The 45746-nt window shown below is 68.5% G+C and carries 47 protein-coding genes, 1 tRNA gene and 1 other RNA gene (1 of these 49 cut by a window edge); 23 read left to right on the top strand and 26 right to left on the bottom strand.

Annotation, left to right across the window (positions count from 1 at the left end; genetic code table 11):
- Positions 1-405: 405 nt before the first annotated feature.
- The 3 genes from ACFFJD_RS04620 to ACFFJD_RS04610 are packed head-to-tail and all read right to left on the bottom strand — an operon-like array spanning position 406 to position 3276.
- Positions 406-819, bottom strand: a complete 414-nt coding sequence (locus ACFFJD_RS04620; protein ID WP_382361616.1) for a hypothetical protein — start codon at positions 817-819, stop codon at positions 406-408.
- 29 nt (positions 820-848) lie between these two features.
- Positions 849-1928, bottom strand: a complete 1080-nt coding sequence (gene ychF / locus ACFFJD_RS04615; protein ID WP_382361613.1) for a redox-regulated ATPase YchF — start codon at positions 1926-1928, stop codon at positions 849-851.
- 22 nt (positions 1929-1950) lie between these two features.
- A complete protein-coding gene (locus ACFFJD_RS04610; protein WP_382361610.1) occupies positions 1951-3276 on the bottom strand; it encodes an AI-2E family transporter in 1326 nt (441 codons plus the stop codon).
- 118 nt (positions 3277-3394) lie between these two features.
- Here ACFFJD_RS04610 and ACFFJD_RS04605 point away from each other — a divergent pair, with 118 nt between their 5' ends.
- From ACFFJD_RS04605 to ACFFJD_RS04590, 4 genes are all read left to right on the top strand, one after another.
- Positions 3395-4906 (top strand): AlkA N-terminal domain-containing protein, encoded by a 1512-nt coding sequence (locus ACFFJD_RS04605; protein WP_382361607.1) that lies wholly within the window; start codon positions 3395-3397, stop codon positions 4904-4906.
- On the top strand, positions 4903-5439 hold the full coding sequence (locus ACFFJD_RS04600; protein ID WP_382361604.1) for a methylated-DNA--[protein]-cysteine S-methyltransferase: 537 nt from the start codon (positions 4903-4905) through the stop codon (positions 5437-5439). The genes ACFFJD_RS04605 and ACFFJD_RS04600 overlap by 4 nt, the downstream gene beginning before the upstream one ends.
- Positions 5440-5479: 40 nt before the next feature.
- Positions 5480-6577 carry a DNA recombination protein RmuC gene (locus ACFFJD_RS04595; RefSeq protein ID WP_382361601.1) on the top strand — a complete coding sequence of 366 codons (1098 nt, stop codon included), beginning with the start codon at positions 5480-5482 and terminating at the stop codon, positions 6575-6577.
- A 63-nt stretch (positions 6578-6640) separates the two neighbouring features.
- A complete protein-coding gene (locus ACFFJD_RS04590) occupies positions 6641-7684 on the top strand; it encodes a DUF6542 domain-containing protein (RefSeq protein WP_382361598.1) in 1044 nt (347 codons plus the stop codon).
- On the opposite strand, the gene ACFFJD_RS04585 is transcribed toward ACFFJD_RS04590, so the two are convergent.
- The 5 genes from ACFFJD_RS04585 to trhO all read right to left on the bottom strand — a co-directional run bounded on the left by ACFFJD_RS04585 (position 7642) and on the right by trhO (position 12299).
- The gene (locus ACFFJD_RS04585; protein WP_382361595.1) at positions 7642-8259 is read right to left on the bottom strand and encodes a nucleosidase; all 618 of its coding nucleotides are present in this window, start codon (positions 8257-8259) and stop codon (positions 7642-7644) included. The two genes, ACFFJD_RS04590 and ACFFJD_RS04585, sit on opposite strands and share 43 nt — an antisense overlap.
- Entirely contained in the window at positions 8252-9220 is a 969-nt protein-coding gene (locus ACFFJD_RS04580) for an SDR family oxidoreductase (protein ID WP_382361592.1), read from the bottom strand. Before ACFFJD_RS04580 ends, ACFFJD_RS04585 begins: the two co-directional genes overlap by 8 nt.
- A 46-nt stretch (positions 9221-9266) precedes the next feature.
- Positions 9267-10316, bottom strand: a complete 1050-nt coding sequence (locus ACFFJD_RS04575) for an N-acetylmuramoyl-L-alanine amidase (RefSeq protein WP_382361589.1) — start codon at positions 10314-10316, stop codon at positions 9267-9269.
- Between the two features lie 106 nt (positions 10317-10422).
- Positions 10423-11451, bottom strand: coding sequence for a CobW family GTP-binding protein (locus ACFFJD_RS04570; RefSeq protein ID WP_382361586.1), 1029 nt, complete (start codon positions 11449-11451; stop codon positions 10423-10425).
- Positions 11448-12299: an oxygen-dependent tRNA uridine(34) hydroxylase TrhO gene (gene trhO / locus ACFFJD_RS04565; RefSeq protein WP_382361583.1), complete on the bottom strand. Its 852-nt coding sequence runs from the start codon at positions 12297-12299 to the stop codon at positions 11448-11450. The genes ACFFJD_RS04570 and trhO overlap by 4 nt, the downstream gene beginning before the upstream one ends.
- Between trhO and ACFFJD_RS04560 the strand changes: the two genes are divergently transcribed.
- The 4 genes from ACFFJD_RS04560 to ACFFJD_RS04545 all read left to right on the top strand — a co-directional run bounded on the left by ACFFJD_RS04560 (position 12292) and on the right by ACFFJD_RS04545 (position 14394).
- On the top strand, positions 12292-13098 hold the full coding sequence (locus ACFFJD_RS04560; protein WP_382361580.1) for a hypothetical protein: 807 nt from the start codon (positions 12292-12294) through the stop codon (positions 13096-13098). The two genes, trhO and ACFFJD_RS04560, sit on opposite strands and share 8 nt — an antisense overlap.
- A 103-nt stretch (positions 13099-13201) precedes the next feature.
- Complete coding sequence (locus tag ACFFJD_RS04555; RefSeq protein WP_382361577.1) at positions 13202-13525, top strand: histone-like nucleoid-structuring protein Lsr2; 324 nt, start codon at positions 13202-13204, stop codon at positions 13523-13525.
- A gap of 214 nt (positions 13526-13739) precedes the next feature.
- The gene (locus tag ACFFJD_RS04550) at positions 13740-14186 is read left to right on the top strand and encodes an Hsp20/alpha crystallin family protein (RefSeq protein ID WP_382361574.1); all 447 of its coding nucleotides are present in this window, start codon (positions 13740-13742) and stop codon (positions 14184-14186) included.
- 52 nt (positions 14187-14238) lie between these two features.
- Positions 14239-14394, top strand: coding sequence for a hypothetical protein (locus tag ACFFJD_RS04545; protein WP_382361571.1), 156 nt, complete (start codon positions 14239-14241; stop codon positions 14392-14394).
- A gap of 144 nt (positions 14395-14538) precedes the next feature.
- Here ACFFJD_RS04545 and ACFFJD_RS04540 read toward each other — a convergent pair whose 3' ends face one another.
- Together ACFFJD_RS04540 and ACFFJD_RS04535 are read right to left on the bottom strand one after the other, a co-directional pair.
- The gene (locus ACFFJD_RS04540) at positions 14539-15480 is read right to left on the bottom strand and encodes a hypothetical protein (RefSeq protein WP_382361568.1); all 942 of its coding nucleotides are present in this window, start codon (positions 15478-15480) and stop codon (positions 14539-14541) included.
- A 17-nt stretch (positions 15481-15497) separates the two neighbouring features.
- Entirely contained in the window at positions 15498-16214 is a 717-nt protein-coding gene (locus ACFFJD_RS04535) for a YoaK family protein (protein ID WP_382361565.1), read from the bottom strand.
- Positions 16215-16313: 99 nt separating this feature from the next.
- Between ACFFJD_RS04535 and ACFFJD_RS04530 the strand changes: the two genes are divergently transcribed.
- Both ACFFJD_RS04530 and ACFFJD_RS04525 read left to right on the top strand, forming a co-directional pair.
- Entirely contained in the window at positions 16314-16667 is a 354-nt protein-coding gene (locus ACFFJD_RS04530) for a GNAT family N-acetyltransferase (protein ID WP_382361562.1), read from the top strand.
- A 31-nt stretch (positions 16668-16698) separates the two neighbouring features.
- Positions 16699-17721 carry an LLM class flavin-dependent oxidoreductase gene (locus ACFFJD_RS04525; protein ID WP_382361559.1) on the top strand — a complete coding sequence of 341 codons (1023 nt, stop codon included), beginning with the start codon at positions 16699-16701 and terminating at the stop codon, positions 17719-17721.
- A 15-nt stretch (positions 17722-17736) separates the two neighbouring features.
- Here the strand turns inward: ACFFJD_RS04525 and ACFFJD_RS04520 are convergent, their stop codons facing one another.
- On the bottom strand, positions 17737-19398 hold the full coding sequence (locus tag ACFFJD_RS04520) for an ABC-F family ATP-binding cassette domain-containing protein (RefSeq protein ID WP_382361556.1): 1662 nt from the start codon (positions 19396-19398) through the stop codon (positions 17737-17739).
- A 116-nt stretch (positions 19399-19514) separates the two neighbouring features.
- On the opposite strand from ACFFJD_RS04520, the gene ygiD reads away from it, so the two are divergent.
- Positions 19515-20282 (top strand): 4,5-DOPA-extradiol-dioxygenase, encoded by a 768-nt coding sequence (gene ygiD, locus ACFFJD_RS04515; protein ID WP_446685291.1) that lies wholly within the window; start codon positions 19515-19517, stop codon positions 20280-20282.
- A gap of 35 nt (positions 20283-20317) precedes the next feature.
- On the opposite strand, the gene ACFFJD_RS04510 is transcribed toward ygiD, so the two are convergent.
- Entirely contained in the window at positions 20318-21595 is a 1278-nt protein-coding gene (locus ACFFJD_RS04510) for a glutaminase (RefSeq protein ID WP_382361550.1), read from the bottom strand.
- 47 nt (positions 21596-21642) lie between these two features.
- Between ACFFJD_RS04510 and ACFFJD_RS04505 the strand changes: the two genes are divergently transcribed.
- Positions 21643-22248: a DUF1707 SHOCT-like domain-containing protein gene (locus ACFFJD_RS04505; protein WP_382361547.1), complete on the top strand. Its 606-nt coding sequence runs from the start codon at positions 21643-21645 to the stop codon at positions 22246-22248.
- A gap of 23 nt (positions 22249-22271) precedes the next feature.
- Here ACFFJD_RS04505 and ACFFJD_RS04500 read toward each other — a convergent pair whose 3' ends face one another.
- Positions 22272-24017 carry a DUF222 domain-containing protein gene (locus ACFFJD_RS04500; protein ID WP_382361544.1) on the bottom strand — a complete coding sequence of 582 codons (1746 nt, stop codon included), beginning with the start codon at positions 24015-24017 and terminating at the stop codon, positions 22272-22274.
- A 158-nt stretch (positions 24018-24175) separates the two neighbouring features.
- Here ACFFJD_RS04500 and ACFFJD_RS04495 point away from each other — a divergent pair, with 158 nt between their 5' ends.
- Complete coding sequence (locus tag ACFFJD_RS04495) at positions 24176-24298, top strand: hypothetical protein (protein ID WP_382361541.1); 123 nt, start codon at positions 24176-24178, stop codon at positions 24296-24298.
- A gap of 94 nt (positions 24299-24392) precedes the next feature.
- On the top strand, positions 24393-24815 hold the full coding sequence (locus ACFFJD_RS04490; protein ID WP_382361538.1) for a hypothetical protein: 423 nt from the start codon (positions 24393-24395) through the stop codon (positions 24813-24815).
- A 96-nt stretch (positions 24816-24911) separates the two neighbouring features.
- Here the strand turns inward: ACFFJD_RS04490 and ACFFJD_RS04485 are convergent, their stop codons facing one another.
- The gene (locus ACFFJD_RS04485) at positions 24912-25577 is read right to left on the bottom strand and encodes a M23 family metallopeptidase (protein ID WP_382361535.1); all 666 of its coding nucleotides are present in this window, start codon (positions 25575-25577) and stop codon (positions 24912-24914) included.
- Between the two features lie 524 nt (positions 25578-26101).
- On the opposite strand from ACFFJD_RS04485, the gene ACFFJD_RS04480 reads away from it, so the two are divergent.
- Positions 26102-26242 carry a helix-turn-helix domain-containing protein gene (locus ACFFJD_RS04480; protein WP_382361532.1) on the top strand — a complete coding sequence of 47 codons (141 nt, stop codon included), beginning with the start codon at positions 26102-26104 and terminating at the stop codon, positions 26240-26242.
- A gap of 100 nt (positions 26243-26342) precedes the next feature.
- On the opposite strand, the gene ACFFJD_RS04475 is transcribed toward ACFFJD_RS04480, so the two are convergent.
- The 3 genes from ACFFJD_RS04475 to ACFFJD_RS04465 all read right to left on the bottom strand — a co-directional run bounded on the left by ACFFJD_RS04475 (position 26343) and on the right by ACFFJD_RS04465 (position 27708).
- Positions 26343-26519, bottom strand: coding sequence for a GlsB/YeaQ/YmgE family stress response membrane protein (locus tag ACFFJD_RS04475; protein WP_382361530.1), 177 nt, complete (start codon positions 26517-26519; stop codon positions 26343-26345).
- Between the two features lie 268 nt (positions 26520-26787).
- Positions 26788-26860, bottom strand: a tRNA-Ala gene (locus tag ACFFJD_RS04470).
- A 107-nt stretch (positions 26861-26967) separates the two neighbouring features.
- Positions 26968-27708, bottom strand: coding sequence for a DsbA family protein (locus tag ACFFJD_RS04465; RefSeq protein ID WP_382361528.1), 741 nt, complete (start codon positions 27706-27708; stop codon positions 26968-26970).
- 157 nt (positions 27709-27865) lie between these two features.
- Here ACFFJD_RS04465 and ACFFJD_RS04460 point away from each other — a divergent pair, with 157 nt between their 5' ends.
- The 3 genes from ACFFJD_RS04460 (at position 27866) to mdlC (ending at position 32747) form a co-directional block, all read left to right on the top strand.
- A complete protein-coding gene (locus tag ACFFJD_RS04460) occupies positions 27866-29335 on the top strand; it encodes an NAD-dependent succinate-semialdehyde dehydrogenase (RefSeq protein WP_382361525.1) in 1470 nt (489 codons plus the stop codon).
- Between the two features lie 80 nt (positions 29336-29415).
- Complete coding sequence (locus ACFFJD_RS04455; protein ID WP_382361522.1) at positions 29416-31080, top strand: FMN-binding glutamate synthase family protein; 1665 nt, start codon at positions 29416-29418, stop codon at positions 31078-31080.
- Positions 31081-31115: 35 nt separating this feature from the next.
- Positions 31116-32747 carry a benzoylformate decarboxylase gene (gene mdlC / locus ACFFJD_RS04450; RefSeq protein ID WP_382361519.1) on the top strand — a complete coding sequence of 544 codons (1632 nt, stop codon included), beginning with the start codon at positions 31116-31118 and terminating at the stop codon, positions 32745-32747.
- A 19-nt stretch (positions 32748-32766) separates the two neighbouring features.
- On the opposite strand, the gene pgm is transcribed toward mdlC, so the two are convergent.
- The gene (gene pgm / locus ACFFJD_RS04445; protein ID WP_382361516.1) at positions 32767-34410 is read right to left on the bottom strand and encodes a phosphoglucomutase (alpha-D-glucose-1,6-bisphosphate-dependent); all 1644 of its coding nucleotides are present in this window, start codon (positions 34408-34410) and stop codon (positions 32767-32769) included.
- A gap of 55 nt (positions 34411-34465) precedes the next feature.
- Here pgm and ACFFJD_RS04440 point away from each other — a divergent pair, with 55 nt between their 5' ends.
- The 5 genes from ACFFJD_RS04440 (at position 34466) to ACFFJD_RS04420 (ending at position 39689) form a co-directional block, all read left to right on the top strand.
- On the top strand, positions 34466-35053 hold the full coding sequence (locus ACFFJD_RS04440; protein WP_382361512.1) for an alpha/beta fold hydrolase: 588 nt from the start codon (positions 34466-34468) through the stop codon (positions 35051-35053).
- A gap of 24 nt (positions 35054-35077) precedes the next feature.
- Positions 35078-35914, top strand: a complete 837-nt coding sequence (locus tag ACFFJD_RS04435) for an ABC transporter ATP-binding protein (protein ID WP_382361509.1) — start codon at positions 35078-35080, stop codon at positions 35912-35914.
- A gap of 1 nt (position 35915) precedes the next feature.
- Positions 35916-36974, top strand: coding sequence for an ABC transporter permease (locus ACFFJD_RS04430; protein WP_382361506.1), 1059 nt, complete (start codon positions 35916-35918; stop codon positions 36972-36974).
- A gap of 61 nt (positions 36975-37035) precedes the next feature.
- The gene (locus ACFFJD_RS04425) at positions 37036-37893 is read left to right on the top strand and encodes a 3-hydroxyacyl-CoA dehydrogenase (RefSeq protein ID WP_382361503.1); all 858 of its coding nucleotides are present in this window, start codon (positions 37036-37038) and stop codon (positions 37891-37893) included.
- Positions 37894-38042: 149 nt separating this feature from the next.
- The gene (locus ACFFJD_RS04420; protein WP_382361500.1) at positions 38043-39689 is read left to right on the top strand and encodes a long-chain fatty acid--CoA ligase; all 1647 of its coding nucleotides are present in this window, start codon (positions 38043-38045) and stop codon (positions 39687-39689) included.
- Between the two features lie 902 nt (positions 39690-40591).
- On the opposite strand, the gene ssrA is transcribed toward ACFFJD_RS04420, so the two are convergent.
- From ssrA to prfB, 8 genes are all read right to left on the bottom strand, one after another.
- Positions 40592-40963, bottom strand: a transfer-messenger RNA (tmRNA) gene (gene ssrA, locus ACFFJD_RS04415).
- Positions 40964-41113: 150 nt separating this feature from the next.
- Positions 41114-41890: a hypothetical protein gene (locus ACFFJD_RS04410; protein ID WP_382361631.1), complete on the bottom strand. Its 777-nt coding sequence runs from the start codon at positions 41888-41890 to the stop codon at positions 41114-41116.
- A gap of 2 nt (positions 41891-41892) precedes the next feature.
- Positions 41893-42366, bottom strand: a complete 474-nt coding sequence (gene smpB / locus ACFFJD_RS04405) for an SsrA-binding protein SmpB (RefSeq protein WP_382361497.1) — start codon at positions 42364-42366, stop codon at positions 41893-41895.
- Positions 42367-42391: 25 nt separating this feature from the next.
- Positions 42392-43297: a permease-like cell division protein FtsX gene (gene ftsX / locus ACFFJD_RS04400; RefSeq protein ID WP_382361494.1), complete on the bottom strand. Its 906-nt coding sequence runs from the start codon at positions 43295-43297 to the stop codon at positions 42392-42394.
- A gap of 17 nt (positions 43298-43314) precedes the next feature.
- Complete coding sequence (ftsE, locus tag ACFFJD_RS04395) at positions 43315-44001, bottom strand: cell division ATP-binding protein FtsE (protein WP_382361491.1); 687 nt, start codon at positions 43999-44001, stop codon at positions 43315-43317.
- A gap of 48 nt (positions 44002-44049) precedes the next feature.
- Positions 44050-44571: an Rv3103c transmembrane domain-containing protein gene (locus ACFFJD_RS04390; RefSeq protein ID WP_382361488.1), complete on the bottom strand. Its 522-nt coding sequence runs from the start codon at positions 44569-44571 to the stop codon at positions 44050-44052.
- The gene (locus tag ACFFJD_RS04385; RefSeq protein ID WP_382361628.1) at positions 44568-45455 is read right to left on the bottom strand and encodes a mechanosensitive ion channel family protein; all 888 of its coding nucleotides are present in this window, start codon (positions 45453-45455) and stop codon (positions 44568-44570) included. The genes ACFFJD_RS04390 and ACFFJD_RS04385 overlap by 4 nt, the downstream gene beginning before the upstream one ends.
- A gap of 34 nt (positions 45456-45489) precedes the next feature.
- Positions 45490-45746: the 3' portion of a peptide chain release factor 2 gene (gene prfB, locus ACFFJD_RS04380; protein ID WP_382361485.1), read on the bottom strand. Its footprint extends 859 nt past the window's final position; only the last 257 of its 1116 coding nucleotides appear in the window; the start codon falls outside the window, past its right edge — the gene reads right to left on this strand; it ends in the stop codon at positions 45490-45492.

The following is a 45746-nucleotide window of genomic DNA, read 5'->3' as shown; positions in this document are numbered from 1 at the left end:
AGATTCCTCGAAGGATCACACGGTGACCGCTCCCGCTCCGAGCAACGACACGCTGCTCGTCATGGTCCCGGTCACCGGGCTACACCACTCTATGGGGCACTACTGATCCCGATATCGGCCGTCGGTTCAACCGAGAACGACAGGCAGCCCGTCTCCGCACCCGTCTCGTCAATGTGATCGGCGACGAAGCGCTTCACTATGTCGCGCTCAACCGCGTCGGCACAGATCAGCCTCCCGGTGAGCACGATCCGATTCGACAACGTCACACCCGCCGGAGCGATTCAATCGCCGCGATCGTCTGTCGCAGCGACACCGCCGAGGGCGGACCGACCACGAGTGCTTCGTATTCCGTCACCGAACTACCTCGTCGCTAGACGTTGAAACGGAACTCGACTGGGTCGTGGCTCACCCTAAGTCCTCGAAGCTGTCTTCACCTGGTCGCCAGACCATCCAACTGCCGTCCGTAAACCCCATGATCTCAGCGATCTCGATGTACACATCTTCGATTCGCGGATGGATAACAACTGCCCCAGTATCAAGGTCGACGCGAATCCCGGTCCCGGTCTGTTCCGTCGTGGCCGCCACTATCCCAGGAGTGAGAGATCGCAGCGCGTCCGCATATCCGAGATCGGACTCGCGCCACGCGCGGTCGGCGTATTCAACAACAGGCCACGCGTAGCAGTTCAGAATCACGGGACGTCCAGCACCTGGTTCACCATCGAACCGCAACTGCACATAGTCGTTGACGACGAACTCAACCGAGTACATGCGTTCGCCCACAAGCCTCGACAACAACTCGTTCGGTATGTACTCCGACATGCTGTCGCCCTCGGATTCGCCCCTCGTCGCTAGACGTTGAAGCGGAACTCGACGACGTCGCCGTCGACCATGACGTAGTCCTTGCCCTCCATGCGGACCTTGCCCGCGGCCTTGGCCGCGTTCATCGAGCCGGCCTCGTCGAGGTCCTCGAACGAGACGATCTCGGCCTTGATGAAGCCCTTCTCGAAGTCCGTGTGGATCACGCCGGCGGCCTTGGGTGCGGTGTCGCCCTGGCGGATGGTCCAGGCGCGCGATTCCTTGGGCCCGGCGGTCAGGTAGGTCTGCAGACCGAGGGTGTGGAAGCCAGCGCGCGCCAGCTGGCGCAGGCCCGGCTCGTCCTGGCCGATCGAGTCGAGCAGCTCCTGGGCGTCGTCCTCGTCCAGCTCGAGCAGTTCGCTCTCCACCTTGGCGTCGAGGAACACGCAGTCGGCCGGGGCGACGAGCTCGCGCAGCGACTGCTTGCGTGCCTCATCGGTCAGCACCGACTCGTCGGCGTTGAAGACGTACAGGAACGGCTTGGCGGTCAGCAGGTGCAGTTCGCGGACGCTGGACAGGTCGAAGCTGTCCTTCACCGAGAACAGCGTCTTACCGCTGTTGAGCAGCTCCTGCGCGGCACGCGCGGCCTCGGCCAGGGGCGCGAGGTCCTTGTTCTTCTTGGCGTCCTTCTCCAGCCGCGGCAGCGCCTTCTCCAGCGTCTGCATGTCCGCGAGGATCAGCTCGGTCTCGATTACCTCGATGTCGGCGGTGGGGTCCACGCGGCCGTCGACGTGCACCACGTCCTCGTCGGCGAAGACGCGCACCACCTGGCAGATGGCGTCTGCCTCGCGAATGTTGGCCAGGAACTGGTTGCCCATGCCCTCACCCACCGAGGCGCCCTTGACGATGCCGGCGATGTCGACGAACGAGACCACGGCGGGCAGGATCTTCTCGCTGCCGAAGATCTCGGCGAGGCGATTGAGCCGCACGTCCGGAAGCTCCACCACCCCGATGTTGGGTTCGATGGTGGCGAACGGGTAGTTGGCCGCCAGCACATCGTTACGGGTCAGCGCGTTGAACAGGGTGGACTTGCCGACGTTGGGCAGTCCGACGATTCCGAGGGTGAGACTCACGGGAGTTGAGTCTATCGCCTAGTCAGGGTGCGCTCGGACCAGCCTGCGATCCGGTGCGGAAGCGCAGGCGGAAGTTCCGCTTTCGCTTCTCGACCTCCTCGGCCTCGGCGTCCTCCTGGGCGATCCGCTCCCCGGCGGCCATCCCGATCTGCTCCAGCACGTAGCGCAGCAGCACCGCCAGGCACGACGCCGCGGGCACCGCGAGGAAGGCGCCGACGATGCCGAACAGCGTGCCGCCGAGCGTGACGGCGAGCAGCACGATGACCGCGTGCAGTTCCATGGCCTTGGACTGCAGCCACGGCGAGAGCACGTTGCCCTCCAACTGCTGCACCAGCAGGATGATGCCCAGCACGATCAGGGCGGTGGTCGGGCCGTTGACCACCAGGGCGATCAACACGGCGAGGGCGCCGGCGACGAACGCACCGACGATCGGCACGAAGCCACCCATGAAGGTGATGAGCACCAGGACGCCGGCCAGCGGCACGTCGAGAATCACCAGGCCGATACCGATCAGCACGGCGTCAACAGCACTCACGATCGCCTGCGTCCGAATGAACCCGCCGAGGGTGTTCCACATGCGCACCAGCACCTCGCCGATGTGCGAGCCGGTCGGCATGCCGACGGTGCGGTTGAGCCACGGGATGAACTTGGGCCCGTCCTTGAGGAAGAAGAACACCAGCACCAGCGACGTGAACGCCGTGATCAGCACCGAGGTGGCGGCACCGACGCCGCTGAACACGCCCGAAGCGATCGTGGTGGCACTCTTCTGCAGCTTCTCGGTGATGCTGTCGACGAACCCGTTCATCTGCTGGTCGTCGATGTTCAGCGGGGGCCCCTGCACCCAGTCCTGCACCTTCTTGACGCCGTCGATGGCGTGCCCGACGAGGATGGGCGTCTGGTCGATGACCGACGGCGCGATCGCACCGATCACGCCGCCCACGACCAGGATGGCCAGCAGCAACACGCTGATCGCGGCCAGCGCGGCGGGCAGGCCGCGTTTGCGCAGCCACCGGACCGGCGGCCACAGCACCGTGGCGACGATGATCGCGAGCAGCACCGGCAACACGATCACCCAGAGCTTGCCCAGGATCCACATCACCACGGCCAGGAACGCCAAGACCAGGATCGCTTGCAGCGACACCGTCGCCGACGACCGGAGGCCGGTCAGGAACACCCGCGACCGGCTGGGATAGCGCTTGCCGGTCCGCGGGTCGGTCAGCACGCGCTCGGTGACAGCCGCCAGATCGTCGGGCTCGGTTCGGGCCTGCTCCTCCGCGCGATCGATCGCCTCGGCGTCGGCGTCGGACACCCCTTTGGCTCCGCGCAGGTCATCGCTCTTGTCGCTCACGCGTGCATCGTCACACATCCCCCCCGACGATCGCGCGGTAGCGCGTCCGCGTCGCCGCGCAACCGTCATGTCTGAAATCCGCTAGCCCGCCGCCTCGACGGCGGGCAGACTCGATCGTGTGACCGCACTCGCTCCCCCGTCCGTCGCGCTCGAGCTGCCCTTCGAGCGCTGCTATCGGGCACTGTCGGCGCGGGACAGCAGGTTCGACGGCCAGTTCTTCGTCACCGTGCGCACCACGGGCATCTACTGCCGGCCGTCGTGCCCGGCCCGCACCCCCGACCGGGCCAACGTCGACTTCGTCCCGACCGCCGCGGCCGCGGTGGCCCGCGGCTTCCGCGCCTGCCGTCGCTGCCTGCCCGACGCCACGCCCGGCAGCCCGCGCTGGAACACCGGCGCCGACCTGGCCAGCCGCGCGATGCGGCTGATCGCCGACGGCGTGGTCGATCGCAGCGGCGTCGACGGCTTGTCCCAGGCCCTCGGCTACACCCCGCGGCACGTCGGGCGGGTGCTGCGCGCCGAACTCGGCGCCGGACCGCTGGCCCTGGCGCGGGCGCACCGCGCCACCACCGCCCGCATCCTGCTGGTCAGCACGGCCATGCCCATCTCCGACGTCGCGTTCGCGGCCGGCTTCGCCAGCATCCGCCAATTCAACGACACCCTCCGTGAGACCTACGACCGGTCGCCGACAGAACTGCGCAGACGCTACGGAAGCAACACCGCCCCGACCGGTCCGCTCACCCTCCGGCTGCCCCTGCGCACGCCGTACGACGTGGCCTGGACGGTCCGCGGTTTCGCCGCCCACGCGGTCCTCGGCCTCGAGCGGGTCGACGGCACCACCCTGCACCGCACCCTGCGACTGCCGCACGGACCGGCCCTCGTCGCGCTGACCCTGCACCCCGATCACGCGTCCGCCCGCCTCGAGCACCTGGATCTGCGCGACCTGTCGGTCGCCGTGAATCGGCTGCGCCGCCTGGCCGACCTCGACGCCGACCCGGTGGCGGTGGACGCCGCGCTGGCGGCCGATCCCACGCTGGCCCCGCTGGTGGCCGCCGCGCCCGGCATTCGGATCCCCGGCGGCGTGGACGGCCACGAGACCCTGATCCGGACCATCGTCGGTCAGCAGATCAGCGTCGCCGCGGCGCGCACCCGACTGGGCACGCTGGTGCACGACCTGGGCGAGCCCGCGCCGTGGCACGACGACGCCGCACCCGAGGCACCCCGCCGCCTGTTCCCCACCCCCGAGGCGATCGTCGCCGCCGGAGAGGAAGCGATCAGCGGTCCGCGCCGACTGGCCCGGGCGGTGGTGGGCGCGTCCCGCGCGATCGCCTCGGGCGCGATGGAACCGCATGCGGGTTCTCAAACGTCTAAGTTACGGACCGAGCTGCTCGCCCTGGACGGGGTCGGACCGTGGACCGCCGATCAGGTGGTGATGCGGGTGACCGGCGATCCGGACGTGTTGCCGCACGGCGACCTGGTGATCGCCCAGGCCGCCGCCGACCTGGGCATCGACCCGGCCCACACGGAGTCATGGCGGCCGTGGCGGTCGTACGCGGCCATGCACCTGTGGCGCCACCGAGTGTTCTCTACTACCCCGGCCCCAGGCCGCGCAGCGAAGAAAGGCCCATCATGACAACCCTCGCCGAGTCCGCATCCACGCCGGACACCGTGCCCGCCCAGCTCGGCTGGGCCACCGTCGACACCGCCGACGGACCGTTCACCGCGCTGTTCGACGACGACGGCGTGGTCTACGCCTCCGGATGGGTGGACAGCCCCGAATACCTGCGCGCCCTGATCCACCCCGCCCTGCGGCCGGAGGCCCTGGTGCCGCGGCCCGGCGGCGCCGTCGCCGACGCGGTGCGCGCCTACTACGACGGGGACTTCGGAGCCCCTGCGCGCGTCACCGTGCGCCAGCACTCCGGACCGTTCCTGGTGGCCGCCTGGGAGGCGCTGCGCGACGTCCCGCCCGGTCCACCGGTGACCTACACCGAATTGGCCGAGCGCGCAGGCAACGCGGCGGCCGTCCGCGCGGCCGCCGCATGCTGTGCGCAGAACGCCGCGGCACTGTTCGTCCCCTGCCATCGGGTGGTCCGCAGCAACGGCGGTCTCGGCGGCTTCCGGTACGGACTGGACATCAAACAGTCGCTCCTGGACCGCGAAGCCTAGGGCGCACCGAATTGTCGTAGGCGGGGTGCACCATGGGGGCATGACCGCTTCCTTGGCCATCACCGGCCTCGTCTGCCTGATCCTCGGCGCCGTCGCCGGGTGGTTCGCTCACCACCTGGCGGCCGGCACCGTGGGGGCGGCCACGTTGGAGGCCACCCGGGAGCAGTCCGCGGTGCTCGGCGACGAGGTCAACGACATCGTCGAGCCGCTGCGGCACACCCTGCACCAGCTGTCGGAGGAACTGCGGCGCACCGAGAGCAACCGCATCCACGCCTATGCCGGCCTCACCGAGCAGGTCCGCGGCATGCAGCAGACCTCCATCCGACTGCAGGAGCAGACCGGTCGCCTGGCCGGCGCCCTGCACGCCCCGCAGATCCGCGGCCGCTGGGGCGAGGTGCAGTTGGAGCGCATCGTGGAACTGTCCGGCATGTCGCGCCACTGCGACTTCAGCACCCAGCAGACCACCAACGGCGACGACCGACGTCTGCGCCCGGACCTGGTGGTGCACCTGGCGGGCGGCCGCAGCATCGTCGTCGACGCGAAGGCACCGCTGTCGGCGTACCTCGAGGCCACCGCCGGAGCGCCGGGACCGGTGGACGAGGGCGCCCTGCTGACGCGCCACGCGCAGGCGGTGCGCAGCCACGTGACGGCGCTGTCGGCCAAGTCGTACTGGTCGGCGCAGCCGAGTTCACCCGAGTTCGTGGTCCTGTTCCTGCCCGGTGACGGCGTGCTGGAGGCCGCCACCCGCGCCGACCCCGGACTGCTGGACTACGCCTTCGGCCGCAACGTGGTCCTCACCACGCCCAGCACCCTGATCGCCCTGCTGCGCACCGTGGCGCTCGGCTGGCGGCAGCACGCCCTCGCCGAGGACGCCGCGACCATCCATTCGCTGGGCCGTCAGCTGTACCAGCGTCTCGACGGCGTGCTCGGCCACCTGGAGAAGACCGGCGGTGCGCTGCGACGGGCCGTGGAGTCGTACAACTCGGCCATCGGCGCGATCGACTCCCGCCTGTCGGTGACGGCCCGTCGGCTGTCCGAACTCGAAGCCCTCGGCGACATCGGCACCTCGTCCTCACCACCGCGTGAGCGGCTGCCGACCGTCGACGTGACGATCCGTACCGCGACGCGCGAGAGCTGACCCCTCGCCACGCCACCGGCCCGGCTTCTGCGTGGCAGTCACCGCACCCGGTACCGTTGATGCGTGCCCTCACCCCTCACGAACCGCACGCCGGTGCCCGCGGACAAGCAGAGCGTGCTGCCCGGCTACCTCGGAGTGCCCTGGTGGGGCGCGCTGCTGATCGCCGCCGGGTTCACCGCGGTCGGTGCCACCATCGACGCCCTGGTCAACTCGTCACTCGGGGTGATCTACAACGTCTTCTATCTGATCGGCTGCGTGCTCGCCGCGCTGGCGGTACGACGCCGCGCCCTGTTCACCGCTGCGGTGCAGCCGCCCCTGATCACCGTCACCATCGGCCTGATCTCGCTGTTCGGCCTGGTCTCGGCGGCCAATGAGAGCGGCAAGTCGCAGAGCCTGAGCCGCACCGTGCTGAACATCGCGATGCCGTACTCGAATCTGTTCCCGTGGATCCTGAGCACGTTCCTGATCTGCGTGGCCATCGCCGTGGCGCGCTGGTTCCTCACCCGCGACGACGTCGCCGACCAGGCCGCCGGAGCGAAGAAGGCAGCCGGAGCCAAGAAGGCCGACCGGGAAAAGAAGTCCGACGGGGACAAGACCGCCGCGAAGGCCCGGGCCACCGACGCTCCGAAACGGCGCCGGAGGACCAAGGGCGAGACCGCGGCCGGCAAGGACGCCGAGCGCAAGCGCCGCACCCCACGCCCGGAGGGCGCGGAGCCGGTGGCGGCCAAGTCGCGTGGGGCCAAGCCCACGGCCGGTCGGCCCGAGACCAAGGCTTCGCCGACGAAGGCGGGCGCGCGCAAGCGCGACCCGCAGGTCGCGGCCGACGTCCCGTGGGGCCGCCGCCCGGCCACCCCGAACCAGCCTCCCCGGCCGGCGCCCGACGTCGCCGCGCCCGCACGCGCTCGCACCGCACCGGCGCCGTCCGAGGCCCGCCCGGTCCGTAAGACGCAGACCGTCGTCGGTCAGTCCCCCGCCCGGCCGGTCCGCCGGGCCCAGCCGCAGGTGATTCCGCCGCGCCCGGGCGCCGACGGGCCGCGTCGCACCGCCGGCCAGCAGCTGCGCGATCAGGGAGCGGTCGAGGACCTCACGCGCGGGCTCGACGACTGACCCCAGCCGGTCTGCACCAACCAGCGGCCCAGCTCGCGAGCTGCCGCGTCGATCGCCGACGGCCAGTCCATCGCCGAGTCGTCGGCGTAGTCGCTGACCACCTTGACCAGCCGGATCGGCACCGCGAACTCGCGGCACACGTGCACCAGGGCGGCCGCTTCCATGTCCACCAGATCGGCGCGCTGCGCCAGCCGATCGCGCTGCTCTTCGTCGGCGACGAAGGTGTCACCGGTGGCCAGCACGGTGCCGTCGCCGTCCGGGATGTCCCAGGTGTCGGTCACCGGGTACCCCAGTGCCGACAGTTCGGCGGCGCTCAGGTCGTGCTCGACCACTCGCGACGGGACGTAGAGACCGCCGTGGTGGGGATGCAGCGCACCCGCGGTGCCGATGTTGACCACCCGGACGTACCGGCCGGGATGGAGCGCCAGGTGACGGGCCAGCGCCGTGGCGCTACGCACCTTGCCCAGACCCGTGATGAGGACCTGCGCGCCGGCGGGAACATGGGCGGCTTCGGCGCGGGTGGCCGAGACCACCAGCACGTCGTCGGGCGCCGTCGACGGCCCCGACTCAATCACGGTTGCCGGCCGGCTCCGAGGAGGGCGTATCGGTGGCGCCGGGCGTTGTCGCGCCGACCTCGCTGATCCGCGCCAAGTGGTCGAAGCGGTTGTTGGCGATCCGCATGACGATCTCGTATGGCAGCGCGAATTTGCGCGCCCACCAGTACCCGAAGCGCGTGTCGAACGAGGTGTAGACCATGAATTTGTTGCGCACAACGCCCTTGCAAAGCGACTCGGCGGCCTGCTCCGGCGTCACCGCGATGCGGTGAAAGCCGCCGACCTGCTTGGCGATCACCGGGTTGCTGCGGTCCAGGCCGGCGATCTCCACAGAGTCGACCAGCGGGGTGGCAACGGCGCCCGGGCAGACCAGGCTCACCCCGATACCGTGCCGACGCAGGTCGAAGCGCAGCACCTCGGACACGCCGCGGATCCCGAACTTGCTCGCGCTGTAGGCGGCGTGCCACGGCAGTGCCAGCAGTCCGGCCGCCGACGACACGTTCACCAACTGACCGCCCTTGCCGCGGCGCACCATCTCCGGCACGAAGCACTCGATGATGTGGATCGGCCCCATCAGGTTCACGTCGACCATGCGGCGCCACTGCTGGTGTTCGAGCTTCTCCACCGTGCCCCACGCCGAGATCCCGGCGACATTCATCACCACGTCCATCACGCCGACCTCGGCGTGCACGTCCCGGGCGAATGCGGCCACCCACTCGTAGTCGGACACGTCACCGGCGCGGTGATAGAGCACCTTGCCGCCGGATCCGGAGATCTCGGCGACCACTTGATCGAGCGCGCCGGTCTGCACATCGGTCAGCACCAGTTCACCGCCGCGCCCGGCCACCGCCCGCGCGGTGGCCGCACCGATGCCGCTGGCCGCACCGGTGATCAACACCTTGCGGCCGGCGAAACTCGGTACCGGCGTCGGCATGTAGAACAGGTCGCGGATGGTCTTCAGACTCGGAAGTTGCAGGCCCATGCCATAACTCTAGTGGTCCGGGCCGCCCGGCGCGGTGGCGCCGGAATCAGATGGGCAGCTTGCCGCCGAACACGGTGTACACCACGGCCAACATCGCCTTGAGGACCTGCGCGGACACGTCCGAGCCCTGCGCCATCAGCAGCGCCTGCGCCTCGTCGAGGCTCTTCGCCGCCGCGAGCTGCTCGATCAGCGGCCCGACGGCCGCCAACGCGGCCAGGTCGGCCGCGTCCCCGGACGACTCGTCGAACTGGCCGGCCTCGCCGGGTGCGAGCGGGACCGGCTCGGAGGCCGGCGCCGTGGCCAGGTAGTTCTTGATCCCGTTGGTGACCGCCAGCGCGTACGCTGCCGAGCCCTTCGCCGACGACAGCTCCTTGGCTTCCTTCGGGTTGGACAGGTTGCCCATCTCGACGAACACCATCGGCACGCGGGTGAGGTTCACGCCCGCAATGTCGGTGCGCGACACGATGCCGTTCTTGGCTCCCCCGTAGTTGGCGGGCGAATAGCCGGACCGCTTGAACGCATCGCGCATCGCCTCGGTGGCCTCGCGCCCCTTACCGGCCTGCACCGACGTCACGGTGGCGTCGGGCACCGGCAGCACCGGGGTGATCAGGTGGAAGCCGGACTTGCCCGCGTCCTCGCCGCGGCTGGTGGAGTCGGCGTGCAGGCTCACCGCGATGTCGGCCTTGGACGCGTTCGCGGCGGCGGCGCGCTCGTCGACGCACCCGCCCCAGCCCGTGTCGTCGGCGCGGCTGAGTACCACGCGGGCACCCTCGGCCTCCAGACCGGCCTTGACCAGTTGGGCCACGTCCCAGTTGATGGTGTGCTCGGCCTTGCCGCCCAGCGCCGTGCTGCCGGTGGTCTGGCAGTCCTTGGTGCCCCCGCGCCCGTCGGATACCTGCTTGTTCAGGCTGTGCCCGGCCGCCGATCCCTGGTGGCCCGGATCCAAGAAGACCGTGCGTCCACTCAGCGATCCCGCCTTGGGCGCGGCCGGCTCGGCGGCCGCCGGGACCGCGACGAGAGCGCCGGCGGTCAGCAAACCGACCACGGCCACAGAGAATCCGCCCACGGCACGACGACGAACTGAGACAACAGACATCAACAAACCCCTTAGATCACCAGAAGTCACACCAGTCACTTCAGTATCAAGTGAATCAGCGGGGCCCGGGCCGGGGCAACCCGATCCCGGTCACAGTCACGAATCGTTAGTCGCCCGTGACCAGGTGCCGAGTCAGATGCAGGATGCCGTTCTCGTCCGACGGATCGGCCGGCGTCAACACCTGGGCCATGGCCGCGCGGGCCGCGTCGACGTCCAGGCCTGCGCCGATGGCGACCAGACTGGTCCGACGCACCCCGTCGGGCCACCGCCGACGCCCGACCCGCACGAAGCCGCCGACCGCGTGCACCTCGTAGGCGCGGTCGCGATGGCCGGGCAGATCGACGAAGACCAGGCCCTTGCAGCGGTACGCACCGACCGGCGGGCGCTCCAGAAAGGCGGCGAGCCGGCGCGGATCGACCGGCTCCGGCGATTCGAGCGAGACCGACTCGAAGGCGTCGTGCAGGTGCCCGCGCGGATGATCGGGCTCCTCGTCGAGCAGTTCACCGATCGTGAGCTGGCGCGGCCCGTCGTCGGCCGCCGCCCCGCCTGCGCCCTCGGCGAACAGCCCCGGGTCGACGGTGCCGCCTACCACCGACAGGATCGGCGCGGTCGGATTCAGGTCGGCGATGGTCGCACGAATCCGGGACAAGTCGGCGGTCGACACCAGGTCGGTCTTGTTGCACACCACCAGATCCGCCACCCCGAGGTGATCGCCGACGATCGGGTGCTCGGCGAGCGTCGACTCCAGGTTCGCAGCGTCGACCAGATACACCAGGCCCCCGTACGCCACGCGCTCGTCGCGGGCCGCCAGAACCAGCCGGACCAGCGCCTTCGGTTCGGCGATGCCGCTGGCCTCGATGACGATGGCATCGACGCCCGATACGGCCAGCGAGGCGAGCGCCTCGCCCAGCCCTTCGGCGTCGGTGGTGCAGCAGATGCACCCGTTCGCCAGATCGAGGCGCCCGGCCGACTGGCCCGAGACGAGCAGCGCATCGATGTTCACCGCACCGAAGTCGTTGACCAGGACCCCGAATCGGCGACCGCCCGCATGCCGGAGCAGATGATTGAGCACCGTGGTCTTGCCCGCGCCGAGGAAGCCGGCGAGCACCACCACCGGAACCGCGGGGGCCGTCATGGCTCCGGACGGCACCGCAGGCACAGCACCGCGAGTTCGCGTCCGAGTTCGTCGGGGTGATTGGCGATCCGATTGGTCGGTGCACCGCAATCGACACAGCTACCGAGCACGGTGGCCCGATCGGAGAAATCGACGCTCATCCGCTTATCGAAGACATAGAGCGAGCCCTCCCAAAGCCCTTCGTCACCGAAGGCTTCGCCATAACGCACAATTCCACCGTCGAGCTGATATACCTCACTGAAACCGCGATTGCGCAACAGCGCACTCAGCACCTCACATCGAACGCCGCCCGTGCAGTACGTCACCACCGGGCGATTCTTCAGATGATCGAACGCGCCGCTGTCGATCAGCGGCACGAAATCACGGGTGGTCTCCACGTCGGGAACCACGGCCCCGGCAAATCGCCCGATCTGCGCCTCAATCGCATTGCGCCCGTCGAAGAACACCACTTCCTCCCCGCGCGCATCGACCAACTCGTTGACCTGCGCGGGCGACAATCGATCACCACCGCCGACGATGCCCGCACCGTCGACCACCACCTCGTCGGGCACCCCGAAGGTGACGATCTCGGGGCGCACTTTGACACTCAGCCGCGGAAAGTCGTCACCGACGCCCTCGGACCATTTGATATCCGCATCACGGAAGGCCGGGTAGCTGCGGGTGGCTCGCACATAACGCTTCACGTCGGGTAGGTCACCACCGACCGTGGCATTGATTCCGTGGGGTGACACGATGATTCTGCCGCGCAGACCTAATGACTCGCACACCGCCAGCTGCCACAGTCGGATAGCGTCGGGATCCGGCAGCGGCGTGAACACGTAGAACAACACGATTTTGGGAGTGGCCACAGTGCAAGGGTACGGATCCACCGAACGGCCGCCGACCACCGGACGCTTCGCGCGCAGGCCCGGCCGCCTGGCCGCGACCCTGCTGGCCGTCGCCGCCGTCGCCGCGACGAGCGCCTGCGGCCTCCTCGACGAGCGGCAGAACCCCAAGGCCATCGAGATTCCGGCGACGAATGCGCTGATCACGGAGTCGTCAACGGCCGTCGCGGCCTCTACGAGTTCCGCGGCTCGCGCACCGCGCAGCTTCGTGGCCGACGCACCGGACAGCGTGGCGGCGGCCATCGCCGCGACGCCCCGCGTCGGGGTGAGCGATTTCCACATCGGTGCGACCACCGACACCGGCGAACGCCTCGACGATCTCTCCGGGGTCCATTTCTCCACCCCGGACCGGGGTCTGCGTTGCTCGACCGGCAATAACGGCGCGGGTGCGCTGGTCTGCGCCGGTGATCGCATCGACGGCCCGTCGACGCCGCCGCCGAACAGCCCCGAGGGCTGCGAATGGAATAAGAACCTCGCGGTACTGAATTCCGAGGGGGCGACGGCCGGCGGCTGCGCGAATCTCTATCCCGTTCTTTATCGGTCCCACATCCTCGAATTCGGGTCCACCCTCGTGGCCGGGAGTTTCCGCTGCCTGAGCGAAGTCGAGGGCCTGTACTGCCTGGAATCGGGCACCGAGACCGGGTTTTCGATCACCGCGGACGGATATGAGCGGATTCATGCGGACGATCGGGCACCCGCCGTGCTCCTCGGCGAATCGGCCGCGAATAGTCCACGGGCCACCGCCCCGTCACCCACGCGTTGATATCGACACCGAACACGCCTTTTACAATGCGCCGCAATTTTGTAGACTCAGAAACACACGGCATTATTCTTTCCCATTAATCAACCTCTGAGAAGGGCCTTTCATGGCTAAGCGGACCAAAATCATGATCGTCGATGACATCGACGGCGCGGAACTCGACGACTACGAAACCGTTCGATGGTCGCTGGACGGCAAGAGCTACGAGTTCGACGCCTCGCTGGAGAACGCCGCGCAATTCCGCGATCTCGTCGCCAACTACGTCGCCAGCTCCCGTGTAGTCGGCGGCCGCAGCACCCGCCGCACCGCGAGCAAGTCGGGCACCGACACCCGCGCGGTACGGGCGTGGGCCAACGAGAACGGCTTCACCGTGAGCGACCGCGGCCGCATTCCGGCCGACATCGTCGCCGCCTACGAAGCGGCCCACTGACCGACCGGCTACCGCCGACGAGCGCCGGCAGCCGAGCCGTCATCACGATCGCCGCAGCCTCTCAACGAGGCTGCGGCGATCGTTGTCTTGTTGGGACGATCGACGCCCCACAAATCTGGCACTCGACGGCATCGAGTGCTAATATGGGCCTCGCACAGTGATGAAGAGCACCGGCACCCGGCTGGTGCGGAAGCGAAACAGGAGGTGTGTTGCTGTGCTTGGTTTCGATCCCTTCACCGACTTCGATTCGTTGACTCGCGGCCTGCTGAGTGGTCAGCAAAGCGGGACGATGCGGACGCCACGGTTCATGCCGATGGATCTGTACAAGATCGAAGATCAATACGTCTTGACTGCGGATCTCCCCGGCGTTGACCCGGGCTCGATCGACGTGAGCGTCGACAACGGGGTGTTGACTCTGTCCGCCCAACGGTCCGTGGCTTCCGATGAAGGCGTCAAGTGGCTGGCCAGCGAGCGGTTCGCCGGCACGTACCGCAGGCAGGTGACGCTGGGCGACGGCATCGATACAACCGCCATCAGCGCGAAGTACGACAACGGCGTTCTCAGTGTGGTCATCCCGGTCGCCGAGAAGGCTAAGGCTCGCAAGATCATGGTGGAACAGTCTGAGCAGGCACAGGCCTCGATCACCGCGACACCAGCCTGACGGCACCGCGCCACAGAAATCATGATGCGGCTTTCTTCCGAGGAGGTTCATGATGGGTGTAGCACTGGAGGCCAGCCCGACCGACTGGCTGGACCAGCAGATTGACATCGAAGTCTTCGACGACGCTGTCAACGAATATCCGTACGAGTTCCCAGATCGGCCAGAACCGGTGCACAGCGGAGTCTCTCCGCCCGGCGTGCGGCAGTAACGCAAGCGCACGTCCGTGACCTTCTGGAGGTGGTGTCATCGAGGTAGAGCTACAACGACCACAATATTCGACGCCCGGCGTACCGACTCGATTCGGGACGCCGGGCGTCCCCGTGTGCCGCTATGCGGGCCGTGACGGTCTGCTTCACTCGCTTCTACGCGCGAGCGCCGCGCGGAACTGCGCGGAGGCATAGAACGGGGCGAGTCGACGTCGGACCAGCTGTGCCAGGAATCCGTTGGTGTCCAAGCGTGTGATCACCGGGGGCCCGAAGCGCAGGGCCTCCTCGCGCAGATCGGTCTCGCTGACGCCGAGATCGGCCAGAACGTCGGCGATCGGGGTGGCGCCGTAAGTGTCGAACACCTCGTCGATGCCGGCGTCGAGCAGGGTGCGGAAGAACTCGGTCTGCCGAAAGGTCCGCCAGAACTCGAAGACCAGCACCACCACGTCCTCGACGTCGGCCTCGCCCACCGTGTCGCGGAAGCCGTCCACTTCCTCGCTCGCACGGCCGCGCCAGAATTCGTGCAGCGCCTCGCGCAGCAGATCGTCGGAGTCCTCGCGCACCGAGGTCAGCACCGCCGTCGTCCCGCGCCGCGTCCACCGGTCCACCAGGCCGGCCAGTCGTCGCCCGGCCGTGACCCCCACCCTTCGTTCGACGGTCCGCTGCACCACCTCGACCACGGTGTCCACCGTTGTGGGGCTCGCCAAGACCTGGTCCACGGCCCGTTTCGCCACGGGCAGTTCGGTGGCCACCGACGCCAGCTCGTCGAACCGGCGGGTGTCGATCACCTCCGACAGCACCGTCGTCCGGTGGACCTCGTGGTGATACAACCGCGCGGCCACCTGCCCCACCAGCTCCGGGATCGCGCCTTCCACCGGGAACTGCATGGTGTATTTGCGGGCGACGGCCTTGATCAGCTCGCGCGGCATCGCCGTCTCCAGCGGCAGGGAGCCCGACTCGACCATGAAGGCGGCGATCTCGGTGTCGACCAGGGCCGCGTACTCGTCCGCGTCGGTCAGCTGGGACAGGGTGAACGCCACCTGCGCGTCGAGCAGGGCGTCCGCCAGGTTGTCGCTGGTCTCCGGCATGGCTGCCAGCCTAACGGCTAGCTCGGCGGCGGCCCTACCGCGTCCGGCCCGAGGATCACGATCTCCCGACGATCGGGCCGCTCACCGAAGGTCCCGGTGCGTCGACGATTGATCACCACGACCACCGTCACCGCCGCCAGCAGACCGGCGATCGCACCGAGCGCTCCCGCCAGGCCGGTCTGCCGCCACATCCAGGCGCCGATGACGCCGCCGCCCAGCAACGCCGACCACAGCGCCAGGTGCCGCGCCCACACCATGCGCGGGCCGCCGAAGAAGGCGTCGACCAGCCGCTGACCGGCCTTCACCAGCGCACCGGTCATATAGGTGAGACCGATGCTGGCCTCGCCGGCGGTGAGGAAGGTGGCGTTGATGACGCCCATGGACAGCGGGAGGAGCAACGTGACCGGGAGCGTGGAGTCGGTGAATCCGGCCAGGACCGCGGTCACCGCGACCAGCGCCGTACTCGCCGTCAAGACGGTCGTGCGGCCGTCGCCCACCCGTACCAGCAGCGCGCCGACGATGGTGCCGAGGAAGAAGCAGCCCAGCAGCGTGGCGACGACGCCGACCACCGAGCCGTCACCGTAGGCCACGCCCGCGGCCAGTTCGGTGGTGTTGCCGCTCATGAACGACACGAACCGGCCGCCCAGATACAGGTATCCCACCGCATCGATGTAGCCGGCGGCGGCCGACAGCACCACCGCCAACGTCACCTCGCGCCGCATGATCTCCCGCACGCCGCCATTCTCCCATCGAGGGATCCGGCCTCGGGAACAACCGTCGCCCCGAACCGTTGATGCCGGTAGCAGTCGTCCCCGCAATCCAAAAGGAACCCCATGACCGAGCAGACGTTCGACGTCGTCGACCGGCCCACCGAATCGCGCTATGTGCTTCTTGACCGCTCCGCGGCCGACCGCGAGGCCGGCGAGGAGTCTTACGTCGATGTCGACGCTGCCGCCGCAGTGCAGCGCGTGCTGTTCCACACCGGGATCGACGACGCGTACGGCGGCCGCGGCCTGGCCTCGCTGCTGGTTCAGCACGTGGTCGACGACGTGGTGGCCCGCGGCTACGCTCTCGTCCCGGTGTGCCCGTACGTCGCCAAGTGGCTGACCAGGCACCCCGAATACGACGCCCACATCGTCGCGCCGACGCCTGCGCATCTGCGGGCCGTGAGCGCCCGCCGAGCTTGACACCCCACCACCCGACGTTGGAGCGCTACCCATGAGTGACATCGAATTCGGCCTGGACACGTTCGGCGGTCTCACCGACGACGGCCAGGGCAACCACCTTTCGCACGCCCAGGTCATCCGCGACCTCGTCGACGACGGAGTGCTCGCAGACGAGCTGGGCCTGGACTTCTTCGCCGTCGGTGAGCACCACCGACCTGACTTCGCCGTGTCGAGTCCGGAGATGGTGCTGGCAGCCATCGCCGCGCGCACCGAGAGGATCCGCCTCGGTTCGGCGGTGACCGTGCTGAGCTCGGACGATCCGGTGCGCGTCTTCGAACGCTTCGCCACGCTCGACGCCGTGTCCAACGGCCGTGCCGAGATCGTGGCCGGACGCGGCTCGTTCATCGAGTCGTTCCCGCTGTTCGGCTACGACCTGAGCGACTACGAGGTGCTGTTCGAGGAGAAGCTGGGGCTGCTGGCCTCGCTGCTCACCGAGAAGCCGGTCACCTGGTCGGGAACCACCCGCGCCCCGCTGACCGATCAGCGGGTGTACCCCGAGACCGCCGGCGGCATCCCCACCTGGGTGGGCGTGGGCGGCAGCCCCGAATCGGTGGTGCGCACCGCCCGGCACGGCTTCGGCCTGTTCCTGGCGATCATCGGTGGCGCTCCGGAGCGGTTCGCCCCGTACATCGATCTGTTCGAGCGCGCCCAGGATCAGCTCGAGGTCCCGCGCGCTCCCGTCGCGGTCCACTCCCCGGGCCTGGTGGCCGAGACCGATGAGGCCGCCCGGGAGACGGTGTACGACGGCTGGCTCGAGTTCCGGCTGCGGCTGGGACGCGAACGCGGTTGGCCCGACCCGGCGCCCGGCGATTTCGAACGGGAGATCTCCGACGGTTCGCTGTACGTCGGTTCCCCGGAGACGGTGGCGCGCAAGATCGCCGCCACCCTCGGTGTCCTGAAGGTGGATCGGTTCGACCTGAAGTACGACCAGCCGGTGCCGCACGCGGCACAGCGTCGTTCCATCGAGCTGTATGGCGAGAAGGTGGTTCCGATGGTCAAGGACATGCTGGCCTGACGGCCAGCGGCCCGCCTACAGCTCGACGACGCGCCCGTCCTCGATGTGCCAGCGACGATCCACCCGCACTGTGTCGAGCATCCGGCGGTCGTGCGTGACCAGCAGCAGCGCGCCCTCGTAGGACTCGAGCGCGGACTCCAACTGCTCGATCGCGGGCAGATCGAGGTGGTTGGTCGGCTCGTCGAGCACCAGCAGATTGGTCCCGCGGGCCTGCAGTAGCGCCAGCGCGGCGCGGGTCCGCTCCCCCGGCGACAGCTCGTCGACGGGCCGATCGACGTGGTCGGCGCGCAGCCCGAACTTGGCCAGCAGGGTACGCACCTCGGCGGTGGTCAGCTCCGGCATCAGCTCCTCGAAGCGGGCGGCCAGCGGCGCCGGCCCGGTGAACAGGCCGCGGGACTGATCCACCTCCCCGAGCGCGACGTTGGCGCCGAGCTGCGCGGTACCCGCGTCGAGGGTCTGCTCGCCCAGCAGGGTGCGCAGCAGCGTCGTCTTGCCCGCGCCGTTGGGGCCGGTGATCCCGATTCGCTCGCCCGCATTGACCTGCAGTGACACCGGGCCGAGGACGAAGTCGCCGGTGCGCACCAGCGCCTGGTTGAGCGTGGCGACCACCGAACTGGAGCGGGGCGCGGCCCCGATGGTGAACTCGAGGACCCACTCCTTGCGCGGCTCGACCACCTCTTCCAAGCGCTCGATGCGGCTCTCCATCTGGCGGACCTTCTGGGCCTGCTTCTCGCTGGACTCGCTGGCCGCGCGACGGCGCATCTTGTCGCTGTCCGGGGCCTTGCGCAGCGCATTGCGGACGCCCTGGCTGGACCATTCGCGTTGGGTACGCGCCCGCGCGACGAGGTCGGCCTTGCGTTCGGCGTACTCCTCGTACTCCTCGCGGCGGTGGCGGCGGGCGACCTCCCGTTCCTCCAGATAGCTGTCGTACCCACCGCCGAAGACCGTGTTGGTGTGCTGCGCCAGATCGAGTTCGAGTACGCGGGTGACGCAGCGGGACAAGAACTCTCGGTCGTGGCTGACCAGCACCACACCGCCCCGCATGCCCGAGACCACCTCTTCGAGTCGGGCCAGGCCGTCGAGGTCGAGGTCGTTGGTGGGTTCGTCGAGCAGCACGACGTCGAAGCGCGAGCACAGCAGGGCCGCCAGGCCCACCCGAGCGACCTGCCCACCGGACAGACCGGTCATCAGCGCCTCCTCCGGCACGTGCGCGCCGGTGTCCAGGCCGAGGTCGGCCAACACCGTCGACAGTCGTTCGTCCAGGTCCGGGGCGCCGGTGGCCAACCAGTGATCCAGCGCGGCCGAGTACACCTCGGCAGGGTCCGGCGCCCCGGCGGGCGCTTCTTCGGCCAGTGCCGCGGCCGCGGCGTCCATCGCCAGGGTCGCCGCGGCGCACCCGGTCCGACGCGCCACGTACTGCGCGACGGTCTCCCCGGGCACACGGTCGTGCTCCTGCGGCAGCCAGCCGACGAAGGCGTCGGCGGGAGCGCGCGAGACGGTGCCGGACAGCGGCGCCAGATCTCCGGCGAGCACGCGCAGCAGCGTCGTCTTACCCGCACCGTTGGCACCGACCACGCCGACCACATCGCCGGGGGTCACGGTGAGATCCAGGTGGTCGAAGAGCACTCGGTGGGCGTAGCCGCCGGAGACATCCTTGGCGACGAGCGTGGCAGTCATGTCCGTATGGTCCCACCCGACGCGGCCCCGGGGCATATCGGCGACGCGCGTAGCGTTGAGGTCGGCAGATCCCACGACGCGAAGGACGAGCCATGAGCCCTGCAGCACCGACGTCGATGCCTGCGGCCTTCCTGGGGCACGGCAACCCGATGAACGCGATCGAGACCAACCGCTACACGCGGGCCTGGGAGCAGTTCGGCGCGGCCGTGCCCCGTCCGCGCGCGATCCTGGTGATCTCGGCGCACTGGTACATCAACGCCACCGCGGTGACCGCGATGCGGCGTCCGCGCACCATCCACGACTTCTACGGTTTCCCGCAGGAGCTGTTCGACGTCGAATACCCGGCGCCCGGCGACCCGGAGATCGCGGAGCTGGTGGCCGACGTGGTGCAGCCGACCTGGGTGGGCATGGACACCGACAGCTGGGGCATCGATCACGGCACCTGGTCGGTGCTGCGGCACGCCTTCCCCGACGCCTCGGTCCCGGTGCTGCAGCTGTCGCTCAACGCCTACGAGAGCCCCGAATACCACTTCGAGCTGGGCCGGAAGCTGGCGCCGCTGCGCGAGCAGGGCGTCCTTATCGTCGGCAGCGGCAACATCGTGCACAACCTCGGCGCCGTCGACTTCTCGCAGCCCGACACCGGGTTCACGTGGGCGCAGCGGTTCAACGAGGCCGCCGCCGACGTGCTGCGCACCGATCCGTCGGAGATCCTCACCCTGGACGGCCACCGCGACTTCGCCGCGGCCGTGCCCACCCCCGACCACTTCCTGCCACTGCTGTACCTGGCGGGCCTCGCCGAGGCGCAGCCGCTGGATCTGCTGGTGGACGGCTACGCCGCCGGGTCGCTGTCGATGAGCGCCTACACCCTCGGACTGTCCGCGTAGGCCCTCCGTGCGCAGGCCGGTCCCGGACGCCGCAGTCAGCCGCCGAGCAGATCGGCCAGGCGGGTCAGCACCCGCACCCGACCGCCGGTGCCCGGGTCCGGATCGGGCAGCACCTCGTCCGGGTCGAGCAGGTACACCTCGTGCCCGTCGAGAGAGAGGCGTCGGACCGCTTCGAGCACCATGCGGCGGGCGACGGCATCCACCGAGAACACGCGGCGCAGGCTGATCGCCACCCGGTGCTGCTGCGGCGGATGCTCCTGGAACTCGCGCACCACGCGCTCGGCGGCGGCGAAGCGCAGATCGCCCTGCAGCGACACGAGCGTCACCTCCCGATCACCCTCGCCGAGCACCCGTCGGCTCCGGATCACCGAGGGCGCGTGCGGCGGTACCTCCATCACGTGCATGCCCATGTCGGCGGTGAACCGGGTGAACAGATTCACCCCGCGCACGCTGTTGCCGTGCCGGTCCAGCCGCGGCGAGAACGTCGCGATCCCCGCCTGCCCGGGCAGCGCGCCGATCAGCCCGCCCGCCACTCCACTCTTGGCCGGTACCCCCACTCGGGTCATCCAGTCCCCGGCGCCGTCGTACATGCCGCACGTCGCCATCACGCTCAACGTCTGCCGCACCACCGCCGCCGACACCACTGGTCGCCCGGTGAGCGGGTTCACGCCGCGGTTGGCCAGGGTTCCGGCCATCACCGCCAGGTCTTCGGCAGTGACCAGCAGTGAGCACTGGCGGGTGTAACCGGCGACGGCCACCAGCGGGTCGTCGGCGATGATGTCGTAGGCGCGCAGCATGTTGGCCAACGCCCGATTCCGGTAAGCGTGGCTCATCTCGGACCGGGACACCGCTTCGTCGACGTGCAGCCGACGTCCGGCGAAGGCGCTCAGCCCGTCGGCCACGCGGTCCACGCGCTGCTCCGGAGTCGCTCCCGGGGGACCGACCAGGCTGTGCATGGCGATCGCGCCGGCGTTGATCATCGGGTTCAGCGGACGCCCGGTGTCCGGCTCCACCGACATCTCGTTGAACGCGTTGCCGCTGGGCTCCACGTTCACCTTCTCCAGGACCGCGTCGAAGCCGCGATCGGCGAGCGCGAGCGCGTAGACGAACGGTTTGGAGATCGATTGAATGCTGAACTCGGCGGCCGCATCCCCGGCGGAGTAGATGTGACCGTCGACGGTGCACAGGGCGGCGGCGAGCCGGTCGGGGTCCGCGTGGGCCAGTTCGGGAATGTAGTCCGCTGTGGCGCCGGAATGATCGGCCTGCACGCTGCGCAGGGCTTCGGCCAGGTAATCGGGGATCGGGGATCGCACGCCCACAGGCTACGTGGCCGCCACCCAGCGCCCCCTAGACTGGCCGCATGCCCTCGGACCTTCCGGATGATCAGATTCGTATCGGTACCCCCGAGCGTGAGCGGGCGGTCGCGCTGCTGCACGAGGCGTTCGCCGCCGGGTACCTGCAGGTCGACGAGTTCGAGGAACGATCCGACCGCGTGTACGTCGCGCGCACTCGCGGCGAACTACGGGACACCCTGCGCGATCTGCCCTCCTACGACAAGCTCTTCCCTGCCGGCGGCGCCCGGCCACTCACCGTTCCCGGCGGCGCCGCAGTTCCGGCACCGATGAAGCCGCTGAAGCTGAAGGCCGATTGGGACACCAAGCGTCGACGCGGACCTTGGCAGGTGCCGCCGCAGATCTACGCGACCGCCGAGATGGGGACCGTCGTCCTCGACTTCTCGCAGGCGCGTCTCCAATCCAGCACCGTCGAGGTGGACGTCCAGGGTTCGGTCAGCACTGTGAAGATCCATCTCGGCGCCGATCAGCAGATCCAGTACGACAACCTGTCCCTGAGCGGATGGTCCAAGGTGAAGGACCGCGCGGGTGAACCGCGTACGCCCGGAGGCCCGCTCATCGTCCTGACCGGTTACCTCTCCGGGATGAGTTCGGTCGTCATCAAACGCCGCTGACGCCGGCGAGCGGGAAACCTCGCTCAGAACGGCGGCTCGTCGTAGTCGAATTCTTCGCTGACGGGTTCCGGTTCTGGGATCGGCTCAGGCTGCTCGGCCAATCGGCGCTCGCGGTTCGCCTTGCGTTCCGCGCGCCGCCGGGCATGCTTGGCCGCTGTCCGGGTGCGGGCGCGTTGCGGGCCGTCTTCGACGGTGCCGGTGGCGATTCCGGTCGCGTGCCAGCCGGCGAGTTGGTGGGTGCAGCGCAGGTCGGCCAGGCGCGGGAGCAGCCACTGGTTCGAGGCCAGCACCTCGACGGTCTGCCCCAGGGGCGTGGTCACGCTCGAGTGATAGCGCCCATCGGAGTCGATCCAGAGGTCGTCGACGAAGCCTTCCAGATTCGTCTTCACCAGATGGTGATAGCGGCACTTCGGTAGCAGATTGCAAACGCACGTGGGCCCGCCGAGCTCCGGACGGACGTTGTCGTACTCGGCCACGTGGTCCAAATCGCACGCGAACGCCGCACGTTCGCAACCCGGGATGGAGCAGGTGCCCCACAGGAAGCGCGAGATGAGGTCGGTGAGCAGGTTCGGGCGGTACGGATCGCTCGGAAGAGCCGTTTTGGCGATCACCGCAGCCGGTTCGCCGCCGTTTTCGGTGTCGGGCCGCGGGTCATCGCCCCGGCGCTCGTCCGGGGTTTCGGAGCGGGGCGCTCGTCGGTGCAGCGCAGCCTCATCGGGACGCTCCTGCGCGCCGGAGGCACTCGCGGGGTTGGGTTCGAGCAGGTCGTCGAGGCGGTGCTGGTGAATCACGGCATCACCGCGGGCGGCGATCTCCCGAACGTGCTCAGCGGAGATCGGGCCGTGGCCGTCGAGGTAGCCGCACTTGTCGCCGCCTTCCAGCGTCGTGGCATCGCACAGGACGTGCACCACGATGCGGGCCGCGCGGGCGTCGAGTTCGACGTCGCTGATCTGCGCGGTGCAGCCGTCGCTGTCGCATTCGCAGGTGAACGGCTTGCGTTGCAGCAGCGCGATCGCTGCATCGGAGCGGGCTTGAGTTTTGGTGCGGGGGTCGTCGGGGCAGCGGCCGGCGATGACCGCGTCGAGCATCTGTCGTGCGAGGCGGACGTCTTCGGCGGTGGCGGTGAGGAACAGTTGTGCCATGCCGGCTTCGAGGTTCTGGTGGCCGAGGCTGCGGCCGTCCTTGGCGCCCTCGCGTTCGCGGCGCACGGCATCGGGATCCTGTTCGGCGACATGGCGGCGGGCCATTGCACCGGTCTTAGTGACCGAAATGCAGGTGTAGCCGTGCTGGGCGCCCAGGATCTCGGCGGCGATCAGGGCATCGATCTTGGCCATGATGGCCTCGTCGACCACGAGGCGGGTTTCGTGAGCGATCCGATGGAAGCGGTCGCGGTCGATCAGGCCCAGCCTCATGGTCGCGTACACGCGCGGGAGCCGATCTCGCGCGTCGAGAGCGTCGAGAAGCAGGACGCGTGCGGCGTACTCGGTGCTCTCCAGGCTCATCTGCAGCTCGAGCGTGGTCTGGGCTTCCAGATCCAGGATCGACTTCTGGGTCGCCACCACGTTCGTGCTGGAGGCGCGGACGCGCGAGTGCATCGACAGCGCGAACTGAAAGAGCTGCCAGTCGAGGAAGCAGTGCCCGTTCTTGGTCGCTGCGATCGCGCCGACGACACGCGCAGTCGGCAGGCCTGCCAGGTCGGTGCCGGGAGCGAGTAGGCCGCAGGCGGTCAGGTCTGCGACGGGCCACGTGGATGCGGTTCTCTGCGCCATGGCTACTCACCTCCCCAAGCGAGCTACTACCTAATGCGAGCTAAAACATCTTTAACTAGTGCTGGTGTTCTAGGAACATCGTATGCCCGCCCTCCGACAAGAACGGGCGCCTGCGGACCATCGGCTGGCGCCCATCCGAAGACGCACGACTGCCCGCGGTGACATCTCACCGCGGGCAGTCGTGGTCGTCGGACACCCCGTACGCGTTGGGGCGCTCGCCTCAGGTGTGGCGTCCGATCTACCTCACCGAGCGGCTGTCCCCGTGGGCACTGAGCCGCTGATCGACGCGGTCTCGCGGTGTAGACGCTGCAGGCGCACGCGCTACCTCGGCTGGCTCACCGACGAGCTCCGCGACCCCGACGATCCGGGCAGAGCATGAAGACGTTCGCCCCGCTGACCGCACCCGTCGATCCGGTGACCGCGCTGACGCGGATCGCGTGGCTGCTGGAGCGCGACGGCCAACGCAGCTATCGCATTGAGGCCTTCCGCAAGGCCGCAGGCATCGTGGCCGCCATGGACGACGACGAACTCGGCCGGCGGCTGCGGGATTGCACGCTGACCGAGGTCGCCGGGATCGGCACGACCACCGCATCGGTGATTACGGAGGCGTCGGCTGGCGAGTTGCCCGACTACCTCGACCGACTGCAACAGACATCGATTCGGATGCGCACGCGCCGGGCCAACTCGAGTTCACCCGTCTCGGCGCGGTGCGGGCGGTGCAGCACGGTATCGATCCCGACCGCATCGTCACCACCTGGCCGCTGCCGCGACTGCGGGAGTGGGCCGGGACTCCCCTGACCTGACCGAGGCCCGATGCAAAACGCCCCGGTCCGGTGCCAGAAATTTCGGCACCGGACCGCGGCGTCTGCTGCAAGCTAATGGAGCAGCGAAGCTCTACAGGTGAACGCCTCGCTTGGCCAGCCAGGCGTGGGGGTTGATCGGCGAGCCACCGGCGTTCCAGACCTCGTAATGCAGGTGGGGGCCGGTCGAGTTACCGCGGTTGCCGACGGTGCCGATCTGCTGGCCGGCGGTGACCCGCTGGCCCTTGCGCACGAAGCTCTGGTCGACGTGGCCGAAGATGCCGGTGGTGCCATCGTCCTGACGGACGCGGATCCACTGTCCGTAACCCGACGCCGGGCCGGACTCGAGGACGACGCCGTCGGTCACCGCGTACACCGGGGTGCCGATCTTGTTGGCGATGTCCACACCGTTGTGGTGGGCGCCCCAGCGTGCACCGTAGTTCGAGGTGACGGTTCCGGACGCCGGCTTCACAGCTTGGCCGGGCATGGGGAGCGTCGGCAGCGCCAGGCCGCGGATCGCGTTGTCGAGTTCCTTCGGCAGATCCAGGTTCGCCGGCACCGTGATGTTGCCGGGCAGGACCACGGGCGCGTCGGACTTCGCCGCGGGCTTGGCGGCGGCTTCGCCGGCCGAGATGGTGGCGAGGCCGACGGCTCCGGTGAACGCGGCGAGCGCGCCAACACGGGCAGGCACGGACGTCCGGGCGGACCGAGCGACGCGATGGCGGCCAGCCCGACTGGCCTGACCAGCGGCGGGGTTCATGGAGTTATCGGCATTCACGCGGAATTGCGGCACAATCAGGTCCGTTTCGAGTTTGGTAACGATTTGGAATCGACAAGGACACGGCGAGATTACCCGATAGGACTTTCGTCTGCCAAACCGACCCAAAGGGAGTCAGCTCGCGGCGGCAGTCGTCTCCCGATCCGGCGCGGAGGCAACTGATCACAGACGAGCGCCTGTTCACCCGGATTGACCCCCTCCCGCCTGACAGCCCTGCCGTCTGGTGCAGCCACCAGACGACCGCACCAGACGGCAGAGTTCCCTGGCGGCAAGCTCAACGCACGACCGCAGCCAACGGTCTAGACAACTAAGGCACCTCGAAGCGGTTCGCTATGCCATGGCCGCTCACCTCCCGAAGCGAGTCAGCACATCTTTTCCTAGTTCCGATGTTCTACGAACCTGGTAAACCCACCCTCCGACAACGACGAGCGCCCGCGTTGCGGGCCACCCTGTCGTCGTACTTCGCCACCGGACGCAACTTCCGCGAGACGGCGAAAGTCCTTTAGTTGCACCACAATTCGGTCCGCTACCGGGTCGCGAAGATCCAGGACCTGCTCGGCGTGGAGTTCACCGCCGACAACCAGCTCGCCCCGAGGCTCGCGCTGCACCTCACCGACCGGCTGTCCCCGTGGGCACTGAGCCGCTGACCTACTCCACGCTCACACCCCGGTCAGCGGGACTGCTACTCACGCCGCTGGCCCGGCACGACACCGGGACCCGCCGCAGACACGGGGCCCCGGCCCCGAACTACGCCTTGCTACCGGAAACCGCCTTGACGACCCACAGCAGGATCGTCGCACCCAACAAGCAGGTCAGGAAGCTGAAGAACCAGCCGCCCGACTCAACGTCGACGACCAGCCCCAAGATCATCCCGCCGATCAAACCGCCGATGATGATCCATCCCAGGAACCCGAGTGGAAGCATGCTGACGCCCTTCTCTCAAGAGCCCGTCTGGACCCGCGGGGGACATCCCCACGTCGCCCTGTGACCTGCGACCGACAACGCCCCGGCCGCCACCGGAACGCGACGGTCGGCCGTATCGCGACCCGCATTTCGTGTCGCCAACGCTGCAGCGCGGCGCCACGAAGGATGAGTCGCGACACGGCGGATCAGGTGCGGGGACGACGAACACCCGGGATGCAGATGAGCCGCGAACATCGTGTGAACGATGTTCGCGGCTCATCTGTTTGGGTGGAGCTAAGGGGACTCGAACCCCTGACCCCCACACTGCCAGTGTGGTGCGCTACCAGCTGCGCCATAGCCCCGTGTTCGGTTTTCTGCACCCCTTCAGGTGCGCTAGCTAAGTTACCCTACCGCCGGAAGCGGCACCAAATCCGCTGGTCAAGGCACTTTTGCCGAGTCGGACTGGTACTCAGTTCGACGGTCCGCCCGAGATCAGCTTCTCGATCCAGGCGTTGCCTTCGTTGATGCCCTCGATCGCCTCGCCGGCCACCAGCACCGTCGGGGTGGCCACCCGGCCGTCGTTGGAGTTGCCCAGCTGCTGACGCGAGGCCTCCCCCATCGCCCGTGCGGCGTCGATCTGCGCGCCGTCGGCGATGCACTTCTGCGTGGCCTCGGAGGCCCCGGACTGAGCGGCCATCACCGCGATGGCGGCGTTGTCGGGATCGCTGTCGCCGCCGGCCTTGGCGAACAGTTCGGCATGCAGTCGATTGAACACCGCCACGTCGTCGCCGCCGCGGGCCAGACAGAGGATGGCGCCGGCACCGCGCGAGGAGTAGTCACCCGACGGCGACTTCTCGTCCATGAAGGTCAGGAGGTGGTACCGCACCCGCAGCTGCCCGGCCTGCACGGCCGCGGCCAGGCTGGTGCCGGACTGGCTCTCGAACTCCTTGCACGCCGGGCAGGTGAAGTCTTCGAACACGTCGACGGTGATCGTCGCCTGCGGATCGCCGACGATGAAGGCCGCGTTCTCGGCCAACACCTCGTCCTCGACCGGAGGAAAATCGCGATTGCTGCTCCACACCAGGCCGCCGATGATCAACGCGGCCACCGCGACGGCCACGCCGATCATCACGTAGGTCGAGCGACTCGACGTGGCTCGAGGCTGGTAGTTCGCAGCTTGTTTCGGCTCACCCGGCGTCTTCTTGCTCACCCGCTCGACTCTAGTCGGTCCCCCCGGGACACGAGCCGCCCGCAATGTCCGACTCGCCCATAATCGGACCGGGACGTCCTAGGCTGGAAGACAGGGGGCAACGCAAAGTCGTCGACGGCCGATGCGGCCCTGAACGCTGAGCTGAAGGACTGCATAGATGACTGACCGTCGCACCCTCCTCGCCGAGGTTCCCACCGGTATCTGGCTCTCGAACACCTCGGTGCCCGCGAAATCCGGCAAGACGTTCCCGGTGATCGATCCCGCCACCGGCGATGTTCTGGTGGAGGTTGCCGACGGTGGCGTCGACGACGCGATGGCGGCCGTCGCCGAGGCCGCCGAGGCCGGACCGAAGTGGGCGGCCACCCCTGCCCGCGAACGCGCCGAGATCCTGCGGGCGGCCTTCGAAGAGGTGCAGCGCCGCTCCGACGACTTCGCGCTCCTGATGACCCTGGAGATGGGCAAGATCCTCCCGGAGAGCGTCGGCGAGGTGAACTACGGCGCCGAGTTCCTCCGCTGGTTCAGCGAGGAAGCGGTGCGCGTGGGCGGACGCACCACCACCGCGCCCGCGGGCAACGGCGAGATCCTCGTGATCAAGCAGCCGATCGGCCCGTCGTACGCGATCACGCCGTGGAACTTCCCGCTCGCCATGGGCACCCGCAAGATCGGTCCGGCACTGGCCGCCGGCTGCCCGATGATCGTCAAGCCCGCCGAGGACACCCCGCTCACCATGCTGCTGCTCGCCAAGGTCTTCGCCGACGTCGGTCTGCCGCCCGGCGTGCTGACGGTGGTCCCCACCGGCACCGGTTCGGCCGCGCAGTCGGCGGCGGTGATGGCCGATCGCCGCGTCCGCAAGGTCTCGTTCACCGGGTCCACCGGCGTCGGCAGCCTCCTGATCAAGCAGTCCGCCGACCAGGTGCTGAGCACGTCGATGGAGCTCGGCGGCAACGCGCCGTTCATCGTGTTCGACGACGCCGATCTCGACAAGGCGATCGAGGGCGCGATGGCCGCCAAGATGCGCAACGGCGGCGAGGCCTGCACCGCGGCCAACCGCTTCTTCGTGCAGAACGGCATCCGGCCGGCCTTCACCGCGGCCCTCACCGAGCGGCTGTCCACGATGACGGTGGGCCCCGGGTACGACGACACGAGCGAGCTCGGTCCGCTGATCAACGCCAAGCAACTCGACCGCGTCGCGGGCCTGGTCGACGAGGCGATCGAGGCCGGCGCCACCGTGCAGACCGGCGGCACCCGGCTCGACGGCCCCGGCTTCTTCTATCCGCCGACGCTGCTGACCGATGTGCCGGCCCACTGCCGGATCCGCGACGAGGAGATCTTCGGTCCGGTGGTGGTGATCGTCGGCTTCGACACCGAGGACGAGGCCGTCGCCGCCGCCAACGACACCGACTACGGCCTGGCGTCGTACTTCTACACCAACGACCTCAACCGCACGAAGCGCGTCGCGGCCCGCCTGGAATACGGCATGGTCGGGGTCAACCGCGGCGTGATCTCCGACCCGGCGGCTCCGTTCGGCGGCGTCAAGCACTCCGGTCTGGGGGTGGAGGGCGGCGTGACCGGCATCGAGGAGTACCTCGACACCAAGTACATCGCGCTCACCCCGCACACCGACTGACCGACTCGCGGATCACACCGCAGATTCCACCGGTCACGGTGAACCGTGCCGCGACCACACTTCTCAACGGAGGTTTTCCCGTGGCTCGCTGGCTGAGCATTCTGGCGTTCTGGATTCTGAGCGGAGCGTCGTTCGCCCTCGTCTTTCTCGTCTCTCCCTGGTGGCTGTTCCTCACGGTGCCGCTGCTGCTCATCGCAGTGGTCGGCACCTACGACCTGCTGCAGAAGCGGCACAGCATCCTGCGCAACTACCCGGTCCTCGGCCACTTCCGGTTCCTGCTGGAGTTCATCCGCCCGGAGATCCAGCAGTACTTCATCGAGCGTGACTACGACGGCCGCCCGTTCGATCGGACCAACCGGACGGCGGTCTACGAGCGCGCCAAGAACGTCAAGGACGTCGATCCGTTCGGCACCGAGCTCGACGTCTACCGGCCCGACTACGAGTTCGTGCGGCACTCCATCGCCGCGCACCCCGCGCCGGACGCCGATCCGCGCGTGCGCGTGGGCGGACCGGACTGCACCCAGCCGTACGACATGGCGCTGTTCAACGTCTCCGCGATGAGCTTCGGCGCGCTCTCGGCCAATGCGATCCTCGCCCTCAACGGCGGCGCCGCCAAGGGCGGCTTCATCCACGACACCGGTGAAGGCGGACTGAGCCGCTACCACCTGGAACCGGGCGGCGACCTGATCTGGGAGATCGGCACCGGATACTTCGGCTGCCGCACCGCCGACGGTCACTTCGACCCCGACGTCTTCGCCCAGAAGGTGCAGGCGCCGTCGATCAAGTGCGTGTCCATCAAACTCTCGCAGGGCGCCAAGCCCGGCCTGGGCGGCGTGATGCCCGGAGCCAAGGTGACCCAGGAGATCGCCGAGATGCGCGGGGTGCCCGCGGGCAAGACCGTGGTGTCCCCGCCCTCGCACAACCGTTTCCACACCCCCGAGGGACTCTGCGAGTTTCTCGCGCAGCTGCGCACCCTCAGCGGCGGCAAGCCGGTCGGTTTCAAGCTGTGCGTCGGCTCGCGCAGCGAGTTCCTCGGCATCTGCAAGGCCATGCTGACCACGGGTGTGGTGCCGGACTTCATCATCGTCGACGGCGCCGAGGGCGGCACCGGCGCGGCACCGGTCGAATTCGAGGACCACGTCGGCATGCCGCTGACCGAGGGCCTGATGACCGTGCACAACGCCCTCGTGGGCGTCGGTCTGCGCGACCGCATCCGCATCGGCGCCTCGGGCAAGGTCACCGACGGCTTCGACATCGTCAAGCGGATGATTCAGGGCGCCGACTTCACCCTCGCCGCCCGCGCGATGATGATGGCCGTCGGCTGCATCCAGGCCCAGGAGTGCCACACCAACAAGTGCCCGGTGGGCGTGGCCACGCAGGACGCCAAGCGGTCGCGGGCACTCGACGTGGCCGACAAGACCGAACGCGTCTACAACCTGCAGCGCCACGTGGTCTCCAACGCCAAGCAGTTCGTGGCTTCCATGGGCCTGCGCGGCTTCGAGGAACTGCACCCGAGCATGCTGATGCGCACCGTGGCCCCCAACCGGTCGCAGTCGTACGCGCAGATCTACGAATGGCTGCGCCCCGGCGAACTGCTCACCGAGCCGCCGACGTCGTGGGCCGACGACTGGAACGCCGCCCGCGCCGACTCGTTCGTGCTGACCGCCGACGCGATCGGTGACACCGCCGGCCGCGCCGCCACCCATCCGCACATGACCTCCACCGCCAACCCGCTGGCAGTCTGACGTTCGACGTCGCACCGAAAGAACAGGACATCCGCATGACGACGGTCCGCGAAGCCACCTTCGCCCTGCTGCGCGAGCTGGGGCTGACCACCGTGTTCGGCAACCCCGGCTCCACCGAGGAGACCTTCCTGCAGAACTTCCCGGACGACTTCCGGTACATCCTGGGTCTGCACGAAGGCTCGGTGGTGGCCGCCGCCGACGGCTACGCGCAGGCCACCCGCACTCCGGCGCTGGTGAACGTGCACACCGCGGCGGGCGCGGCCAACGCGATGGGCGCCACGCTCACCGCCGCGGCCAACCACACCCCGTTGATCATCACCGCGGGCCAGCAGACCCGCGAGATGCTGCTGCTGGATCCGTGGCTGGCCAATCACGACCCGCAGAACGTCCTGGCCCCGTACGTGAAGTGGGCCTACCAGCCGGTGCGGCCCGAGGACGTACCCGCCGCCTTCATGCGCGCCTGGGCCGTCGCCCTGCAGCCGCCGGCCGGACCGGTGTTCCTGTCCATCCCGCTCGACGACTGGGACGCCCCGTGCCCGATTCCGCTGGCCGTGCGTTCGGTGGCCGGCCGCGTGGCCGCCGACCCGGCACGACTGGCCGAGTTCGCCCGCGTCTTCGCCGAGGCGGACGATCCCGTCCTGGTCCTCGGCGCCGACGTGGCCCGCGGTGACGGCTGGCGCCAGGCGGTGGCCTTCGCCGAACACGCCGGGGTCAAGGTGTGGGCCGCCCCCAGCAGCGAACGACCCCCGTTCCCGGAGGACCATCCGCTGTACGCCGGTGGCCTGCCCTTCGCGCAGGGACCGCTCGCCGAACGCCTCGCCGGGCACGATGTGGTGCTGGTGATCGGCGCACCGGTGTTCCGCTACTACCCGTGGATCCCTGGCGCCTATCTGCCCGACGGCGCGCGTCTGCTGCACATCACCGCCGACCCGGACGAGTCCGGCCGCGCGCCCGTCGGCGACAGCCTGATCGGCGACGCGGTGCTGGCGCTGGAAGCACTCACCACGCTGGTGCCGGCCCGCTCCACACAGGCCACCGTCGAACGTCAAGAGCACGGCATGGCCCCGCACCCGCCGGCCGAGGCGTCGATCGAGGCGGCGAACGACGACGAGCAGATGACCGCCCGCCAGTTGTTCCGCGTGCTGCGCGCGGCGTGCCCGCCGGACACCGTCCTGGTGGAGGAGAGCCCGTCGAACCTGGCCGACCTGCATTCCGAATGGCCGGTCACCCGGGCCGATTCGTTCTACACCTTCGCCAGCGGCGCCCTGGGCTGGAACCTGCCCGCGGCGGTCGGCATCGCCCTCGCCGAACGCGACAGCGGCCGACGGCGCCCGGTGCTCGCGGTGATCGGCGACGGCTCGATGCAGTATTCACTGCAGGCTCTTTACACCGCCGCCCAGCAGGAGCTGCCGCTCGTGACGGTGGTCCCCACCAACCGCGAGTACGCGATCCTGAAGGCCTTCGGAAAGCTGGAGCAGAGCCCCAATGTGCCGGGCCTGGACATCCCCGGGATCGCGCCGGCTGTCCTGGCGCAGGGCTACGGAGCGACGGGGGTCGTCGCGTCGACGCCCGCGCAGGTCCAGGCGGCCCTTGCGCAGGCGTGGGACCGGTCCGGTCCCACGGTGATCGAGGTGCCGATCGATCCCACCGTCCCCAGCCTGGCCTGACCGGCTGCCCGCCCGTCGCTCAGTCGAGGAGAACCGCGTCGACCAGGGCTTGGGCCTCCGCCTGCACCTGCGCCAGATGGTCGGGGCCGCGGAACGACTCCGCGTAGATCTTGTAGACGTCCTCGGTGCCGGACGGGCGGGCCGCGAACCAGGCGTTCTCGGTGGTCACCTTCAGACCGCCGATCGCCTCGCCGTTGCCGGGCGCCTCGGTGAGGATCGCGGTGATCGGTTCCCCGGCGAGAGTCTCCGCCTGCACCCGATCCGCCGACAGCGCGGCCAGCTTGGCCTTCTGCTCGCGCCCGGCGGGAGCATCGATCCGGGCATACGCGCTGGACCCGTACGTGGCCGCCAGCTCGACGTACCGCTGCGACGGCGTCTTCCCGGTCACCGCCAGGATCTCCGCGGCCAGCAGGTCCATCACGATGCCGTCCTTGTCGGTGGACCACGGCCGGCCGTCGATGGTCAGCAGCGACGCTCCGGCGCTCTCCTCCCCGCCGAACCCCAGGGAACCGTCGGCCAGGCCGTCGACGAAGTACTTGAAGCCGACCGGCACCTCGACCAGTTCGCGACCGATACCGTCGACCACCCGATCGATCAGCGACGACGACACCAGCGTCTTGCCGACCGCGGTGCTCGCCGCCCACTGCGGGCGGTGGGTGAACAGGTAGTCGATCGCGACGGCGAGGTAGTGATTCGGGTTCATCAGGCCCGCGTCGGCGGTCACGATGCCGTGCCGGTCGGCGTCGGCGTCGTTGCCGGTGGCGATGTCGAAGGCGGACCGCTGCGCGATCAACGACGCCATCGCGTCCGGCGAGGAGCAGTCCATCCGGATCTTGCCGTCGGTGTCCAGGGTCATGAAGCCGAAGGTCGGATCGGTCTTCGGGTTCACCACCGTCATCCCGTCGAGCCCGTAATGGTCCTTGATCGCACCCCAGTACGCGACCGAGGCACCGCCGAGCGGGTCGGCGCCGATCCGAACACCCGATTCCTTGATGGCCGCCATGTCCACCACCTCGGCCAGCGCGCTCACGTACTCGTCGAGGAACGGGTAGTCGGTCACCAGGTCGTCGGCCCGCGCCTGCTCGAACGCCACCCGTTTGACCCCGCGCAGCCCGTCGCGCAGCAACTCGTTCGCGCGCGCGGCGATCACCGAGGTGATCGCGCCATCGGCCGGACCACCGCTGGGCGGGTTGTACTTGAAGCCGCCGTCGGCGGGCGGGTTGTGCGACGGCGTCACCACGATCCCGTCGGCCCGCACACCCGAATGCTCGGCGTTGAACTTCAGGATCGCCCGGCTCACCGCGGGCGTCGGAGTGAACTCGTCGTCACGTGCGGTCCTCACCGCGACGCCGTTGCCCACCAGCACCTCCAGCGCGCTGCGCCACGCGGGCAACGACAGCAGGTGGGTGTCGAAACCGATGAACACCGGGCCTTCGATCCCGGCGCCCGATCGGTACTCGACGATGGCCTGCGTCATGGCGAGCACGTGGTCCTCGTTGAAGGCGCCGTGCAGGCTGCTGCCCCGGTGGCCCGAGGTGCCGAAGACCACCTGCTGATCCGGGTTCGTCGGATCCGGCGTGATGTCGTAGTACGCGCTTTCCACCGCGGCGACGTCGATCAGATCCTCGTCCAACGCCGGTGTGCCGGCCCTCGAATGCCCCATACCGTCGATTCTGCCACCGGATGCCGACGCTCGGGCATCCCCTAGTCTGGCGCTCATGCGTTCTCCCCGCCTCGCGGTCCTCGTGCTCCCCGGCGGCACCGACTTCAGCTACCGCCCGTTCTCCCGCACGCAGGGTTCGGCGATGCGGATGTATCCCTTCAGCCTGTCCATCCAGGCGCGCTTCGGCGACGCGGTCCGGGTGCGTCAGGCCTCCTACCGGGTGTACGGCTGGAACGGCGGTCAGGCCAGCCCGATGCCGCACGCCCGGTACGCCCTGGACCGGATGAAGGCCGCCTACCCGGACACCCCGGTGGCGCTGGTCGGCCATTCCATGGGCGGCCGGATCGTCGCGCATCTGGCCGCCGACCCCGCGGTGTCCGATGTCCTCGCCCTGGCGCCGTGGTGGCAGTTCGCCGATTGGCGGCACATCCACGACGACGCCCGGGTCCTGGCGATCCACGGCGAGGCCGACACCGTCACCCGACCGCACCGCACCCGCAAGGGCATCGCCGAACTCACCGCGCGCGGCGTGGCCGCCGAGTACGTCTCGGTCCCCGACGGCCGACACGCGATGCTCGACCACCTCGGACTCTGGCACGGCCGCACGCTCGACTTCATCGGCGAGGCGCTGCGCCGAACCTGACTCCGGGGTCAGTACGGTGGCCCCATGCCCCTCGTCGCCACCGGCCTGTCCCGCTCGTTCGGCAAACACCCCGCGGTGGTCGACGCGTCCCTCACGCTGACCCCCGGCACCATCACCGGCCTGGTGGGTCCGAACGGCGCCGGCAAGACCACCTTGCTGCTGCTGTTGGCGGGTCTGCTCCGGGCCGACGCCGGCCAGGTGCGAGTCGACGACGTCCCGGCCGACTCGCCCGCCCTGCGCGCGGCCGTCGGCTGGATGCCGGATGCCTTCGGCACCTGGGACTCGCTCACCCCGCACGAGATCCTGGTGACCTTCGCCCGGCTGTACGCGATCGCCCCGAACGAGGCCGCCGCGCGCGCCGACGAGCTGCTGGCCGAAGTGCACCTGAGCGAGCACGCTCACCGCCCGGCCAGCGAACTCTCCCGCGGGCAGCGTCAACGCCTCGGCTTGGCCCGCGCACTGGTCCACCGTCCGCGCATCCTGCTGCTCGACGAACCGGCGTCCGGGATGGATCCGCGCTCGCGAGTGGAGCTGCGCGATCAGTTGCGCGCCGCCGCCGACGCCGGTGCCGCGGTGCTGGTGTCCTCGCACATCCTCACCGAACTCGAGGAGATGGTCGATCACGTGGTGCTGATGGTCGGCGGCCGCACCCGACCGGCCGAGCTCGGTCCACCGGGATGGCGACTGCGGCTGGCGGGACAACCGGATTCGACCGCGCAACTGCTCACCTTCGACGACGACGAGGCCGCCGCCGCACACCTGGCCGCGGTGATCGCCGCCGGCGCACGGGTGGCCGAGTTCACCCGGATGTCGTCGGGCCTGGAACAGGCCTACCTCGACCTGCACGCAGATCGGACCTGACATGAACTTCTCCAGCGTCGCGGTGATCACCGGACTCGAGGTGCGCCAGCGCATCCGCTCCACCCGGTGGAAGTGGACCGCGCTGGCCCTGTTCGCGCTGCTCACCGCCATCGTCTTCGGGTCGCTGTACCTGACGACGCTCGGCTCCGGCGCCTACGCCGGGTGGGCCCGCGAACTGCTGACCATCGCCCTGGGCACCGTGCTGTTCGTCGGCATGGTGGGTGCGCCGGCCATCAGCGCCGCCGCGATCAACGGCGACCGCCGGGACGGCACGCTCGCCCTGGTGCAGGTGACGCCGATCAGCGCGGCCGAACTCGCGCTCGGCAAGTGGCTCGGCGCATGGTTGGCGTCGCTGACCTTCCTGGTGATCGCCTCGCCCTACCTGATCTGGGGCGTGGCGCAGGCGGCGAGCTCCGTGCTGTCTTCGATCGTCGCGATCGTGGTGGTGGCCGTCCTGCTGGGCTGCTACTGCGCCATCGGCCTCGGTTTCTCGGCGCTCTCGAACCGGCCGACGGCGTCGACCATGCTGACCTTGTCGACGGTGCTCTTCCTGCTCCTGGGCCTGCCCGCGGTCTACGGGCTGTCGTTGCCCTCCACCGAGGCCACCCACACGGTGCTGCGGCCGGACCATCGTTGGGATCCGGTCCGGGCCGAGGCGGATCCGGAGTACCGCGGCGAGCCCTGCGTCACCGTGCCGAAGGACCAGACGTTTCACCACACCGAGAACATCTGGTGGCTCTTGGCCCCGAACCCCGTGCTGCTCGTCGCCGACACGCTCGCGGCCGGGACCGATCGGACGACCCTGTGGGCCAGCTCCGTCCCGAGCTCTTCTGCGACCACGGTGTCCAGCGCCCGATCCGGCCCGCTCATCGTGGACGTGCACTGCGAGGAGAACGGCCAGTGGGAAGCCGAGAACCGACATGCCGAGCGGTACCTCGGACGCAGCTGGTACCTGGGCCTCGCGTTCACCGTCCTCCTCGGCCTGATCGGTTTCGCCGTCGCGGTACGCCGACTGCGAGTGCCCGCGGGCAAGCTCGCCAAGGGTGTCCGCGTGGCGTGAGGGTGCGGACACTTTCCCTCGTCCACAGCCACGAAGTGTTACCCGCCGGTACGATTGAGGCATGACTGATATCAAGAAGGTCCTTGTCATCGGCACCGGAGTCCTGGGCTCCCAAATCGCTTACCAGAGCGCCTATTCCGGCTTCGACGTCGCCGTGTACGACATCAGCGACGAGATCGTCGGCAAGGCGCGCGACGTGACGTTCCCGGGGCTGGCGCAGACCTACCTGAACGAGGTCAAGGACGCGACGCAGGAGAAGGTCGACGCCGCGCTGGCCCGCCTGACCTACCACTCCGACATGGGCGACGCGGCCGCCGACGTCGACATCGCGATCGAAGCCGCTCCCGAGCGTCTGCAGATCAAGCAGAACATCTTCGCCGAGCTGAACGAGGTGGCCCCCGAGCGCACCATCTTCTGCACCAACTCCTCGACGCTGCTGCCCAGCGACATCGCACCGTCGACCGGTCGTCCGGACCGCTTCTTGGCCATGCACTTCGCCAACCGGGTCTGGCAGTTCAACACCGCCGAGATCATGGGCACCCCGGACACCAGCAAGACCGTCTTCGATCGAGTGGTGGAGTTCGGCAAGGAGATCGGCATGGTGCCGATCCCGATGCACAAGGAGAAGGCCGGCTACGTCCTGAACTCCCTCCTGGTGCCGTTGCTGGCCGCCGCCGCCGAGCTCGCCGCCGGCGACTACGCCGACCCGAAGGCCGTCGACGATGTGTGGCGCATCGCGACCGGCGCCCCGCTCGGCCCGTTCCAGATCTACGACATCATCGGCCTGAACACGCCGTACAACATCATGATCAACGGCGACGCGGAGCAGCAGAAGCTCGGCGCCTGGCTCAAGGAGAACTACATCGACAAGGGCCGCTTGGGCCTGGCCAGCGGTCACGGTTTCTACGACTACCGCTGACTCCCCTCGCTCGGCGCATGTGACGGCCCCCGCAGACTCCGATCTACTGCGGGGGCCGACACATGCCCGGCGCCGTGCAGACTACTGTGAGGTGGCGCACTTGAACCCTGCGCCGAAGATGCACGACGTGACGAAAAGGGAGCAGTCCAATGATCCAGTCCACCATGCAGGAAGGCGCGCTGACCATCAGCAGCCTTCTGGAGCACAGCCGCAAGTTCTATCCCGAGGCGACCGTGAGTACGTGGACCGGATCCGGGCTCCGCACCGCGTCGTTCGCCGAGATCGGTGATCAGGCCGCGCAGCTGGCCAACGCTCTCGCGAAGCTCGGAGTCGGCATCGGCGACCGTGTCGCCACCTTCATGTGGAACAACAACGAGCACCAGGTGCTCTACGCAGGCGTGCCCGCGATGGGCGCCGTGCTGCACACCCTGAACCTGCGCCTGTCGCCGGAGCAGGCGATCTACATCATGAATCACGCCGAGGACCAGGTGATCTTCGTCGACGCCAGCGTCGCGCCGATGCTGGAGAAGTACGTGCCGGAAGCTCCGACGGTCAAGCACGTCGTCGTCTGCAACGGCCCGGCCGACGCCTTCACCGCACCGGACGGGGTGACCGTCCATACCTGGGACGAGCTGCTCGCCGGCGAATCCACCGAGTACGCGTGGCCCGAGCTGGACGAGCGCACCGCCGCCGCCATGTGTTACACCTCGGGCACCACCGGTGACCCCAAGGGCGTCGTCTACTCGCACCGCTCCATCTACCTGCACTCGTTCCAGGTGATCGCGTCCAACGGCATGGCGCTGGCCAACACCGACACCGCGCTGGTGATCGTTCCGATGTTCCACGCCATGAGCTGGGGCATGCCCTATGCCGCCCTGTTGGCCGGTGCCAGCCTGCTGCATCCGGACCGCTTCCTGCAGCCCGAGCCGCTGCTGGCCATGATGGCCGCGGCCCGCCCGACGATGGCCGCCGCCGTCCCGACCATCTGGGCGGGCGTCTCGGCCCAGCTCACCGCCGCACCGCAGGACATCTCGCACCTCCGCGAGGTCATCGTGGGAGGCTCGGCGGTGCCCCCGTCGATGATCACCCAGTTCGACAACTACGGCGCCCCGATCACGCACGCCTGGGGCATGACCGAGACCTCGCCGCTGGGTTCGGTGGCACGCGTCCCGGCCGGCGTCGACGACCCCGAGAAGGCTTTCGCGTACCGCGTGACGCAGGGCCGCTTCCCCGCACCCGTCCAGGCTCGCATCGTCGACGCCGACGGCAACATCCTCCCCAACGACGGTGACGCGAGCGGCGAGCTGGAGGTGTCCGGCCCGTGGATCACCGGCGCGTACTACTCGCCGGAGGGCAACGTCTCCGATCCGTCCAAGTTCCATGACGGCTGGCTGCGCACCGGTGACGTGTGCACCATCAGCCCGGACGGCTTCATGACGATCGTGGACCGCACCAAGGACATCATCAAGACCGGCGGTGAATGGATCTCCTCGGTCGACCTGGAGAACGAGATCGCCGGCCACCCCGACATCCTCGAGTGCACCGTCATCGGCGTTCCCGACGCGAAGTGGGACGAGCGGCCGTTCGTGCTCGCGGTGCTGCGCGAAGGCTCCACCCTGGACGTCGCCGGCGCCCGCGCCTGGCTCGAAGAGCGCATCCCGCGCTGGCAGGTCCCGGAGCGCTGGACCTTCGGCCAGGAGGTGCCCAAGACCTCGGTGGGCAAGTTCGACAAGAAGCGTGTCCGCCAGCACTACGCAGAGGGTCTGTACGAAGTGATCAACGGCCTCGATCTCTGAGGTAGACAAACTCTCAGCAAACCCCCAGTCGCTCCGCTCGGCTGGGGGTTTGTGCTGTTCAGGGAACATTGCGGCGGCCCCGATCGCCGCAGGAGATGACTCGTCGGCGGCGCACGGCTGCGCGCCGCCGACGACCTCGGTTACGGTGGGAGTCACCCAAACAGGTGACAAAATGAGGAGGAACTCTATGTTCGACCAAGCTCTGTGGAACTTGATCCAGGACAACCCGGGTGTGCTCGAGGCACTCCTACACGTGTTCTCCGGCACCGTCTGATCCTGCGTGTGGTGCGGTCCGGTCGGGTGCCGAGTACCCCTTGCTCGGCACCCGACCGGTCTGTCGATGTAGACCGTTCAGACGATTAGTCTCATTTGCATCAAATGCGCCACTTTTCCCGAAACGCCGGTTAAGTTAGCAGAGCGATCCCAAACGGGAGCGCCGGGTCGGGAAAGTGAACAGGAGTTCCACAGTGGCAACACTCACTGAATTCATCAACTTGGTCTTCGGGACCATGGGGAATTGGTTCGGCTTCTTCTGGGGCGGCGGGCTTTTCTGATAGCCGATGTATCGGCAATCTGACATGACCGCGTCAGACTCGGGAGGAGGTGACACAGCATGATTTCCAATATCGTGGAACTGATCGGCACGCTCGGCTCGCTGATCTTCCTGATGATCCCCAACCTGATCATCGGATTCTGATCGACGCCCACAGCGAAAACCCGGTGGCTTGCCCCTATAAGCGGTAGGGGCAAGCCACCGGCTCGCTCAGGCTACCAGCGACTCGGTCCGTTGAGAAGGACCCCTTCACCGACCCCTCGGCGAAGGGGTCCTTCGCATCTGGCCCGCCCCTCCGGTGACACAACGCAAGGTGCCCCCGAACCTCTCGGTCCGGGGGCACCTTGCTCGGTGGAGCTGCCGGGAATTGAACCCGGGTCCTCCGACACTTCAGTAGGGCTTCTCCGTGTGCAGTCCGCTGTGTCTCTACTTGGATCTCTCGGTCTCACGAACAAGCCGAGATGACGATCCCAGTCGCTGTTTGATGTCCCGTCGGCGCCCGCGACCGGCGACGGCGGTAAGTCCCCTAGCTGATGCCGGCATCCGGGTGCGGGAACACCACCCGGGCCGACAGACTAGCCTCGCTGATCAGGCAGCGAGTGCGTAGTCGCGCTGATTGGAATCGGCGCTTAATTGGTTGCTGCGACGCTTACGGTGGTCTCTAGCCTGCACCGACACGCTTCCCCTACCTCGATGCTCGAAGTCGAAACCGATCAGCCCCGAGATAGTGACCCACCATTGCTGGTGGACCACCCACTGTAACCGCTTCGGGCGCATAATTCATCCCTCCGGGTCGGCGACACGTCTCGGACGCCGACACAGCCTCCGATTGCGCATCGAAAAGTCCGCTCTGGGCAGCGCGAACTCGCGGTCAGCCGATGGCCAGCAGCGCGTTGGCGCCGGGAGCGAGATCGACGGACAGCCGACCGTCGACGGCGCGCAGCCTCTGGCCGGTCCACAGATCGGTGGCCGCCACCGAGTCGTCGCCGCTGAGATTGAGATCGGCGATGTCCACCGACACCGCACGACGGTCGGCGCCGGAGTTGGTCAACGACACCAGCAGCCCGGTGGCGCCCACCGCTCGCACGCTGACGTCCGGGTCCTCGCGCACCGGCGCACCGGGCGCACGACGGTCGTCGCGGAGCATGTGGAGCACCTCGCCGTTGGTCAGCACCGCGGCGTTCTCCGGTGACAGGTCCACCCGGGCGTCCCCGCTGACGACCACCGATTCGGCCGCCATCACCGCCCGCGTGAGGGCGGTGCGCTGGATATCGGCGGGCAGGCGGGCGTCGATCGCGCTCCGCACCCGCGCTTCACTCGGCGCGAGCACGCGCAGGGACACGCCGCGCCCGCGGAGGTAGTCGGTCTCGGCGGAGCGGTCGACGAACGACAGGTCCCCGGCGCAGGCGACCACCACGGTGGCGTAGCCCGCGTCGGACAGGCCACTGCGCTGCAGGCCGTCGGCCGTGGTCCGTAGTTGATCCGAGGTCACCGCACAGCCGTCGTCGGCAGCGATCAGCCAGCCCTGCAGCGGCGGCTCCGCCGGGACGGGAGGAGGTTCGGCGACGCTGCACCCGGCCAACGCCGAGGTGGCCAGCAGCGTTGCACCCCACCGCTGCACCCGACCGGCTTTCGCGGCGGCACGCATGCTCACATGCCCTTGACCCGCCGGCCCATCTCCCGCTCCACTTCGCGTTTCGCGGTGCGCTCGGCGATGTCGCGGCGCTTGTCGTGCGCCTGTTTACCACGGGCCAAGGCCAATTCGACCTTCGCGTACCCGTCGGAGAAGTACATCTGCAGGGGCACCAACGTGAGGTTGCCGTCCTGCAGTTTCCCGATCAGCTGATCGATCTCGCGCCGGTGCAGCAGCAACTTCCGCTTGCGACGCACCGGATGGTTGGTCCACGAACCCTGACCGTATTCGGCGATGTGCAGGGCGTGCAGCCACACCTCACCGTTCTCCAGCGTGGCGAACGCGTCGACCAGCGAGGCCTTGCCTTCACGAAGCGCCTTGACCTCGGTGCCCCGCAACACGATGCCGGTCTCGTAGGTATCGAGCACCGTGTAGTTGTGTCGCGCCTTCCGGTTGGTGGCGATCACCGACCGGCCCTTCTCCCTGGGCACCGAGAACTCCTTCAGCTGTCGAAAATCAATCGCGGACGTACACCCGCAGCGTGCCGTAAGCGGTGATGCCCGCGACGACGATGCCGGCCAGCAGCAGCCACGGGGAGACGAACCAGACGTCGGCCGCCGTGATGCGCGCCAAGATGTTCACACCGTAGAGGTCCTCGAGGGCTTTGTCGAAGAAGAATACCTTCCCCAGGAACAAGCCGCCGATCGCCAGGCAGGCGCCGACCACCGCCGCGAGCACGGCCTCCAGCAGGAACGGCAACTGCGTGTACCAGCGGGTGGCACCCACCAGCCGCATGATCGAGACCTCCGTCTTCCGCGTGAACGCCGCGATCTGCACGGTGTTGACGATCAGCAGGATCGCCGCCAGTCCCAGAATCGCCGCGATCACGAAGGCCGCGTTACGCGCGCCGTCGAGCACGCTGAAGATCCGTTTGACCAGCTCCCGCTGATCGAGCACCCCGTCGATGCCGGGCGCCTTGGCGAACTTGTCCAGGATCTCGCCGAACCGGGCCGGATCGGAGGTGCGCACGCGCAGCGCCGCCTGCACCGAATCGGGGCTGAGGAACTCGGCCACCTCCGGCGAACTCTCCTCCCACGACTGCTTGGCCGAATCGAACGCCTGCTGCTTGCTGATGAAGGTCACCGAGGACACCCCGGGCTCGGCCTCCAGGTCGCTCTTGACCTGGGCGCACGGATCCTTGGTGCAGTTCTCGTCGGCCTTCGTCACGTCGTCGGTGATGAAGAACTGCATCTCGACGCGGTCCAGGAAGATCTTCTGGCTCTTGTCGGCCATCTGAATCACCAGCAGTCCGCCGCCCAGCATGCCGAGGGTCACCGCGGTGGTCAGAATCATCGCCAGGGTCATGGTGAGGTTCCGGCGGAAGCCGGTCAGGACCTCACGCAGAATGAAGTTTGCTCGCACGTCGTTACCGCTCTTCCCTATCCGATGCCGTAAACGCCGTACTCGTCATTACGTACGAGCCGTCCGCTGTCGAACTCCACCACCCGGCGACGCATGGCGTCGACGATGTGCCGGTCGTGTGTCGCCATCACCACGGTGGTGCCACCGCGGTTGACCCGATCGAGCACCTCCACGATCTCCTCCGACGTCTCCGGATCCAGGTTGCCGGTCGGTTCGTCGGCCAGCAGCACCGACGGCCGGTTCACCACGGCCCGGGCGATCGCCACGCGCTGCATCTCACCGCCGGAGAGCTCGTGCGGCATCCGGTCGGCCTTGCCCGACAGGCCCACGTACTCCAGCACCTCGGGTACGGCATCTCGAATCGTCGACGCGGGCTTGCCGATCACCTGCAGTGCGAACGCCACGTTGTCGGCGACGTTCTTCTTGGGGAGCAGCCGGAAGTCCTGAAAGACGCAGCCGATCGACTGCCGCAGTTTCGGGACCTGACGGGCCTTGAGTTTGTTGACGTGGAAGTCGCCCACCCAGATGTCGCCGGACGTCGGCCGGTCCTGCTTCAACAGCAGATGGAAGAACGTCGACTTGCCCGACCCCGACGGTCCGATCAGAAAGGCGAACTCACCCTTGTCGAGTTCGAGGGACAGTTCGGACAGCGCGGGCCTGCTCGACTTCGGATACTGCATCGTCACATCGGACAGCTTGATCACAGTATCGAAGTCTAACGACGCCGCCTGAGAGTCCCGCTCAGGGACGTGTCAGCGCGCCGGAACGCTCGTGGTGGGCGCGGTGGTCTCGCCGCCGGGCGTGGGCGACTCGGTGGTGTCCTGATTCTGCGGGAACAGGAAGTCGAGCGGACCGCTACGGCTCGGCGAGGTCGACGACGGCGTCGACGTTTCCGTCGTTTCGCTGGTGGTCGATTCCGGGGTGCGCGAGGTCGACGACGGCGCCGGAGTGCTTTCCGGCACCCAACGCTGCTCGTTCTGTTGCTGCCGCTGCTGGTTGCTGGTCGTCGGCGCGACCCCGTAGTACGAGGTGGTGTAGCCGTAGAGGAGCACCGAGCCGAAGAAGGCGATCACCAGCACCAAGGTCGTCGTACGCATGCGGGTGCGGTAGACGTGGCTGATCCGGGTCCACAGCCGCTGCCAGCGGGTCGGCTCCTCCTCGGATTCGGCTTCCTTCGACGCGGCGATGGCTTCCATCTCGTCGGTGGTGAGCAAGCCGTCCTCGTCCAGCCCGCCGTCGGACCCCGCCGACCGCTGCAGGTCGTCGCCCATCATGCGTCACTGCCCTCGTCGACCGGGACCTTGGCCGCCACGGTGATACCGCTGCGGGCCAGGCCCTGCACGATGCGCACGCGCAACGCACGGCTGATGTCGAACTGTTTGCCCGGCAGCGTGCGCGCCACCATCCGAACGGTCAACGAGTCCAGCTCCAGATTGGTCACCCCGAGCGGTGCCGGGGCGTCGAGCAGCAGGCGATGCCAGTGCGGGTCCCGGTAGAAGGCCTTGCCCACCGTGGTCAGCGTCTCGTTGACCACGGTGATGTCGGCGTCGGCCGGCACCGGCACGTCCACCACGGCGCGCGCCCATTCCCGGGACAGATTGTTGACCTTCAGGATCTGCCCGTTGGGCACGATGATCATCTCGCCGTCGCTGGTACGCAGGCGCGTCACGCGCAGGGTGACGTCCTCGACGGTGCCCTCGGCGATCGAGCCGGCCGTGATCGTCAGATTCACCACGTCGCCGTAGCCGTACTGGCGTTCGGCGACGAGGAAGAAGCCGGCCAGAACGTCCTGCACGATGCGCTGGGCGCCGAAACCGAGCGCCGCGCCGACCACCGCCGACGGTCCGACGAGGGCGCTGAAGCGCACCCCGAACACCGACAGGATGTGCAGCACCACCACCACCGCGATCAGCGCGATGACCGTCCACACCACCACGTCGACGAGGGCGCGCTGATGCTTGGCGTCCTCGGACTGCACGATGGCATCCGAGCGGTGGAACCGCTTGTCCACCCGCAGGTCGTACCGGTCACCGAGCCATCGGACGAAGCGGATCAGCAGGATTCCGCCCAGAATCCAGATCAGGATGTTCAGGCCCTTGGTGGCCAGCCACTCCTCGAGGAAGTTGGTCCAGTCGGGCAGTCCGAGTTTGGTGGTCAGATAGTTGACGTCACCGGTCGCCGCGAGTAGCAGGTCAGTCCTCTCCCTCGTTCATACGCCACCGGATACCGGCCTCGATGAACACGTCGAGGTCACCGTCGAGCACCGCCGTCGGATTGTTGCCTTCGACGTTGGTGCGCAGATCCTTGACCATCTGGTACGGGTGCAGCACGTACGAACGCATCTGGTTGCCCCAGCTCGAGCCGCTGTCGCTCTTGAGGGCGTCGAGCTGTGCGCGCTCCTCCTGCCGCTTGCGTTCGAGGAGTTTCGCGGCGAGCACCCGCATGGCGG

The sequence above is a fragment of the Gordonia phosphorivorans genome (assembly GCF_042432625.1).
GTDB classification, from domain to species: domain Bacteria; phylum Actinomycetota; class Actinomycetes; order Mycobacteriales; family Mycobacteriaceae; genus Gordonia; species Gordonia phosphorivorans.
Note: the sequence above shows the minus strand (reverse complement) of the source record. Positions and strands in the feature narration are given on the sequence as shown.

Excerpts from the sequence above, each read along its gene's own strand:
- ACFFJD_RS04440 (WP_382361512.1), top strand. The coding sequence starts at position 34,466 with ATGCGTTCTCCCCGCCTCGCGGTCCTCGTGCTCCCCGGCGGCACCGAC.
- ACFFJD_RS04525 (WP_382361559.1), top strand. The coding sequence starts at position 16,699 with ATGAGTGACATCGAATTCGGCCTGGACACGTTCGGCGGTCTCACCGAC.
- ygiD (WP_446685291.1), top strand. The coding sequence starts at position 19,515 with ATGCCTGCGGCCTTCCTGGGGCACGGCAACCCGATGAACGCGATCGAG.
- ACFFJD_RS04505 (WP_382361547.1), top strand. The coding sequence starts at position 21,643 with ATGCCCTCGGACCTTCCGGATGATCAGATTCGTATCGGTACCCCCGAG.
- ACFFJD_RS04475 (WP_382361530.1), bottom strand. The coding sequence starts at position 26,519 with ATGCTTCCACTCGGGTTCCTGGGATGGATCATCATCGGCGGTTTGATC.
- ACFFJD_RS04430 (WP_382361506.1), top strand. The coding sequence starts at position 35,916 with ATGAACTTCTCCAGCGTCGCGGTGATCACCGGACTCGAGGTGCGCCAG.
- ACFFJD_RS04540 (WP_382361568.1), bottom strand. The coding sequence starts at position 15,480 with ATGCCGGAGACCAGCGACAACCTGGCGGACGCCCTGCTCGACGCGCAG.
- ACFFJD_RS04580 (WP_382361592.1), bottom strand. The coding sequence starts at position 9,220 with ATGGGCCTGCAACTTCCGAGTCTGAAGACCATCCGCGACCTGTTCTAC.
- ACFFJD_RS04500 (WP_382361544.1), bottom strand. The coding sequence starts at position 24,017 with ATGGCGCAGAGAACCGCATCCACGTGGCCCGTCGCAGACCTGACCGCC.
- pgm (WP_382361516.1), bottom strand. The coding sequence starts at position 34,410 with ATGGGGCATTCGAGGGCCGGCACACCGGCGTTGGACGAGGATCTGATC.
- ACFFJD_RS04485 (WP_382361535.1), bottom strand. The coding sequence starts at position 25,577 with ATGAACCCCGCCGCTGGTCAGGCCAGTCGGGCTGGCCGCCATCGCGTC.
- ACFFJD_RS04520 (WP_382361556.1), bottom strand. The coding sequence starts at position 19,398 with ATGACTGCCACGCTCGTCGCCAAGGATGTCTCCGGCGGCTACGCCCAC.
- ACFFJD_RS04600 (WP_382361604.1), top strand. The coding sequence starts at position 4,903 with ATGACAACCCTCGCCGAGTCCGCATCCACGCCGGACACCGTGCCCGCC.
- ACFFJD_RS04595 (WP_382361601.1), top strand. The coding sequence starts at position 5,480 with ATGACCGCTTCCTTGGCCATCACCGGCCTCGTCTGCCTGATCCTCGGC.
- ACFFJD_RS04575 (WP_382361589.1), bottom strand. The coding sequence starts at position 10,316 with ATGTCTGTTGTCTCAGTTCGTCGTCGTGCCGTGGGCGGATTCTCTGTG.
- mdlC (WP_382361519.1), top strand. The coding sequence starts at position 31,116 with ATGACGACGGTCCGCGAAGCCACCTTCGCCCTGCTGCGCGAGCTGGGG.
- ACFFJD_RS04570 (WP_382361586.1), bottom strand. The coding sequence starts at position 11,451 with ATGACGGCCCCCGCGGTTCCGGTGGTGGTGCTCGCCGGCTTCCTCGGC.
- ACFFJD_RS04435 (WP_382361509.1), top strand. The coding sequence starts at position 35,078 with ATGCCCCTCGTCGCCACCGGCCTGTCCCGCTCGTTCGGCAAACACCCC.
- ACFFJD_RS04425 (WP_382361503.1), top strand. The coding sequence starts at position 37,036 with ATGACTGATATCAAGAAGGTCCTTGTCATCGGCACCGGAGTCCTGGGC.
- ACFFJD_RS04545 (WP_382361571.1), top strand. The coding sequence starts at position 14,239 with ATGGGTGTAGCACTGGAGGCCAGCCCGACCGACTGGCTGGACCAGCAG.
- ACFFJD_RS04460 (WP_382361525.1), top strand. The coding sequence starts at position 27,866 with ATGACTGACCGTCGCACCCTCCTCGCCGAGGTTCCCACCGGTATCTGG.
- ACFFJD_RS04410 (WP_382361631.1), bottom strand. The coding sequence starts at position 41,890 with ATGCGTGCCGCCGCGAAAGCCGGTCGGGTGCAGCGGTGGGGTGCAACG.
- ACFFJD_RS04620 (WP_382361616.1), bottom strand. The coding sequence starts at position 819 with ATGTCGGAGTACATACCGAACGAGTTGTTGTCGAGGCTTGTGGGCGAA.
- ACFFJD_RS04390 (WP_382361488.1), bottom strand. The coding sequence starts at position 44,571 with ATGATGGGCGACGACCTGCAGCGGTCGGCGGGGTCCGACGGCGGGCTG.
- ACFFJD_RS04530 (WP_382361562.1), top strand. The coding sequence starts at position 16,314 with ATGACCGAGCAGACGTTCGACGTCGTCGACCGGCCCACCGAATCGCGC.
- ACFFJD_RS04420 (WP_382361500.1), top strand. The coding sequence starts at position 38,043 with ATGATCCAGTCCACCATGCAGGAAGGCGCGCTGACCATCAGCAGCCTT.
- ACFFJD_RS04555 (WP_382361577.1), top strand. The coding sequence starts at position 13,202 with ATGGCTAAGCGGACCAAAATCATGATCGTCGATGACATCGACGGCGCG.
- ACFFJD_RS04490 (WP_382361538.1), top strand. The coding sequence starts at position 24,393 with ATGAAGACGTTCGCCCCGCTGACCGCACCCGTCGATCCGGTGACCGCG.